Here is a 57,671-nt window from a genome sequence, read left to right on the forward strand (position 1 = left end):
TCCGTTCCCCACATTGCTGAGCGGCAAAGTGTGCTTCGCTAAGGATTCAGGCAATACCAGCAGAAGGGGGAATTCCCTTTCCTTTGAGCTTGGGGCAAGTATCCTTATTCGTGCCTCAAGGCCGCCACTCCGGCGAACTGAGTTAGGCATCTTTCCGCGGATGGAGTAATATCTCTTTCCCGGGCCGGCATGGAACGGGCTTGAGCCTGTAATTATTGGAAAATGGACGCAGCGCACATTAGAAACTTCAGCATTATCGCCCATATTGATCATGGGAAAACGACGCTTTCTGACCGGCTGCTGCACCGAACCGGCACCATCAGCACCCGCGAGATGGAGGACCAACTGCTGGATTCCATGGACCTGGAGAAGGAGCGCGGCATTACCATCAAGGCGCACCCGGTAACGATGCATTACCAGGCCAAAGACGGACAGACCTACGAATTGAACCTGATTGATACCCCCGGCCACGTGGATTTCTCCTACGAGGTGTCACGGAGTCTAAGCGCCTGCGAAGGGGCATTGCTGATAGTTGATGCCGCCCAGGGTGTGGAAGCCCAAACCGTCGCCAATGTCCACCTGGCGATGAAGCAGAACCTCGCCATCATCCCCGTCATCAACAAGATAGATTTGCCACATGCCGACGTCGTGCAGGCAAAGCGGCAGTTGGAGGACATCCTTGCGATTCCGGGCGATTCGGCCATCTTGGCCAGTGCCAAGGAGGGCATCGGCATTGACGAGGTACTCGAGGCCATCGTGGCACGAATTCCCCCGCCAATCCCAACCGGCGCGCCCTCGCTTCAGGCCCTCGGTTTTGATTCATATTTCGATACTTACAAAGGGGTAGTAACCCACGTGCGCGTCTTCAACGGAGAACTGAAGCCCGGAATCCACGTAAAGCTGCTGCACTCCGGAAAGAACGTCGAGGTCAAGGAGGTCGGCAGTTTCAATCCCAAGCCTTACGTTCGCGAGCGCCTGGAGGTTGGCGAGACCGGCTACATGACAGCCAATATCAAGAGCCCGCAGGAAGTGAAGATGGGCGACACCATCACTGACGCCCGGCATCCATCGCCGGCGCTGCCAGGGTTCAAGGAGATTCACCCCATGGTGTTTAGCGGGATCTACCCGATCAACACAGGAGATTACGAGCACCTCAAGGCCAACCTGGCAAAGCTCCAATTGAACGACTCGGCTTTTCTGTACCAGCCCGAGACTTCCGTGGCCCTGGGTTTTGGTTTCCGTTGCGGATTCCTGGGTCTGCTGCACCTGGAGATCGTCCAGGAGCGCCTGCGCCGGGAATATGGGATGGACATTATCGCCACCTATCCCAGCGTCATTTATCGCGTGATCCTCACCGACGGGACGGTCAAGGAAATTGACAATCCAGCCTATCTGCCCGAGCCGACCTATATCAAGGAAATCGCTGAGCCGATGGTCAAAGTCTTTGTCATCTGCCCAAACGAATACATCGGAGACATGATGGCGCTCATCAGCGAAAAACGCGGCGCGGTGGACCACACAGAAACCCTGGATTCACGCCGTGTTATGCTGACCGGTCTCCTTCCGCTGAATGAGATTCTCATTGATTTCCATGACCGCATCAAGAGCATCACGCGAGGCTACGGATCAATGGACTATGAACACGGCGACTATCGGGAATCGGACATGGTCAAACTCGACGTGCTGGTCAATGGGGAAGCCGTGGATGCTTTCTCGTGCATTGTGCACCGTGACAAAGCGGAGGGCAGGGGACGCGCCCTGGCGGCCAAGCTCAAGCAGGTGATCCCGCGCCAGCAGTATGCCGTAGCCATCCAAGCCGCCATCGGCGGCAAAGTCATCGCCCGCGAAACCGTCGGTGCGCTGCGCAAAGATGTCACCGCCAAGTGCTACGGGGGCGACATCACTCGCAAACGCAAACTCCTCGAGAAGCAGAAGGAGGGGAAGAAGCGCATGAAGTCCTTCGGGTCGGTCAACATCCCCCAGGAAGCCTTCATTGAAGTGCTTAAAGCATGACGCGTTGTCCGCTGATATACTGCTGCTGCTCTCCCTATCGAACAACCCACCCAATCCAGGCCTCATGATCCTCCAATGGTTTCTATCCAAAACGGTCCGGCAGGCCACGGCCATGCGGAAGCACGTCCAGAAACTGCTCCACCACCAGCGTGACATCCTGTCGCCGCAAGCCATCGAGGCAGTCCAGGCTGCAATAGAGGACTGCCGGAAGGCTGTCGCCGAAAAGTCCGACAAAGCGGCCCTGGAGAAGCAGATGGAGCACCTGGAGAAGCAAGCCAATAAGTGGCTCAAGCCGTATCCTCATGCCGCCTGGCGTGAGAACTTCGAAGTCTTGCTGGTGGCACTGGCTGTGGCCATGGGTATCCGCACCTTCTTCCTGCAGCCGTTCAAGATTCCTACTGGCTCCATGCAGCCCACCCTCTATGGCGTAACCTCGGAGAACCTGCTTGAGCACACGCAAACCAAGATCCCCACTGGTCTCACCCGAGTTCGCCAATGGTTCGAGGGAGTCTCCTACATCCACCTGGTGGCGCAGAACGATGGTCCGCTGGAGCTGGTGGAACGCCCATTCCGTATTCTAATATTCAACATATGGCAGAAGATTGTTGCCGGCGGCAAGACATTCATGATTTGGTTCCCACCCGACTACGGCGCACCGCCAGCCGGCACTCTCGAGGCGCGGGCCAACCTGCGCTTCGGCCAGTCCTTTCAAAAAGGAGATGACATAATTAAGCTGAAGGTGAGTGCCGGAGACCATCTGTTTGTTGACCGAATGACCTACAATTTCCGCCGGCCGAAGCGTGGGGAAATAATCGTCTTCGAGACCAAGGGCATCGACGGCTTGCCACAGGACCAATTCTACATCAAGCGGATGGTCGCCATGGGCGGTGACCGCGTTCAGCTTGGTGATGACCGCCACCTGATTATCAACGGCAAGCGCCTGGACGCCTCAACGCCACATTTTGAGAACGTCTATTCATTCAATCCCAAGCTGCCCCCGAGCGACAGCCAGTATTCCGGCCACGTGGGTTTTCCATATCTCGCGCCATACTTTCAAAACAAGCCTGACGGCGTGGTCGTGGCGCCCGATCATTACATGGTCATGGGGGATAACACCATGAATAGCTTGGACTCCCGCGCGTGGGGAGACTTCTCAGCAACCAATGTGATCGGCAAGTCTTTCTTCGTCTACTGGCCGATAACCGACCGCTTTGGCTGGGGGAACTGGTGAGAACCATTCAGCCTGCACACTAAAGAGGACCCGCAGTTGGACAGGGTTCAGGGCCACAGCCCAATAACGACAGGCTCTAGTGCCTGCTTCAGCAAGAGCAACTCAACCAGCTTATATAGAACGCACAATGTTTATTATATTCAATACGCCAAGGATGGTTTCGGCACTGTAACGGAGTTTGTGCCTTGGCCGACAAATCCGGCAAAAGCAGATTAAGGCCGGAAAAGGCAGAATAGCTGCGAATAGGCCGGTTTTATTGGGGTGTGAGGGCATTGGCTCATGCCAAGGCGCGAGGACAATTCCGGCAGTTTTTTGGAGGCCGTGACAATCCCGCCAACTCCTCATGTCCAAGCAGAGAAGGCCTGAAAACATTGGGGATTCTGCTTTGGACATTCGGAATTGCCGGAATTGTCACGCCGCGAGGGAGGTTGTCAACCGCGGAAGCCGGTTTTGACTGGAATTGGACGGTGTCCAGAAATGAGGCACCGCCTTTTCGGGGGCTGTTTCCTCGGCGGAGTTGAGGGTGCAGCGCCAGTGAAGGGCACCAGGACCAGCCTTGACGGGCCGACCCGTCCCCTGCTCTTCCGAGCCGGGAGTAATGAGGCTTGGCCCTGGTCGCTTGGTCGGACCGATCCGGCGGGCGACCTGGCGGGGTGCCCGCCGTGGGCTCGCGGGGATGGCGCGGCGGCGGTGCCAGGGCCTGGCGGTGGCGAGCGGGTGGAGCCCTGCCGCACTGTGCCAGGGGGCCGGCTGGGCGGGTGAGGGCAGGGCTGATGTCGTTGCGGGTGATGTTGAAGCTGATTGAGGCCATTACCAGTCCCAGGCAATCGCACCAAATTCCTTCTCAGCGTCCTCTCGGGTGCGTGGTCTGCTGGCCTTCACTCCGGCCATGAGAAAACCTGCGAACTCAGGCAGCTCCATCAGTTGCGGCACCATTAGCTCGTCCAGGTTCGAGAACGCCTCCGAATAGGCTTTTATCGCAGCTTCCAGTTCACTCATGATTTTGCTTCGAGCAGCCGGCGACAGCTGCGATCACACTTCCAATGGGACACACAGGCCCCGATGCAGGTGGCGCGCCAGAAGCTCCAGGCCTAGATCAAATTCGCTTGAGGATCGTGTGCTTCTTCCCGTTGGATGGGGGCCGGAATTTCTGGTCGCCGCGGGGCTACTCGTGCCATTTGTTTCGGTGTCAATGTCGGTCAAAGGGGGCATCATAGTACATTCCTGGCACACGGAGTAGATAAGCGGGCTGACCAGGGCGGCCGAGCTGATGCGGGTGGTTGGCTGGCCGTCGGCGTAGGGTTCGCGGAACGTCGCGCGCTCTTCCAGCATCGACACGCGCCGGCATGGGGTGTGCCTGCCCCGCTGTCCTCTGCTGGCCAAGAGCCACGCCGACCAGGTGCTGGCCGGCGTGGCGATTGGACATACCGCGTTATTTCCGGAGCAGTTCCTTTGCCCGCATCGGGCCGGCGCAATACTGGCCAAGCGTCTGGAAGCCTTCGGATTCCATATAGTTGGCGAGGACGCGCAGTTTCGCCTCGGTATCAGCTTCATTGAGCAGCCCCAGTGAGATTAAAAGCCGAGCGGCCTGGGTGCATGGCGACTTGCTGTTTGTCCAGCGTTTTCCGAGGCGGGTCAGGGCCTTCACCTGGCTTTGTAGCAAGCCGACCTTTACCCAGTAGTTCGCTCTAGCCAGGTCGCCGGAGGGCTCCTCGATGAGTTTCGGCTGCTGGCGTCTCGTAGTGGGTTTGCCGGCTTTCACGCGGTCCTCCGTCTCTGTGTTAGAAACCGCCGACGGATCAGGGCACACTGGATAGCTTCATCCAGGAAGTCCCCGAAATTGACGCCGGTCTGGCCGGCGATGCTGGCGGCCTCGGTGAAGTTCCGGGGGGATACAAGGAACGTCACAAGCACACGGCCGGTGCTGGCGGCGACGAGTTGCAGACGCATCCAGTGCCGCGAAATCAGGCGGCGGCGAAGGAACAGGAGCGGCGGCTTGGGGTGGCGTGCAACCCCTGCGGCCTTGCGCGGTGTGGAAGAGTGGCTGGCCTTCATTCAGAGGCGCTCCCCTGCGCTAGCGTGAAAGACTCGGGGCCCCTGAGCGCAACTCGGTACAAAGCCGTTCCCCGGCATACGGTTATGCGCCCGCGCATAACGGACTCTAGGTTATTGCGAGCAGACCTGTAGTGTTCTAACAGACCGTTATCCACCATAAAGTTAACCAATTGAGCAAGACCAGCGATGGCACGCTGGGCGCGGTCGTTGGGGTGGGGGACAGCCTCGCGGGTTCTGGAAAACTCCGCCACGAGCAGGTCTAGCATCGCGACGGTGATTTCTATGTCCTGTCCCAACTCGCACACGTCAGACCATGCCACCCGCAGCGGGTCAACTAGTGCCCTATTGGAGTCGGGTTGTTCGACTGGAGTGTGCGCGGAGCAGAGCGATAGGCGTTGCTTTCGCCGCCTGGTGGCACTAGCCTTTTTGTGGACTCGGTTTGGTTCTCTTTTCATAGGACTTCCTGACTTGAGTCTTTGGCCCTGGTAGTGGTGACACACTGCCGGGGCTTTGTTTTCTTTGTGCCTCTTGCTGCTCGACCCAGTGAAGCAACCGGAGGGCAGTTTCGCCGCCGGGTTCTCGTTTCCCCGCCAGCCAGGTCGAGATGCTTGAGAGGCTTACACCAAGCCATTTCGCTAACGCGGCCTTCTGTCCTCTCACCGCTGTTACCTTGAACAGCCGGGCTCGCAACTGTCGCATCTGGTCCTGCATTGCGGCAACATTGCCGGATGCGGCAACATCCGTCAACACTCTATTTGAAGATTCTTTATGGGGGGCCGCATCTTGGTGGATCGGCTCGTAGCGCATCTCAAATCCAGTTGGCGTGGGTGTCCAGATCTGGCGGTAGTGGGTTGAAAGCTCCATGATCCGCTCCAGGTCCCGCGGGGAGGAGAGGCCAAGAGCCCGGGTGGCAGCAAGGAACTTATCGGCGGGCATTTCCGCTGGCGAGGTGTGGAGGGCTGATTTGTCGGCCTCGGATGCAGGTGCGGGAGGTTCTCCCTCAAAGAACCACTCCATCGGCTTTTCGAACGCGCGGGCAAGCTTGAACAACTCACGCGCTCCTGGGACGGCTCCGCGCAGCCATTTGCCCACGGCGTTCTTGGAGACGCCAGCGGCCCGCCCGACCTGCAGCTGGGTCAAGCCGCGCTCCTGGATCAGGGCCTTAAGGCGTTCCGCGAATGGTGAATCATCATTCACTTTTTTGTTGCGGATACCACTTAAGTTGACTACACTTCAACCATGACAGATGAAGCAACACCGACGACAGTGCGGCGCCGAGGCCGTAGAATCAAGGGAATTGTGGCCGCCGCCGCCGCCCTCGGTGTGACCCGTGGACATCTGTGGTCTGTGCTGCATGGGCGACGCCAGAGTCAACTGCTGATGCGTCGCTACTGGGCGTTCCTGGGGGGCAACCGAGCGGATAATCGCGGGCGCCGGCCGCCGATTCCCTCAACGGAGCGCTCCGCGTGACTACCGAGTTTCTTTATCATTGCATCGCCGCGCACGAGTGTGGCCATGAAACGGTGTGTAGTTCGCTTGGAATCCAGGCGAGGGCGTTCTTGGAGGTTGCGTTTGACGGCCGCGTCCGGGGTGGTATCACGCTGGCGGCCACAGACTCCGACCGCGTCCCGCTCTTTGACCGTGCTTGTGTTGGGTGGGCTGGTCTTTTGGCCGAGTATTTGAGCGGCTATCCGTTGCATTCTGAAGCAGGGCTCCCGACGCTGGGACCGCGGACCATTGCGGCCTGGGCAGCGGCGGCGTGGAAATCTAGGTTCTTGCTGCTCTCTGCTGAAGATCGGCTGCTACTAGAGCGGGAGCCAAACCGAAGCGGAGCGGCAATTCGCGCCCACAAAATTCTCACCGGACCCATTGGTAGCAGCCGCCTGTATCTGCGCCGTGTCGAGTTGGTAGAAGAGTTTCGGCGCGTCCACTTTGAGGAGGGCGTTCGGCTGGGGGTAGTGCCGAAGAGCGCTTCTTTTTTGCCAACATGATCCAAACTTTTACCAATTCACAGGATGGGCCGCAGTGGCTTGCCACGGCTGCGCTCGTGCGCTTGATGCGAGATGAGGGTTTAACCTGGCGCGATCTGGCTTTGAAAGCCCGGCTCTCGCCGGTGGGTATCCGCGTCCAGGCCTTTTGTGGCTTCCCGCACAAAATTACCCGGTGGAAGATCGAGCGGGCGCTGGATTATCAATGGGCTTTATGGTCGAACGCGCGGACACTTGCAGCCAGGCGGAGGTGTGTGCAGCTCTTCGGCCTTGACCCGTTCCTTACAAGCCGGTCGGCGCTGAGGTGTGCCGCGGGCCTGCTCGGCTTCGATTTTAGCGGGTGCCGGTCCAAAGCAGATTTTAACGAGGCCGTGCTGCTCCATGCCGCCGCGTTCGGCCAGACCGCTGCCGTTGAAACAGCCCACCCTAGAGAATGAATATGATCGACAAGAATATACTGAATCTGGCGGATAAGCATGACCAGTTCGCGCTCCAGTTGGCCGACCTCTCAAATCAAGAGGCCGGTCTGCGAACCGATGCGGAGAAGCGGGCGGCCGAGCTAGCCCCTTTCGGCGGCGTTGGGTTGCTGATCAAGTATGCCGGCAGGGACGATGGCCCAGCCGACGAGCAAGGCTCCGTAGCAATAAACGAACTGCGGGCGATTTACGCGAAGCTGAGCGCCTTGCCTGGGGTGCGGCGGAAGCTCAACGAAAAGATCCAGCGCTTGCAGAGCGAGATACATCACGCTATCGGCGACATCCGGACAAGGTACTTGGGGCTTGCGCGTCAGCGGCTCCAGAGTCTGGCCACGGCCGGGGCAGTGGGGTCGGCGGAAACCAGTACGGAAGTGGCAACGAAGGAGCAGGTTGAGAAGGCTGCGCGATGGGTTAGGTATTTCGACTGCTCCCTTGATGTGCGAGACGCTGGGCCAGCCGTTCGCGAGATTTTTGCCAATGTGCACCGGTTCGAGAGTGGGGAAGCGTGTCCATAAGCGCTGGAGGTTTTAGTCATGATTGAGCGCCACAACTCTTCTAAATCTGCGCGGGACCTTGCGGGACCCGGGGTCCCGTTTGGCAATCAGCCCATTTCTCTCGCGTCGGAGGGTGTGGGGCAGCCGGGGGATCTGGAGCCCCCGCAGACCCCACCCCTCCGACACCTACCCGCCGGCGTGTCTTCTAAACGAAGGCCCAAGCAGCGAAGGGCTGCGCGGCGGGCAGACCGGCGGGCGGCTTTGCAGGGGGATTTAATTCGCCTGGTCTTGTGGAAGCTCGTTCAGAAATCCATCGAAGAGGGTTTCTCGGTGCACCAAATGGCCATCTTGACGGGGTCCAGTCCGAGCCACTTGTATGGTTTGAAGAAGCTGTTCGAAACGGGGGGTTATGCAGCGGTCGCCCCGCTTGTCGCTGAGCTTTGGCCGGAAGCCCTGGCGTGGCAGCTGTATGACCGCGCGACGGCTTTAAGGCTTTCGGGGGTGCAGGCGTGAAACTGCTTCCACAAAGGGCTTATAGGGGCTTTTGCCTACTGATCGGCAGGGTTACCCGGTTTGTTCATTCAAATGCGCTGGCGCCCTGCGCGGCGCTCGGCGGAGAGCCTTCTCGTGCCGGGGTTGACCCGACAAGCGGGCTTGCCGGGGTGGGCGTTTCGGATTTAGGTGGAAGCAAGCGCACAGGTGCCGCGCCCCTTGCGCGGGCGGCCGGCGAAGGGCCCGCGAATTGCACGCGCGGTCAACGGCCTGGCGTTATGGGTTCGCGCCAGGCCGTTCTTCCCACTATCAGCGTGTCTCCAACCTTTCGCCACCTGGGGATATTGGATCGCTTGGGCTCCCCATGGGTTTCGGCTGAGCTGGTAGCCGCTCAGCGCTCGGGATCGCGGAGTGGGGTCGAGCTGGCTTTCCGCCGGGCGATGAAGGGGCTCACCGTTGAACAGCTGGCGGAGTTCATGTTTGTCGCCAGCCACGCTCCAGATGAGCTGGAAACGCTTTTGAATCGCGGGCGGGCTGAGTTTACCAAGGCCGCAATGGACTTTGTCTTACAACAGGTTTCGCGGCCAGAGTTGGATTTCGTCGCGGCGAATGCGCCCGACCTAATCCGGGCGGATCATTTGGACAACGTTGCATAGACTTTATGGCAGGCGTATTACAATTCACACTCGGTCTGGAGGTTTCCAAGGCATTGAGCGCGTTGAACGTCTCCGCGACAGCGGTGACGGCACTCACTGCGACATTCAAAGGGCTCGGCGCGGTGGTTGGGCGCGTCTGGGACCAGTTGGACAAGGGCGCGTCGCTGAGTGACCTGTCGAAGAGGACGGGGGTGTCGGTCGCTAACCTGTTTCAGTTGCAGAAAGGCTTTGAGGCGGTCGGTATATCGGCGGACTCGGTCGGGTCGGCGCTGTTCATGCTCAACAAGTCTCTGGGAGGGGTCAATGAATTGGGGGAGGATACCAAGTCCATTTTTGCGCAAGCGGGCCTGTCGGTTGAGGAGCTGAAAAAGGCCGGGGCGGGCGGGGCCATGCAGAGCGTGCTCGGCAGGATGGCCGGCATGGACCAGACCAGCGCCAGCGCCTTTGCCGGCAAGATATTCGGCCGCGGCATGGCTGCCGACATGGTGCAGGCATCGCGCCAGATGAAGGATTTCAACGACGCGATGGCCGGGGCGCGGGCGCAGGCGCAGGTATTTCAGCGGGTGGCGGCGCTGTTCGACACTATTGATAAAGCGGTCGGCAGGGCGAAACAGAAGCTCGATCCGCTGTTCCTGACCATCGCGGAGAAGATCGCGCCTGCGATTGAGCAGGTGCTGAACTGGATCAACAACATTGACCTGACGCCGCTCTCGGACGCAATCGGGGACGCCTTTGACGTGCTGGCAGAGGCGTTCGCCCAGGGCAAGGTCCTGGAACTGCTCTCGAAAGGATTCTCCGCGGCGATAGAGTACCTGGGCAATATGCTCTTTGGGCTGTTGGGGGACGGCGGTTTTTGGGCTGCAATATGGAATAGAATGGTCGGGGAGTTTTATATAGCAATCGCGGTCATCGCTAAATCGTTTCTGAACCTGGGAGTGATCTTGAAGGCGGCGATTGGCCAAGCCTTTGACGTCTTATTTGAATGGGTCGGAAAGATCCCGAGACTGGGCAAGGCGCTTGGTTTGAAGGGTTACAAAGCCGGGGATTTTGGAGCGAGGTTTGCTGACGAGAAGGAGAACGCCTCCGGGGCAAACAAGATGCTGGACGAGCTCTTTGGGGCCGGCACAAGCCGATACGGAAAGTACGTGTCCGGCATGGCGCAGGCATTCGGACGGGCGCAGGCTCAGTCCGGCGGGCCGGCCCAGGAGGCATTCAAGGAACTCGCGGCCGGGTTGCTGGGACAGCGCAAAGGCCGGAAGGCGGCATCCTCTGGTCAGGCCGAGTCCGCTGGCGAGCGGCTTAGCCTGGACACTGGCAAAGGAGGCGGGCAAAGGCCGCAAGTCACCGATCTGGAGCGGATCGGCTTCGTCTTCGGCGGCGGCATGGGCCGCGGTGCCGCGGAAACTACCGCCAAGAACACCACCACCCTGGTCGCCCTGGGCAAGGCGCAGTTGGAGGCGATGCGCGGCAGGGGGGGAGTAATGACTAACGCTTCCGCAACTGCATGACGACGCCTTTGATTATGAGTAGCAAACGTCCAATCAATGACCGGTTCACCGCGGTGCAGATTGCCCAGGCAGCAGGCATCACGAGGCAGGCGGTGTACGCCGGGCTTGATGGGCTTCCGCCGACTGGTCCGGAAGCAACCAGCGACCAGGGCGCGGCAGCTTGGCCATTTGGTGCACTGCCGCTGGATTGGCAGCTTAAGATCACACAGCGCGGCGTGAGGAGGGGGTTTGAAAATGGAGAGCAGTTTCTGGCAGACCTGCGCGAGCCGTGGAAATGCCCCCTGCCCTGGGACCAGGTCCCCGAGCACCAGCGGGGCAAGGCCGTAAAGCTTCAAAATGCCCTGGCGCGAGCGCTGGAGATGCGCAGAACCCCGGGCACGGCGGCTGCCCAGGTCGAGCAGGCGGGGCTGGAAGATTTCAAGGCGCATTTCGGGTATGCGATTTCGGGCCGACACTGGCGCCGGCTGTTGCACCGCACCATTGAGCGGGATGCCGGGGAAGAAAACTGGCAGCGCCTGGAAATCTACCTGGATGACCGGGCATTTGCTGCGCCGGCTGCGAAAACGGAAGTTGTCCGCAACCGATTCCAACACCGCGAGCTTGACGAAGTGATTGCAGCGCTAGAAGACCGGCAACACCCAACGCCGGCAGATCGGCAGTTCCTTTGGGATGCGGCCTTTCGCGATTACGAGCGGGAAACGGCACCGCTCCCCGATTCCACCAAAGGAAACCGGGAGCGGCGGCTGTTCAAGGCATCGCTGGCGCATTATCTGTTCACGGCGTTCCCGGAGCGGACGCTATGCGCGACGGAAGCCGCACTAAGGCGGCGATTTGATGAAAAGCTGGATTTGTGGAGGGCCAATGGGCGGAGGCCGGAGGCGCTGCGGGACCTGCGGCCCGTGAAGTCGGGCAAGTTCCGAAAGGTGCAGTTCCCCAAAGACCTGGAGGCGATTCGGGATCGTGCGATCCTGCATGATGGCAGCATATCGCTCGCCTATCGCCTGTTGCACGAAGAGGGCAAACTGAGCAAGGAGTTCTGCAGCTTCTATCCGTTCAACGTGCGCACTGCCAAGAGCGAAGTGCCGCACGCCGTGCGGGCGGCCGTCGCGCCGATGGTCGAGATGTGCCTGCCGTTACGCCGCGGAGCATGGCAAGCCAGGATGCGAGGCCCCTACATTCAGCGCGACTGGTCGGGTGTTAAAGCGGGCGACTTCTTCATCGCGGACGACGTGACTTGGAACCATTACTTTAAGGAACAGCTGCCGGACGGCCGCTTTCGGGTATTGCGAGGGGAATGCCTGGTGATGATGGACCTGGCGACGGCCTATGCGCTGGACCTTCTTTCAATCGCGGGCCACTATAACGGGGAGCACATTCGGAGCCTCACGCTCAAGGTGCATGACCTGGTCGGGCTGCCGCGGCTTGGCTACTACTTCGAGCGGGGAGTTTGGCGCTCAAAGCTGGTCAGGGGAGAAAGAGGACAAGGGACGCCGGTTCACTTCAGGGAGGCGGAGAATGGGCTGGCATCCGTCAATCTCAAGCTGGAGCTGCGCCACGCTACTACGCCGCGCGCTAAACCAATCGAAGCGACCTTTAGAATCCTTCAGGAACGAATGCGATACATCCCCGGCTTTATTGGATTCAATGAGCGCACGGAGGAGCGGGAGCGCGAGCAGGCGCTGATCGTCAGAGCCAACAACCAGGACCCGGAAGCCCTGCGGCAGTTTCCCACTCAGGCCGAATGGGCCGCGCGTATTTCAGCGGTGCTGGAGAGATATAACCACGACCCGCAGAACGGAGAGATGCTCCAGGGCAAGTCCCCGGCTGAGGCATGGGCGGAGGGAATCCGCAACCGCCCGCTCCGGAAGTTGCCGGATGATGCCCGATACATTCTCTCGACGCACCGGAAGGAGATCACCGTCCGGCAGGAGGGCATCATTCTAACGATCCGAGGACACCGCCGTATTTACTTCAACGAGCATACTGGGCGCCTGATCGGGCAGCGGGTGCTGGCGTTCTACAACCTGGAATTGCCGGAGCTGCTGACCGTGAGCGACCTGGACCGAAAGAACTATTTCACCGTGCGCGCCGTCAAGCTGCCGGCCATGAGCGCGACTCGGGAGCAGCTCGCGGAAGTCAACGAGCTACGCAAGGCCCACATGGCGCCGGCCAAGGCAATCTTTGGCAGCATCAAACACGAGGTTCTTTCAACCCTTGTGAACGACAATGAGCAGCCGGAGGAAGTGAAAGAGCTGGGCCGGTTCCACAATGCGGCGACGGCGCGAGCAAAAGTACAGGACGGTGAACGCGGCCGGAAGCTGCGAAAGCTCTCGGTGAGGGCCGCGGCGGCCGGCATTGAGCTGCCCGGCGCCGTTCGCAATCCAGACGATGCACTGGAGGCGATTGGCCGGCTGAAGCATTTCGAGCAGGCGCTGCTCGCGGAGGAGGAGCAGAGCGAAGACAGCGATCAAGCACAGAAGGCTAATCCATGAGACACGATAGCAACGACCCCTCTTACCCGAAAGGCCGCGCCCCTATCCGCCCCGAGCTGCTGGCGGCCAAACTGGCGGCGATTCGGAATTTCGAATACCCCGCGTTGCTCGACCAGGTGGAGGTGAATCCCCGTTTGGTCGAAACCCTGTGGTTTCTACAGGCAATGAGTCTGCGCCCTGGGGGGCTGCTGAAGTTTGCCGAAGAGTTGCTGGCAGAGTTTCCAGAGCGGCTCGGCACGCCAACGATGTTGAAGGCTAAGGCAAAGACCTACGGCCTTGAGCAGAAAATCGCCATTCTCCAAGAGATGCCGGAACACAGCCGCCCCGGATTCGCCATGGTGCGAGACGGCACATTGGCAGAGATACTATCCGACTCTACACCCGAGGAGGTTGCCGAAATGGATGGCAGAGACCGCAGTGCGTTGAAGGCGGGCTTGAAGGATATGGACGCAGAGTCTTTCCGGGATGTTTGCCGGCAGGAAGCGCTGGAGCAACTGCCGGAGTATTTCACCGCGCTTTGCACAGAGAAGAGCGCGGGTGTCCGCCAGCTTTGGTTCTTTCATGACGTGGTAGGTTCTCTGCTGGAGTTTATGGACCGGAGTGCTGCCAAGGTGCAGCAACGCTTGGCGATGACGGAGGTGGCCAAGCTGATTTTCGACCGGCTCGACTATGCCCTGGCTGAAAGAGTGATGGTGCGCATCGAGGGCGGGTCCCGGATCGGAAAGACGGAAGCGCTTTCCGCCTGGGCGGACATGCGGCCGGGCTTGGCGCGCCTGGTGCGGGTGCCCTGTGATAATTCTATGGTCAGTTTCTTCAAGCGGATCGGCGAGGCCCTGGGGATTGATTTCAGCCACGGCAGCAATCCGTCGCGCCTGAAAGAGCGGGTCGAATATGTTATCCAGCATGGAGGGCTGTTCTTGGTGCTGGACGAGGGACATTTTATGGTGCCTGCAAGCCCTACCGCCACCACCCCGCCTCACCGATTGAACTGGGTGCGCACAGAGATCGTGGACCGCGGATTGCCACTGGCTATCTCGGTGACTCCGCAGGCGTTCAAGGGTGCTATCGACCGATTCTTGAAAAAGACGCGGTATGACATGGCGCAGTTTTTCGGGCGGGATTTTTTGCCCTGCGTGCTGCCCGAGGTGTTGAGCGAAGCTGACTTGACTGCCGCGGCGCGGAAGCACTTTCCACAACTTGGGGAGAATGCCCTGGGCTACATCGCCAATGAAGCGCGGCTGTCGGAGAACTACCTCCAGGGCGTCGAGGCGATTGCCCGCAGGACCCGGCACTTGGCCCGCAAGCGAGGCGGGGAGGTGAAACTCACTGACATTAAAACCGCTGTTTCCGAAGTGCTCCGGCTCAATCCGGCCAGCACCGATCAGAGGGCTGATTTGGCTGCGGGTGACTCCTTGGAGGCCAATCGCAAGGTGACCAGGCGGGCAGGGTTTGGCAATGGTGCCGCGACCCGCAAGCCTTTGCCGGCGACTGCCCCGCCGGGCTCACGCAGAGGCGCGGCGGAGCCTGCGCGAGCGGCCATATCTGACGGCTATTCGCCCAGGGGAATGACGCCTTCAGAGGAGCTCATTCCGGTGGAAGCCTGATTTGGTATGACGACAAAACAAAACTCCCTTTACTGGCGAGAATGGGGCTTGGTAGTCCGCTATTGCAAGGCGAACGCATTACCCGCGCCGGATCGTCGCGCCCTGCACGCGGCGGCCCTGGGGGCTGACAAATCGCACCTGTCTTTCACGAATGAAGACTTTGACCGGGTCCTTGGGGAGTTTCGCAGCTACAGCCGTCCGGCTGACCTGGCTGCGCAGCTGCGGCAACTCAGCCAGCCGCGCATTCGCCTCAGATACGCAGTGAATGCCCTGGCGCCTTCGGCTGACTACTGGGCCAGGATCGCCCGCGACAAGTTCGGGACAGATGACCTGGCCGCCCTATCCATCGAGCAGCTTACGCAACTTCGGAATACCCTCGCGGGGCGGCGCCGTGTTCACGAGCACCGGGAGCGCGCGGGCAATGTCACAGATGCAGCTTTAGACAATCGTTCTTTGCGGGGCGCTGGCCCCGATAGGGTAGCAGCCGAGGCCGTCTCGGTTGCGACCTGACCAGCGGAAAACAGTTTGGTTTTGCAGAAACCCGCGAAAGCGGGGCTTGGCGTTTGTACTCGTCGCTTCGTGCCTGTTTTCCGGTTTTGGACATTGGACATCTCAAATCTTCCGGAATTGTGGACCAAGCTACAAGCCAGTGAAGTTCCGCGACGCTGCCCCCGCGTCCAAGGGACCACCCGTTTGACTCGATCCCCAGGTCTCTACTCCTCAGCGGGCCGCCTAGCGCAGGTGCCGAGCATCGCCGAGCAGCAGCGAAATCCCTCTTGATTTGCCGCTGGTGGTCCTTAGTTTCACTGGATGCCTGTTGCGGAAGCACTCAACAACACCTCGACCACGTCGCGCAATATTGAGGTGACAAACACCACCGGAACCACCGGCTTGCTTCATCCCCACAATCAGTTCCCCCGACGCCATATCGGGCCAAGCTCGGAGGAAGCGGTTGAAATGCTCAAATTGCTGGGATTTACAAGCCTCGAAGCGCTGGTTGATGAGGCGGTCCCGTCACAAATCAGGCTGCGGCAACCGCTCCAACTACCCGCCGCCCGTGGCGAGCAAGAGGTGTTGACCGCCCTCAAGGATATTGCCTCGCTCAACCAGGTCTTCCGCTCGTATATCGGCATGGGCTATGCCGACTGCGTCACGCCAGCGGTAATACAGCGCAACCTCCTGGAAAATCCCGGCTGGTACACTCCCTACACCCCTTACCAGGCTGAGATCGCCCAAGGCCGTCTGGAGGCGCTCCTTAACTTCCAAACCCTGGTCACAGACCTGACTGGCCTCGACGTGGCCAATGCTTCGCTGCTCGACGAAGCCACTGCCGCCGCCGAGGCCATGACCTTGTGCCACTCGCTCAAACCGGGCCGGAGCACTTTCTTTGTCTCGGCGGAATGTCATCCCCAGACCATTGAGGTAGTGAAAACCCGCGCCGCGGCCCTGGGCAACGTGGTTGTGGTTGGCGACCATCAGACATTCCGATTCGATGCCCAGGTCTTTGGCGCGCTGGTGCAGTATCCAACCACCTATGGCGAAGTCTTTGACTACTCCGGTTTCATCGAGCAGGCCCATGCAGCGGGCGCCCTGGTGGCGGTGACCGCGGATCTCCTGAGCCTGACACTGCTTCGTCCGCCGGGCGAGTTTGGCGCTGACGTGGCCCTTGGCAGCGCGCAACGTTTGGGCGTGCCGCTGGGCTATGGCGGCCCGCACGCGGCTTACTTCGCAACGCGAGATGCTTTCATGCGTCGCATGCCTGGACGCATGGTTGGCGTCTCGAAGGACACCCGTGGCCGCCCTGCCCTGCGCCTGGCGCTGCAAACCCGCGAACAGCACATTCGGCGGGAGAAGGCCACCAGCAACATCTGCACCGCGCAGGCGCTCCTGGCCAGCATGGCCGCCATATATGCCTGCTACCATGGACCTGCGGGTTTGCGGCAAATCGCTCAGCGCATTCACGCGCTCGCACTGGCCCTGGCTGGGGGGCTCAAGCGACTCGGCTATGAGGTGGGACCTAAGACCTTCTTCGACACCATCCGCGTGGCGCTCGGTGAGCAGAAGGCCGCAGATATCCTCAAAGTTGCGGAAACCCGGCGCATGAACTTCCGCGTCATTGACGAGCACACCATTGGCATCGCGCTCGATGAAACCACTACCCTGAAGGATCTCGCCGATATTCTGATGGTGTTCAATGAGAACCGCCCGCCAGATTTCAGTGTGGATGAACTAGCCACCGCGATCGAGCCGGACTACCCGGCGCCTTTTGCACGCACGAGCGGCTATCTGGCTAACCCCGTCTTCAACCGCTACCACTCGGAAACCGAGCTGATGCGCTATATCAAGCGGCTGGAATCACGCGATCTCTCCCTGACGACTTCCATGATTCCGCTTGGCTCCTGCACGATGAAATTGAACGCGGCTTGCGAGATGTTTCCAGTCACCTGGCCGGAGCTGGCCCGCCTGCACCCTTTCGCTCCGCTCCGCCAGACGCGCGGTTACCAGATTCTGTTCCAGCAGTTGGAAGAATGGCTGGCGGAAATCACCGGATTCGCGGGCATTTCCCTTCAGCCCAATGCCGGCGCGCAGGGTGAATACACCGGCCTGCTGGTCATTCGCGCCTGGCATCTCAACCGCTGTGAAGGGCACCGCGATGTCTGTCTTATCCCCACCTCGGCCCATGGCACCAACCCCGCCAGTGCTGTCATGGCCGGCTTAAAAGTAGTGCCCGTCAACTGCGATTCCAACGGCAACATTGACGTCGCCGACCTCCGAGCCAAGGCCGAGGCGCACAAGACCAGCCTGGCCGCCCTGATGGTCACCTACCCTTCCACTCACGGGGTATTTGAGCAGGCGATTCGCGAGATCTGCGAGATCATTCACGCCAACGGCGGCCAGGTCTATATGGACGGAGCCAACCTCAACGCCCAGGTTGGCCTTTGCCGGCCCCGGGATATTGGCGCCGATGTCTGCCACGTGAACCTGCACAAGACCTTTTGCATTCCCCACGGTGGCGGCGGCCCGGGGATGGGGCCGATTGGCGTAGCGGAGCATCTGGTGGAATTCCTGCCAGGACATTCGGTTGTGCCGCTGGGCGGAGAAAACCCGATAGGCGCCGTTGCTGCCGCCCCCTGGGGCAGTGCCAGCATACTCCCCATTCCGTGGGTCTATATCGCAGCGATGGGAGCCCACGGCCTGACCAAGGCGACCCAATACGCAATTCTCAACGCCAACTACATCGCCCGGCGTCTGCAAGACTACTTCCCCGTCCTCTACCGCGGCCACGGCAACCTCGTCGCCCACGAGTGCATCCTCGACCTGCGTCAGTTCAAGGACGTTACTGTGGAGGACGTGGCCAAGCGCCTCATGGACTACGGCTTCCACGCGCCGACCATCTCCTGGCCGGTGCCCGGCACCATGATGGTCGAACCGACCGAAAGCGAATCCAAGGAAGAACTCGACCGCTTCTGCGACGCACTGATCAGCATCCACGCCGAGATCACAGCTATCCAATCCGGCCAAGCCGACAAGCAAAACAATCTGCTCAAGAACGCCCCCCACACCGCGGACATGATCGCGGCTGACTCCTGGCCGCACCCTTACTCGCGCCAGCAAGCCGCCTTTCCCGCCAAATGGCTCTACGAGCACAAGTTCTGGCCCGCCGTAGGCCGCATAGACAACGTCTATGGCGACCGCAACCCGATCTGCACCTGCGCCGGCATGGAGACCTACACCTCGAAACCCGCCACCCCTGGCAACTGACTGCCGGCTGTTCCCTGCCCCGAGACGGCAAAATAGAGCGATTTCGACCGACTTCGCCCGGAAAAGCACCCCCGGCCTCCAGCGAGACACACCGTATCCGCACCGTATCCACACCGTATCCACACCGTAGGTTCATTACCGTAACCTGTTCAAACCACTCTACTTACGCACATACACACCTCTGCCGGGTTGCCAATCCGTGTAAGTAGCTGGCTTTTAGTTACTTACAGCGCTTTCCATCATATCTCGCAGAGGATTCTGGCCAGGCGGGCCTGTTTTGACTATTGAAGAGGGCGATGAACGCACAAAAACTGTCGCGCCGCCAAGCCTTGGCGGAGGCCGGTTTACTGGTCGGGGCTGCGGTGATGCTCAAGGACACCTTGCTCAAAGCGGAACCCGTCAGGCCGCCTGTCCAGGCACCCACTTCGCCCGTCCGTTATTGCCTGAACACTGCCACCATACGCGGACAGAAGCTGGGCATCCTCAATGAAATCGGGGTGGCCGCTCAAGCCGGCTATGACGCCATCGAGCCCTGGATGGAGTCCATCAACGTCTACGTCAACAACGGCGGCAGCCTGCCGGATTTGAGGAATCGAATCCGCGACGCCGGGCTAACGGTCGAGGGAGTTATCGGATTCGCGGAATGGGCAGTCGAGGACGACACCCGACGGGCCAAAGGTCTGGAGCGGGCCAGACGAGAGATGGATTTGGTGGCGCAGATCGGCGGCCAACGGATGGCCGCCCCGCCCGCAGGCGCTACCCGCTTGCCCAAACTGGACCTGCTGAGAGTGGCAGAACGCTATCGAGCCTTGCTGGAAGCCGGTGTGCAGAGCGGTGTGGTGCCTGTGCTTGAGCTGTGGGGATTCTCCCTAAACCTGGGCCGCCTCAGCGAGTGCGTCGCTGTGGCTGTCGAAACGGGCCACCGCAACGCGTGTGTGCTGGCCGATGTGTTCCATCTCTACAAGGGCGGTTCGGACTTCCACGGCATTCAGTTGCTGGGCCCTGAGGCGATACCTGTGCTCCATTTGAACGACTACCCGAGCGATCCGCCGCGCGAGACAATTGACGACAGCTACCGCTTGTATCCCGGGGATGGCGTCGCCCCGCTGGCCGACTTGCTGCGAATGTTGCGCCGAACCGGAGGGCAGAAAGTGCTGTCCCTGGAGATTTTCAACCGGAGGAACTGGTCGGAGGGCGCGTTGGAGGTGGCGAAAACCGGCCTGGCCAAAATGAAGGCGGTTGTGGCCAGCACCCCGCCATAGACCCGGCAGGCTTTTCGATTGCCAGGCGTATCTGCCGGCACGTCGGCGCGTCCAACGCCCAGAAATTCATGGCGCAATCGGCGGTTTTCTGCTAGAACCGTGGCACGTAACGACTGAAGCATTGCTGCCATGAGAATCACCGAAGCGCTATTCGCCGAGCATCTGGTCTTCCATAACATGTTCGATCACATCGAAGCCGTGACGCCCAAACTGAAGACGCTGGCCGAGGTGAAGTCGCTCGCGGCGCTGATGGAGTCACTGCTGAAAGCTCATTCCGATACGGAAGACGAACTGTTTATCGGGCCGCTCGAGCACTGCTTCGAGCAACTGGGCCAGCGCGACGCATTCCTGGAGGAACATCAGGAGATTGACGCCAGCCTGAAAAACCTCCGGCAAGCCCGGCAGTTAAAGAAAGCGCGGCAGTTGTTGCTCGCCGCGGTGGCTTACTCGCGCGAGCATTTCGACAAGGAAGAACGCATCGTCTTCCCCCTGGCGGAACGCGTCCTGAACAACAAGACCCTCGACTCCCTGGGGCAAGTCTGGACGGAGCAAAGAACGCGCGTCGTTCGGTAACCGGGCACTGTTGCTTTCAGAGCCGCCGAGGTTTCTCTGCGGCAATCCGGACCGCTGTGTTCACGCCGGCGACCAGCGCCGCCAAACGCACCGCGAGCGGAAAACCCGACGGGGCCTCAAAAGTGTAGGAGAGCCTGGTCTTGTGCATCAGCAGGAAGAACGCTTCTGGCCACTGCGGTCGGGTGCGCGGATCAAGATTCGGGCGAATGACACCATCGCGCGCCGGCCGGTCTTCTATGACTTCCGACCGGTCAATCGGACACACCTCGCCAACACGCCCGATGATTGCATCAGCCAGCGAAGGCTGGTTATCAGGATTCAACTCATAGAGATAGAATCCCCGCGCCTCCCAGTCCTCGTGGAGGCACAGGCACAAATCGAAATCCGCCTGCTGCGTCAGCCATCTGACATGGGCCACGGTCTCCGCGGCTTGGGGAGAAAGATACTCACGGTTGAGGTCAACCTCATCACCATTCTCCCGGCGATTCAGCTCGAAGCCGGTCGGATTCAGGCAGGGACAGAGCCAAAGGTCCAGAGCCGGCGGCCAGTCATTCTCCCGCAAAAGCTGGCGTGCCGCCAGGGGCCCCGCCGGTTCATCACCATGGATGCCGGTGGAGAGGTAAACTCGCGGGACGCCGGGTGTGGTAACTCTCGCGCGACGAACAAAGCCAACGATGCTCTTCGGACCCGGGTGAATTTCCTCAATAGTCCAGCCTGAGGCTTCAGCCGCGGCCACGCAGTCACCTAGAACAGCGTGAATGTCAATGGTCTCGCCTGAGTAACCTCTGATGTTCTTATCCAGCCTTTGCATGCTGCCGTCTGGTTAACGCCCGCAATCCATCCATCAACTCCATGACCGCTCGGTCCAGGCCGGCTACGGACCAGTCACCGCCACCTGCCCTGCCCCGCCCGGTTCCAGTTGATCGCGGAATCCATGCTTGTCCCACCTCGGATCCAGCCCCAGATCTCGCAGCATCTGCAAGTCCTTCTCCACAGGTTGATTGGTTGTGGTGAGGTAATTCCCCACCATCAGCGCGCTGGCGCCGGCCATGAAAATCAGGCTTTGCAGGTCGCGCAGGTTCACGGTCCGCCCCCCGGCCACTGTGATCTCCTGTCTTGGAAGGACAAATCGGAAGCACGCAATCGTCTTGAGGATTTCCAGCGGAGCCAAGGGCTTCCGTTGGCTGAACGGCGTTCCTGCAATGGGGTTGAGGAAATTCATCGGCACCATGTGCGCACCGAGATCCTTCAGCGCAAACGCCAGGTCACAGCGGTCCTCGCAGGTTTCACCCATGCCCAGAATGCCCCCTGAACAAACTTTAATGTCCGCGTGTTTCAAGTGCTCGATCGTCCGCAGCCGGTCCTCATAACTGTGCGTCGTGCACACCTGCGGGAAGAACCGTCGTGAAGTTTCCAGGTTATGGTTGTAACACTCCAGCCCGGCTTCTCGGAGGCGGTCGGCCACCTTCTGGTTCTTGATCATTCCCAGCGACGCATCCGGCCGCGGCTCTCCATATTCCTTTAGCTCCTTCAGGCGCTGGCAAATCTGTTCGAGGGCTGGACCTTCCTCCATTCCTCGCCAGGCGGCCACCAGGCCCAGGGCCACCACGTCGTTGGCCTTGGCTTCCGCCGCCGCCGCCCGCACTGCTTCCGGTTCGATCAGGCCGTGGCGCGGCGAACTGGTCTCATAAATCGCCGACTGGGCGCAGAACCGGCAATCCTCGGGGCAGCCTCCCGCTTTTATGTTCACGATCGAGCACAGGTGAATCTTATTGCCCTTAAACTGCTCGCGGATGCGATTTGCCCATGTCAGCAACTCGAAGATCTCCGCCCTGGCCTCAAGGGCGAACAGCCACCGGCCCTGCTGCCGCGTGATGTCACCGCCGTCCAGCACCAGGCGCCCCAGGTCCGCAATGCGGCGCTGAACGCTGCCGTCAATCTGTCTCGCGCACATGGTTGACAGCATAAGCGCCGGCCGGATTTGCGCAAGTTGTGAGCGCGGCGTGGATCAGGACAAACGTGGGAATTCCAGGAAGTTCTCGCCCTGAGGCAAAGGGCTGGGGTGAGCGGGAGGCAAACACCCACCTGCATCGTTATGACTAAGCCGCCTCGGTTGGACGCTGGCCTTGCGGGGCTGTTGCTATTATGGCTGGCAAGACGATCTCCTGCTTCTCCTCGTCGAACTTCAGGACAATCTGCGTTCCCACCAACTTGTTCGCCTCGCAGAACTCCAGGGCTGCGGTGGAGCTGACGAAATCCATCGCACTTGAGCTATCAGACGTCCACGAATCAAAGTCCTCGAAATAAAGACCGCTATCCTTTCGCTGAAGGAGTATTCGCATACGCTGTATCGTGCATCGCCTTCACTACCTCGAACACCCAGCTTGTCACCCCGGCCCGGTATGGCCGCCGCTTGGCCACAAATCGGGCTCGTTGCGGCTAGTGTGCACCAACAGCCCTCATCGGCAAGTGTGAATTACTCCAATTTTGCAGGGCCTCAGACCTGGGTGGGGCCGCCTCGCCGAGAGCAGGCTTCGCGCGTGGTCAGCGAATGATAGGGCCTAGGATATTCGCGCGCGGGACCGCCCCGTAAACACGGCTGTCTATGGAATTCCGGCGGTTGTCGCCCAGGAGAAAATAGTGATCCTTGCCGCACAGGAACAACTCGTCGTGGGACTTGGAGTCGCTGAACGTCAGGGTGCCGGGCGTCAGATAACTTTCGTTAAGTTTGCAGCCGTTGACGTAAACGTAGCCGTCCTTGAGATAGACCGAATCTCCCGGCGTGGCGATGATGCGTTTGACCGAGAAACCGTTATCGCTCGGGTCGCGCAGGACGACCACGTCGCTTTGATGCGGCGCGCGGAAGTGATAAATCCAGCGGTTGAGCAGGCAGTTCTGGGAGTCGTGGAGGGTAGGCACCATGCTCCGCCCCACAACCCGCACCGACTGCAACAGGAAGTGGCTGATGATGAAATAGCTCGCCGCGGCGAGAACGGTCATCAGCAGGAGTTGGAGAATCTGCCGCAGGATGGAGGGCCGCACTGACCCGCTCTTGCACGCGCCAACAGACGAGGCGGGGTTGGCGAATACAGTCGAGGGTTGCGTTGTTTCCGTCGCAGTGCTCATCAATCTGCCCCCATCCTATCGCGCCCGAGATTCTCCACAAGTTGTGGGAAATACGCACTGCCATACCGGTGCAGTACGGGTACCGCCCACGCATCACCGCCGCCCGGTCGTGGCGGCACGGGAATCACGCTGCCGCTCTAATTTGCATCCACCCGGCTCGCCGGGGTGCCAGGGGCCACTTTGGCGATGGCCTCGCGCAAGTTCTCCAGGAGAAACGGCTTGCTGATCACGTAGTCAACACCTGTGAGCGGATTGCCTGAAGCCTGGATCATCTCGGCGTAGGCGGTGATCATCACAACCGGTTGCTTGGGCGAGCGGGCCTTGATGGCCGCTGCCAATTCGTCGCCCTTCATTGCCGGCATATCGAAATCAGTAATGACCAGGTCAAAGTGGTCCTTCTCCAGAATCGCCAAAGCATCCTTGCCGTTGCCGACGGTCTTCACCTCATGACCGTCGAAGTCCAGCATCATCTTCACGGCGTCGCAAACGAGCGGCTCGTCATCAACCACCAAGATGCGTCTTTGCGGGAAAACAGGACCCTTCATCAGTACGATAATTGATTATAACTGAACGCATTTTAACACCTTTGCAAGTAATATCCAGCCTTCTTTTTGCTCGCCAGCCGGCCGGCAAGGTGCTATACACCACGTGGTTGCACGGTGCTGGCACACCGCACCGGGCGCATCGTGTTGTACGTGAGATTCACAGTCGCGCTGGCGGCTGGGCTGCTCCTGGCATCCGGCCAGGCCGGTGCCCAGACCCTGAACCTTCCGCCACGCCCCGCCAACGCCCCGACCGGCAGCCAGTTCGCCAACATCATCACCCCCATGCCCCTGGGCGAGCGCGAGTATTGGATCTACGCGCAGGTCGCCAGCGGGAACGTCCCGAACTTCCAGCGCACACTGGTGCCCATCAACGTGAGCGCCAATATCAATGGAACCCTGCACACAGCCACCTATTACGCCGCTCCGGACTACCTGGCGATTGGCTCCGATGCGGATTACTTCCTGGAGCCGACCACGCCCTTGCTGGCCCAGCGGATGTGCGACCTGCTCGGCTGCACACTGCCGACGCGCAAGATGGTCAACCAGATTTGGACGAACGCCGCGGTCAAACTGCCGCCAAAGCCTATCCCGCCCAGTGGGGCGATGATTACCGTGCCCGTGTTTGCCCAGCATAATTACATGGTCCACACGCAGCGCGTCGCCTTAACCAATTCATTCCCTCTTGGCGCATTGGTTGGCGGAGACAAGAAGGACGTTGTCGTCTCCAGTAAGATCTACACGAACTTCAGCGGTCCAACCAAGCCAGTTGTGATTTACGGGTGGCATTCCACGACTGGCGTTCCAATTCAGGGCCTTGTCAACGACCATGAGGATACCTATGCCGATTACAGCCATGGTATCCGCCTGGTTCAAAACGCCATTACCGTGGACGGAAGCCCCAACACGGTCACCAACGTCCTGACCACCTCCAGCCTCGCCGCCCTCCTCAGTAACGAGGGACCGTCCGAAGGCACAACCAGCGACGGTGTAATCCAGATCCCGCGCTACACGATCGCACCGATGGCGCCTGTAATCATCATCCAGCCCCGCAGCCGCACGGTGCTGCCGGGCGCCAGCCCCGCTTTTCGGGTGCTGGTTGCGGGCGATCCGCCGCTCAGTTACCGCTGGCAGTTCAACGGGATGCCGATTGAGGGCGCGACGACCTCCAGCCTGCTCATCAGCAACGTTCAACCCGCCCAAGCCGGCACTTATGCCGTCGTCGTGACCAACATGGCAGGGACCATCGCCAGCCGCCCTGCCCTGCTTCGCGTCAACACTAATGTCCATCCCATTCTCTTTGCCGACAGCTTTGCAACCGACACTTCGACAAACTGGAATTTGTTCTGGGGTGCGGTCAACGGTCTCGCCGATTACACCACCAACTGGGCGTACGACTATGGCATGACGCCTTACACTTTCAACGGTGTCACCGGTCTTGTTCCGCCCGCGCCCAATTCGCCTGACGGCGCCGCTCGCGCCATCCGATTCACGGTCAACAACAACGACACCATCGCCGCCACCGCCGCGGTGAACATCTACCCCAAGGGCCAGTCTTTCAGCAATGACTTCGCCCTGAAGTTCGACCTGTGGATCAACTACCCCGGTAACGCGGGCGGCGCCGACGCGTCGGGCTCCACCCAGTTTGGGGTTTTCGGTATCAACCATCTCGGCACCCAGGTCAACTGGGCCGCTCCCTCGGCTTCTTCTACAGACGGCGTCTGGTATGCGCTGGATGGTGAAGGCGACACTGCCGACGACTACCGGGCTTACGTGGGCAACCTCTCCGGCACTCAGACTGACCTGACGGCAGCCGGCACCAGCGGATTGAGCGCCTCCAACAGCACCGCCGCCATCTATCAAAGTCTCTTCCCGTCCGCGCGCTTCGAGTCTGCTGGCGCCCCCGGCAAAAACTGGGTCGAAGTGGAACTGCGCCAAACCAACAGCGTCTTGCTCTGGCTTCTCGACGGCACGGTCGTCGCCCAGCGCACCAACACCTCCAGCTTCACCTTGGGTAACATGATGATCGGTTTCATGGACCCATTCCCTTCCATAGCCAGCCCGGCGGATGACGCCTTCGCGTTGTTTGCCAACCTGCGCGTGGAGGACCTCACTGCCCCCGCGCTCCTTCCGCCTACGATTACCACCCAGCCTGCCGTTCAGGCAGCGAGCGCGGGCGACAACGTGTCGTTCACCGTCGCCGCGAGCGGCGCTTCCCCTCTCAGCTACCAATGGCGCTTCAACGGGACAAACTTCCCCGGTGCGACTGGTCCCTCCCTCTCCCTGGTCAATGTCCAACCAGCAGATGCCGGCCACTACGATGTTGTCGTCAGCAATCCCGCCGGCTTGGCCACCAGCGCCATGGCAGCCCTGACCGTCAGTCCGTCCCGAGGCCGTTTTCTATCCATCGCGATGATGACCAACAATCAAGCGCAAGTGCTCTTCTCGGGGGTATCAGGACAAAGCTACCTGCTGCAGGCCTCCACCAACCTGTCTTACTGGCAGCCGATCTGGGTGCTCGCCGCCGGCAACGGTCCCCTACCCTTCTTTGACCCTGACGCGCCTGACTATAGCCGTCGCTTCTACCGCGCGCGCGAGGCAACGTCACAAACGCTGGCCGATTTCGAGGCCTATTTGCCGGGGACCCAGGTGATGTTCCAGCCGCCTTCTGCCTCCGGTTCAACCTTTCCCTTCCTCGATGCCACGCCCAACCTGGCCTGCGTCACCAATATCTTCCCCGCCGGTCACTCCAGCGCCAAAGTGCTGGCCGCAGCTTGGAGCTTCAAAACCGCCACCACTGACTCTTGGTTGCGGCTGACGACCTTCAGCGCCGCCAACCTGCCCAATCCCACCATCAGCACCAATCAGGCCGTGCAGTTCGATCTCTTCACCGACAAGGCCCTGTACGTCGCCATCGGCTTCCGCGAAACTGATACCACTGCCCCCATTGGCGCCGACGGCGGAATCGACGGCACTGTGGAATGCCTCGGAGGCACGGCCGACAACAGTCACGTTCCGGTCAAGGGCCGTTACGTCCCGGCGGGCCAGTGGACAACCTTAACCTTCCTCCTCCCCGCTGAACCAGTGTGCGGCCTGAACGGCAACGGGATATTGGAAAGCACCACAGGCAAAGGGGTCTTCGAGCATCTGGCATTCGTGCCGGCCGACGGCTATGGCACTTACCGTGTTTGGCTGGACAACTTCCGGGTGACCGATTTAACCCCGTAACCCCCCGAAATCGCCCTGTATCACTCCCCTGCCCTGCCAACGGTTCGGCGCGTCCGCTTCCAGTTCAAATCCGCGCCAACGCGCCCGACTCCACCCAGCCTTTGGAAATCGCGTAACGGGTCAGGCTGGCGACGTCGTGAATATTGAGCTTGTTCATCGCCTGCTGGCGGTGCTTCTCCACCGTCTTTATGCTGATGGACAGTTCCCCCGCGATTTGCTTGTTCGCGAGGCCCTCTGCCACCAGTTGCAGCACCTCCGCCTCGCGTGACGTCAAACCCGTTCCTTTCTTGCCCGATTGTCCTTTCTGGAGGATTCCCCCGCCATTCTTGCGCAGACGCTTGGCGATCATTGGACTGAAAAACGCATGACCCTTATGAACCTGGCGAACGGCTTTCAGCAAATCCGTCGCGGCCGTTTGCTTGACCAGGTAGCCCACGGCTCCGGCCTCCATCAATTGAGTCACATAGTCCTCATCCCCGTACGAAGTCAGGACAAGCACCTTGGCCGACGGAACATACTTTACTATCTGCCGCGTCGCTTCCAGACCATTCAAACCCGGCATTGCCACATCCATGAGCACCACCTCGGGCAGCGTCTTCTTGGCCAACACCACCGCCTTCCGCCCATTCTCCGCTTCGCCCACCACGGAGATATCCCCTTCCGCCTCCAGCAAGGCTCGCAATCCCTGGCGAACCACCGCATGGTCGTCCACCAGCAAAACAGCTACTTTCTTCATAAGCGACGTAAGGCGGCGCGCCCCTCGGTCTTGCAAGGCCGCGCCGGTTCTAGCATAGCCGACTTTGGCGCAGTTGCAACCGCGCCCCTTTCGTCCTGCCAGGGGGTGTTGACTTACCACTGTCTTTCCAAAGAAGTAGTGTCAACCAATCGCCTGGCAGCAGGCGCTCTGGCTCAAACCTGGGTGGTCAGCACGGTTCGGGCCGAATCGAGTTGCGAGCGGGCGCCAAGCAGCAGGATCTGGTCGCCGGATTGGAGTTCCTCATCGGGGCCGGGATTGATGATCCGGGAACCGCTGCGTTCGATGCCGACAATGCTCGCGCCCGTGCGCGTGCGCAATTCGAGTTCGCCGATCAATTTACCGGCGGCGGCCGAATTGGCAGCGAGGGTTACGGTCTCCAGATCCGCCTCGCGCAGCAGGGATGGCAGCGCAGCGGGAGCATTAGATTGTCGCGGTGCGGGCGGTTGCGCAAAGGTCTCCACCAGGGCGGCTTGCGCCTTGGAGTAGATCCTGATGGACGAACGCCAGAGCAGCCAGGTGACGATCGCCACGATGAGAACCAGCACAGCGAAGACTTCCATGCTCGGCAAAAGGGTGGAACTGAGCGCCAGCACAAATATCCCCATCACGACGGTCCCGGCGATCGGCACCACCTGGGCCACAACGGCGCGAATGGCCGCGGTGCGCTCTCCTGCCGTCGCCGCGTGCACCTTGGTTTCCGCGATCAGAAGGCCAAGGGCCTGCAGCTTGCGGAAAGTGGCGATGAGCAAGGGTAAGGAAAACACCACGGCCGCCAGCCAAAACGCGGCCTTGAGTCCTTCGTCGCCGATTCCGAGTTCCTTCAACCACCCGGGCCGGCGACGCTCCAGGAAGGCCGCCGCGATAAACACCCCCGCTACCAGGACGCTGTTCAGGGCCATTTGCCAAAGCCACTGCCGCACCAACTTTGACGCCATGCTGCTGTCCCGCTGGCTGCCGAACTGCCCCACCCAGCGAGTGTAGAGGTCAAGGCTGCTGACCAGCGGCCTCGGCGCCACACGGTCGAACCAGCCCACCATGGTGTCGGCGCTCTTGATCAGGTAGGGCGTCAGCAGGGTCGTGATGGCGGAGACCGCCACGGCGATGGGGTAAAGGAAGTTGCTGGTAACTTTGAGCGTCACGCCAAGCGACGCAATGATGAACGAAAATTCGCCGATCTGCGCCAGCCCCATGCCGACCCGCAGCGAGGTGCGGGTGTCATTGCCCCCGACGAACGCGCCAAAAGAGCAGGTCAACACCTTGCCCACGATCACCGCCAGGGTAATGACCAGAACGGGCTGCCAGTGTGCGATCAGCATGGCCGGTTCGATCAACAGCCCGATAGCCACAAAGAAGATCGCGCTGAACATGTCGCGCACCGGCTCCAGCAGGGTCTCCACCCGGTGGATCTCCCGCGCCTCCGCGATGACAGCGCCAATGATGAATGCGCCCAGGGCCACGCTGTAGCCCAGCTTCGCGGCCAGCAGCGACACGCCGAAGCACAAGCCCAGCACGGTGATGATCAACATCTCGTTGCTCTTGAATCGCGCCACATAGCCAAGCAAGCGCGGCACCGCGATCAAACCCACCACCAACGCCACCGCCAGGAAGATCCCCAGCTTGCCCAGCGTGAGGCCCACGTCTCCCACGCTCAACCGGCCCGTCATCGCAATGCCGGACAGGAGCGCGATCATGGCGATGCCGAGAATGTCCTCAATAATCAGCACGCCGAAGATCAGTTGCGAAAAGCGCTCCTTCATCTTGCCCAGTTCTCCAAGCACCTTGATGATGACCGTGGTGGAGGACATCGAGAGCATCGCGCCGAGGAAGATGCGGTCCAGCAAGGGCCATGCGAAGTAACGGCCAATTTCATACCCGACCCAGAAGAGCAGCAGGATCTCCATCAGGGCGGCGATCAGGGCCGACGCGCCCACCTGGGTAAGCTTGCGCAGGTTGAACTCCAGCCCGAGCGAAAACATGAGCAGGATGACCCCCAGCTCGGCCAGCGTGTCAATGGTCTGCTTGTCGTGGATGAGCGCAGCCGGCGGAGTGTGCGGGCCGATGATGACGCCCGCGAGAATGTAGCCCAGGACCACCGGCTGCTTGAACCGGTGGAAGATCAGTGTTACCAACCCGGCCACAATCATCACGACCGCCAGGTCTTGCAGAAAAGCGACCGAATGCATTGTTCGGAAAAAGACCTTAGCCTCCGGACGGGAAGTTGGCAAACTGTCGCCGCATAAATCGTCCCAGATTCGCACCCGTGCTTGTTTTAGCGCAGGATTACCCTTAGAGTTAAGAGGTGAAGCTACTGTTGTTTCCGAGTAGCGCTTGTATAGTTGTGGGACTTCCCCTGCTCGTGGCGCTCCTCAGCCCCACGACTCATGCGAAGCCAATCCGCTTGCGCAACGAGACGATTTTCACCGAGTACCCGACGAATGCTGCCGCCAAGGCGCAGGGCCTCGCGGCCCAGGCTCCGGCGGCCGGGCTCTTCCTCGTTCAGTTTCAGGCGGCGGTGACACCAGCCTGGCAGGCGGAGTTGCGTTCGCTGGGTGTCGAGTTGCTCAAGTATGTGCCGGAGGATGCGTTCATTGCCCGGTTCCGTAACGCTCCACCGGGACAGGTGCGAGCTCTGAGCTTCGTCCGTTGGGTGGGGCCGTATCGCCCCGACTACAAGATTCATCCGCGGCTGGCCGCCGCCGCGCGCGCGACGCCGCAGACCAATCAGACCATGGAGGTGACGGTGGTGCTGTCGCCCCGGGCTACGCCCACCGAGATCGCCCAGGTGCGCGCCCTCTTCCCGGCCGTCGCGCAAGAAAGCCGACTGCGACAGGGCACCTTTCTACGCGGAACCCTGCCCCCGGCCAACGTCGAAACGCTGGCGCAGTTGGACTCCGTGCTCTGGATCGAGCGCACTCCACGCCGCAAACTGCTGGACGAGCCGGCGTCCAAACTCGTCGGGGGAGACGATGGGCAGGTCGCCACGCCCACAGTTACTCAGCAACTCGGTTTCGACGGCACGGGCGTAACGATTTGCGTGGCGGACACCGGCCTCGACAGCGGGGACCCCGATTCCATGCACCCTGACTTGGAAGGCCGGGTGATCGGTTTTTCGTGGTATGGGAACAACATCTCCGATGGCTCCGATGGCTACGGTCACGGCACGCACTGCGCCGGCATTGCCGCCGGCAACGCCGCGACGGGTGAAACCAACACGCTCGGATTCGACCCTGAATTCGAGCTGCAAAGCCCTGATTCCGGAACGTTCTATGGCTTGGGCGTTGCCCCCAACGCCAACCTCTTCATCGAGCGGATCTTCGACGACCAAGGCCTTCAGTCCACTCCCTTTCCGAATCTCGACGCCCTGGCGCGGGACGCCGTCACCAACGGAGCCGCCATAGGCTCGCATAGCTGGGGCAATGAGGTCCACGGCGAGTATGACAGCGATGCGGCCCAATTCGATGAGTTGGTGCGCAACGCCGACATTTCGGCACCCGGCGACCACCCCTATATAGTTGTGTTCGCCGCCGGCAATGCCGGGCCTGGTTCGCAAACCCTGTATAGCCCGGCCTCCGCCAAGAACGTCATAGCGGTGGGGGCATCCCAGAACATGCCGGGCACCATAGCGCTGACCTACGGCCTTTATGCCGACGGACCGGACGCGATGGCTGACTTCTCCAGTCGTGGCCCCTGCGAGGATGGCCGCCTCAAGCCGGACGTGGTCGCGCCGGGCACCTGGATCGCCTCCGCCGCCTCCTCCTACGCCTGGGACATAGCCTCCGTCTCCTGGACGGCCATTGACGACTACTACACGTATATGGGCGGCACCAGCATGGCGGCGCCCCACGTTGCCGGCGCAGCCGCTGTCTTCGTCCAGTACTACAAGAGCCTGCACACGAACGCCATGCCCTCCCCCGCCCTCGTCAAGGCGGCCCTCATCAATTCCGCCAACGCGCTGGACCCCTTGAACGGCGGCCCCGGTCCCATTCCCAACAGCGAGGAAGGCTGGGGCCGCGTCACCCTGACCAATATCATCGTCACCAACCTCGCCTCCGCCCCGCGTTATCACCAGTACCTGGACCAGACCGTTCTGCTGACCAACGGCCAGGTGCACCTCCAGCATGCGCTCGTTCGCGGTTCCGGCCAGCCGCTAAAGATCACCCTGGCCTACACCGATGAGCCTGCTTTCGCGGGGGCGATCCCGGCCCTGGTCAATGACTTGGACCTGGAGCTAATCGCCCCCGACGGCACGCTCTACCGCGGCAACCAGTTCGCGGGCAGTGATTCCGCCCCCAACGCCCCCTCGCCCGACAGCCTGAACAATGTGGAAGGCGTCCACCTCACCCAGCCATTGCCGGGCGACTATCTGGTGCGCGTCCGCGGGCGGCACATCGTGCAGGATGCCTATCCCCGCGACACGACGTCCATCGAGCAGGACTTCGCGCTGGTTGTTTCCGGTGACCTCGCTCGCCCGGGTGAGGGCTCCGTGTTGCTGGATCGCCCGGCCTATGCCGCCCCCGGCGTGGTCCGGCTCACGGTCTTTGACCCCGCCCGCGCCGCTAGCAATAGCGTCAGCGTCCTGCTGCGCAGCACCATCACGGAGACCGCCGGGGAGAACTTCGTCCTCACTTCCTCCGGCAACTATGGGGCTTTCACAGGCGCGGTCGCCACCGTCCTTGGTGTGGCCGTGGCGGACGGGGAGCTCGGAATCAATGCCGGCGACACCATCCAGGCGCGCTACCTGGACAGCTCTGCGACCATGCGCGTGGCAACGGCGGTGGCCGACCTTGTGTGGCCCGTCATCAGCGCCGTGGCGACACATGTTGACCTCGGCGTCATCACCGTCTCCTGGCAAACGTCCGAGCCGGCCTGGTCCGTCCTCCGCTACGGCACCAGCACCAATTCCCCCTTCCCTCTAGCCGTCACCAATTCCCTGCTGACGGCCAGCCACTCATTCCGGCTGGGCGGCCTGACCCCCGGCCAGACCTACTACTTTTATGTCGTCTCGGCGGACGCCGCCGGCAATGCCGCTACCAACAACAACGCAGGTAAGTTCTTCAGCTTCGTCGCCGTACCCACCCCGACCGTGCTGCTGGTGGATGCTTACGAGCCGGTCAGCGGCTCTCCCGACATCCCCGACAGCACCTATACCAATGCCTTGGCGGCTGCCGGCTACTCCTTCGCGCACTGGAAGGTCTCCCAGCGCGGCTCACCCCAACTCTCCGATCTGCAGCCCTTCCCGGTGGTGGTCTGGCGCCTGATTGATGATGTGATCAACTACGGTCTGGACGATGACCTCTTTCCCGATCCGTCCGCCACCAATAACACGCTGACCGCCCAGGAACAAGTCATGCTCCAGGATTACCTTAATAGCGGCGGCTCGTTCTTCATGGCTTCGATGGGCATCCTTAGCCAGGTGGGCAACGTGCCGTTCCGCCGGAATGTCCTCCAGGTGGGCACCTTTAAGCAGAACCCCGACCCGCTCTCCTCCTGCATGGACTGCGACGAAGACTTCGGCGTGCCGGCGATCCTGGGCGCTGCCGGCAATCCCCTCACGGGCGGCATCGCTCTTACGCTCGATTACAGCCTCTACCCCGGCTTCGAGTTCGAAGAGTTTTCCTTCGGGCCTGACTTTTCTGATACCTTCACGCCCGCCACCAATGCCAGCCCTATTCTCTTCCACCTCGACTCCGGGCGGCCCTGTGGCATGACCTACCCGCGCGTCGGCGTGGATAGCCCCGGCCGGATGGCCTTCCTCTCGTTCCCCCTGGAAACCGTGCCGCCCACCGGCGCCTCGCCCAATACTCGCGCCGCTCTCTTGGGCAATATCCTCCAGTTCCTCACGCCCGGAGCCAACGGTGTGGGCAGCATCACCCTGAACCGCGACGTCTATTCCATCCCCGACCAGATCATCGTCGAGGTCGGCGACTCCGACCGCGCCGGCGTCGGCTTCGCCCAAGCTACCTTCTCGACCAGTTCCAGCACCAACCAAGTCACTCTGCAATTGTACGAGACCATCCGCCCCGGCCTGTTCCGCGGCTTCCTCACACTGGCCGCCACCAACGGAGCCAACCAACTGGGGGTCCTCAACGGCGACACCGTCACCGCCGCCTACTTCGACACCTCGAACAGCAGCGACGCCGTCGCCACCGCCACCATTGACACCGTCTCGCCCGTCATCACCGGCGTCTCCGCAGTCACCGGCTTTGGCGATGCCACCGTGAGCTGGGCCACCTCCAAGCCTGCGGACTCGCTCGTCCAATACGGCGAGTCCGTCCTGCTGGGCCGGACTGCTTACAGCGGGGCGCTGGTCACTAGCCATTCCGTCCTCGTGAGCGGTCTCCAGGCCAATCGTGACTACTATTACCAGGTGGTCAGCCGCGACGCGGCCGGCAACACGACGGTAGATAACAATACGAACGCCTTCTATACGTTCACCACCCGTCCAGCGCCGCGTCCACCTCTGTTTGAAGACTTCGAGAACGGCGCCGCCGATTGGACGGTGATGCCGAGTCCGACGTGGGGCTCGTCCTTGGATTGGTCGCTGGGGACTCCTGCTAACGGCTTGCAAACCTCGGCGTATTCGGGGACAAACGCCTGGGGCAGCAACCTGCATGACCAGACCTTGGGCTTTCCTCCCTGGGCACTCAGCTTCCTTTACAGCCCCATCATTGACCTTTCCGGCTTCAGCACGGCCACCCTGACCTTCTGGCACTGCTACAACTTCAGTGCCGAGTCCATGAACGGGCAATTGTGCATCAGCACCAACGGCTTCGCGGACCCGGACCTCCTCCCCTACGTGAGGTTATACCAGCAGCAAGCGGTGCTGGATTGGGAGGAGGTGGTGGTGGACCTCACCGCGTTCGTCGGCCAGACGATCCAGTTGGTGTGGTTCTACCAGGGGTCCACCGATGGCGACGGCTGGCTCGTGGACGATGTCAACATCACCGGCGTGGCCGGCGGTGGAACCATCGTCGTCTCCAAGAACATTGGCCAAGGCAAGTTCACCCTTACCGGCCCCGTTGGCCAAAGCGGCACTGCCGCTCTGACCACCCTCACCAACGCGCCGCCGGGCCCTTATTCGGTGCACTTCAGCGATGTCACCTTCTATCAGACCCCTCCCGACCAGACCCTCATCCTCACCGGCGAGAACACCATCACCTTCACCGGCAACTACACCTTCCTGGATATTAACCGCAACGGCATCTCCGATTCCTGGGAACGCTACTACTTCGAGGTCGCATCGACCAACCGCACCCAGCAGACCGACTCAGACGCGGACGGCATGTCCGATTACGCCGAGTTCACCGCCGGCACCAACCCGACCAATCCGGCGTCCAGGCTCGTCTTCCTCAGCGTCACCACCCTGACCAACCAGCTCGTCCAGCTCGACTGGGCCGCCATCCCCGGCCGGCTGTATCAGGTTCAGACCGTCGGCGGCCTGCCGCCGCAGGCCCCGCCCACCTTGTCCGGCTCGTTTGCCCACCCTGGCGGAGCCTTCACTCTCCATGTCGAGGCTCCCGCCAACGTGCCGTACGTAATCCAGGCCTCGACCAACCTCAGTGGCTGGATCTCCGTGCACACAAACGCCGCCGGCGGCAACATGGATTGGCTCGACTTGAGCGCCGTCCAGTCCGCCCGCCGCTTCTACCGCACCCTCATCCCGCCTCCCGCCTCAACCAACCTCCAGGCATGGACCCCCGTCAGCGATTGGCTCCAAGCCACCGCCAGTCCCATGCACTTCACCGTCACCAACACCCCCGCCGCCCCCCGCTTCTACCGCATCCAAGTCCGCCCCTGACCCCCATCACTCCATTACTCCATCATTCCAGCATTCCACCTCCGCCCCGTGCTCCTCGCCTTCCACAAACCCTGCGGCGTCCTCTCCCGCTTCACCCCCGACGGCTCCCCCAACCGCACCCTCGCCGAATTCGGCTTCCCCGCCAATGTCTATCCCATTGGCCGCCTCGACGCAGACTCCGAAGGCCTCCTCCTCCTGAGCGATGAACCCGACCTCAACCAGCGCCTGCTCCACCCCCGCCATGCCCACGAACGTGAATACTGGGCTCAGGTAGAACGCATCCCCACCCCCGAAGCCTTGCGTAAGCTTGGCCAGGGCCTGATACTGCAACACCGCCGCACCCTCCCCTGCCGCGCCTGGCCGCTCGATCCGCAGCCCGACGTTCCCCCGCGCGACCCGCCCATCCGCTTCCGCAAAACCGTCCCCACCTGCTGGATCGCCCTGGAGTTACTCGAAGGCAAGAACCGCCAAGTGCGCCGCATGACCGCCGCCATCGGCCACCCCACTCTCCGCCTCATCCGCGTCCGCATCGGTCGCTTCGAGCTCCGCCACCTCGCCCCAGCGACTTGGTGCGAGCTGACCTCAGCCGACCGCCGCCTCCTCTGCGCCTGACCTCACCCTTCCCGTAGCGGCTTTCGGCAGAAAGCCGCTAACTTCTGCCGCCCCAGTCACCGGCGCTCTGCCGAGCCGCCGCTACGGGCCGAGAGGATGAGCAGCTTTCGGGGTCGGGTCGCGCTGAGCGGTATAGAGCTTCCAGAACTCCGGCCAGAATTCCGCAGCCAGCGGATGCAGCCACGGGTAACCCGGCACCACGGCGCCCAGGAACGGCCAGTCGCGCGGGTCCGCCACCAGGCCCTTCCGCCGTGGATTGTCACAGACATAAAAGCAGGCGCTGGCCAGCGCGCCCCGCGTGCGATCCTTCTCCCGCAGCACGCTGTCGTGCGACTGGTTCTGCAAGCCGAACTCCGCCCCGGGCCTTGAGCGGCGCGTCAGTTCCGCCTGGAGGTGCTTGCGCACAAACCGCATGGCGTTGCGTTGATCGGAATCACACTTTACTCCCAGCCAGAACAGGTGAATGTGATCGGGCATGAGCACGTAGGCCGGGCAGAACAATTGCTCGCGCGCCGCCGCGTGCAGCAGGCATTCGCGGAACGCGGCGTGGAACAGCGGGTCCAGCCAGCCCGTGGCGCACTGCTCAAGGGTGATTGTCCACAGGACAGCGGCAAAGCCGCGGTAGTGCTCTGGTGCCAGCCGCGGCAGATGATGCATCGGCGGTTGGGGCGTGAGCGGGGCCGGCCTCATGGGCAGGCGCAACGGCGATTGGCAAACCGCCGCATTCTAATCTCGATTCCATGCCAGTCAGGCTTCATTCCGCCGCCGCGATCCCACCATAACCCCGCCTGCCAGGCAAGGCCCATTGTCGCGCCGCCCCCCGTAGCGGCTTTCGGCAGAAAGCCGGTGACTTTCCCAATTTCAATCAGCGGCGCTCTGCCGAGACGCCGCCACGGCGTCAGTGCAGGGTCGTTCCTCAAGCCCCACACTACTGCAACGCATTCCTTTTTCGTTGTCGGTCGCGTGCGGCATCGCCACCATCGCTGTCCATATATTCATGGCGAAAGACCGGCATATGCCAGCGGACGAGACTGCGGACCCCGATGAGTCCGCCCCCCAGGTCCTCGAACGCCTCGTCGCCCAGGCCGAACGCGCGGGCGCCAGCGACATCCACCTGCAGATGCAGCCCGACGCCGCTACCGTCACCTTCCGCCTCGACGGCGTCATGACCCCCACCGCCGCGCTGCCCGCCGCTCTCGCCGAACGTGTCTTCGGCCGCATCAAGTTCCTCGCCCGGCTCAAGACCTACCAGGAATCCCTCCCGCAGGATGGCCGCATTGACAAAGCCGACCTCCACGCCCGCACCGACATCCGCGTCGCCACCTACCCGACCGTTACCGGCGAGAAGATCGTCCTCCGCCTCTTCGATACCGCCAACATCCGCACGCTCGCGGAACTGGACTTCCCCACCGAGGCCCGCGCCGAACTCGAACGCTTCCTCGCGCAAACCGCCGGCCTGCTCCTCCTCACCGGCCCCGCCGGCAGCGGCAAGACCACCACGATCTACGCCTGCCTCCGCCACCTCGTCGCCCAGGGTGGCCGCCACATCATCACCGTCGAGGACCCCGCCGAGCAAATCGTGCCGGGGGTCATGCAAACCGAGGTCAGCGAAGCCCGCGGCCTCGACTTCGCCAAAGCCGCCCGCCACCTGCTCCGCCAGGACCCCCAGGTGCTCGTGATCGGCGAGATGCGCGACGAGGAAACCGCCAACATCGCCGTCCGCGCCGCCCTTACTGGCCACCTCGTCATCTCCACGCTCCATGCCGGCTCCTGCGCGGGCGTTTTCGAACGCCTCCTCGTCCTTTGCCCCGACCATTCCGCCGTCGCCTCCTCCACCGAACTCGTCCTCAACCAGCGCCTCCTCCGCCGCCTGTGCCCCGAATGCCGCGGCCAGGGCTGCCCCGCCTGCCTCGCGACCGGCTACCGTGGACGCCTGCCACTCGTAGAATGGCTCCGCCTCGCCACCCCGCTCCGCCGCCGCATCGCGGCCCGCAACCTCGACGGCCTCGCCGCCCACCCCTCCCTGGCCGATTCCGCCCATGCCCTCGTCCAAGCCGGCCTGACCGACGACCGCGAGGTCACTCGGATCCTGGGATGCTCCACTCCCACCCCGTCTCTGGCCGTGTCCTGGCCGTCCTCCTGACCGTCTCCTGGCCGTCTAGTGGCCATCACATGTCCATCTAGTGGCCGTCTAGTGGCCGTTCAGGGACCGTCCCTGATGGGCTGTAGGGCGCTTACTGTCCAGATTTAGGACAGTGATGGACTCCTCCAATCCCGCCATTCAATCTCCACCAGTTCCTGGAAATCCCGGCACCCTCGGCTTGGTGTTCCGGTGGCGGCACGGTGGTGCTACGGTGTGTATCCCATGGGGATCGCTCCCCATGGGAACCACAAGCCACCCCCACCGCGCTGTCGCCGTTACCGCACCGCCAGAGGAGGGCGAGGGACGGCACACGACGATGAACCAGCATGAATATTCGCCGGTGATCCCGTATCTCCGCAGCCCTCGACACCCCTTCGCCCCTTGAACAAATACCGCGTGAGGGAGTCTTCCCTGCCCTGTCCAACCTTTCAGATGCCGCTGTCTTGACTTTGAGAACATGAAACTAGACGAATTGGCCTTCTTCAACCAGCAACTGGCCGCGATGCTCCGCGAGGGCATCCCGCTCGAGGGCGCCCTGAACCAGCTCTGCGCCGGCATGCGCGCCGGCCCCCTCCGAAACCAGATCGAGCAACTCGAAGCCGACCTCGCTCGCGGCACCCCCCTCAAGGAAGCCCTCGCCGCCCGTTCCCTGCCCGACCTCTACCGCCACATGGTCGAGATCGGCGCCCGCGGCAACGACCTGCCCGGCGTCCTGACCCTGCTGGCCGACCACTACTACCGCGCCAACGCCCTCTGGACCCGCCTCAAGGGCCTCATGGTCTATCCGCTCATCGTCATCCTCCTGTCCCTCGGGCTGACCATCCTCATCTCTGTGAACTTCAACGGTTTCCTGGCCCGCATCGGCCATGAAGTCGGCCTGCAATTCAATTTCGCCCCCGCGACCGCCGCCATCTGGATGCCCCCGGTCATCCTCGCTCTCGCCGCAGTGTTGGGTGTCGCCGCCGCCTGCATCCCGGCCTGGCGCGCCTCCCTGCGCTGGCGCTTGCCCGGCTTCCGCGATGCCAGCCTTGCCCAACTCGCCTCGGCCATGACGCTTATGCTCAAGAACGGCACCACCCTCCCCCAGGCGCTCGCCCTTGCCGAAGCCCTCGAAAGCAACACCCCTGCCGCCGGCACCCTCGCCCGTTGGCGCCAGCTCGTCGAGGCCGGCCAGGGCAAACCTGCCGCCTGGACCGGCGACACCCGCCCCTTCCCGCAACTTTTCCTCTGGCTGGTCCAAAAGGGCGGCGAGGACATCGCTGCCGGCTTCCGCAAAGCCGCTGAAATCTACCAGGCTCGCGCCTCCTACCGCATCGAAATGGCCCTCTACGGCGCCCTCCCGGTCTCCATCCTCCTCCTCGGCCAAATGGTCCTTTGGCAAGCGTTCCCTCTCGTTCGCACCATGACCTGGATGATGAATGCGCTCGGCAGCGACCCCGGGTCTGTCGGCGATTGACCAACCATGAACGAAAGCCTTCTGCAACTCCTCCACTCGGACCCGCTGCAGGCCATCGTCCTGGGGGTGCTGATGTTACTCGCCTACATCGTCGTCGGCCTGCTGCCCATCTGCGGCGTCTGCTACCTCATCTACTTCCTTTTCACGCTGCCCCTCCGCCGCAACGAGCGCGCCCGCCTGTTCCTCGACCTCCTCGAACTCGGCGTGGACGAAGGCCACACCCCCGAGGAAGCCATCACCCGCGCCGCCGCCAGCCGCGATCGCTCTCTGGGCGCCCGGTTTCATCTCCTGGCCGCCCGCATCGAGCAGGGCCTGAGCCTCCCGCAGGCCCTCGAAAAGGTCCCCCGCCTGTTGCCACCGCAAGTCTGCGCCATGCTCGACGTCGGTGCGCGCATCGGCGACATCCGCAAGATCATCCCCGCCGGCCGCGTCCTGCTCCGCGACAGCGTCTCCTACGTCCGCGGCGCGCACAACTACCTCATTCTCGTCGCCTTTGCCATTTCGCCTGCCGTCGTGACAGTGCCGCTCCTGCTCAAGACCCGTGTCCTGCCCAGTTTTAGGGAGGTCTTCGCCGGCATGCTTGAAGGGCAAAGCCTGCCCGCGTTCACGCGGCTCGTCTTCGGGGGAGACACCCTGATCATGACCATTCAGACCGCCGTCATTGCCGTGGTCTGGCTGGCCGCCCTGGCTTATGTCGGCGGCCCGCGCCTGCACGGCTGGGTGCACCGCCTGTTCCCCGCCACGCAGGATTGGCTGCTGGCCCTCCTGCCCTGGCGCCGTAAACGCCTCCACCGCGATTTCTCCGCCATGCTCGCCGTCCTGCTCGACTCCGAAGTGCCCGAGACCGAGGCCGTCACCCTCGCCGCCAAGTCCACCGCCAACCTCTCCCTCCTCCGCCGCGCCCACACGGTCTGCGCCCGCCTCCAGCAGGGGGTCAAACTCCCCGAAGCCATACGCGCCCTGGACGGCTCCCCTGAGTTGCAATGGCGCCTCGCCAACGCCCTCCAGCGCGGCACCGGCTTCGTCCGCGCCCTCGCCAGCTGGCACGAAGCCCTCGATGCCCGCGCCTTTCAAATCCACCAGGCCGCCGCCCAGGCCACCACCAGCGTCCTGGTCCTCGTTAACGGCCTCATCGTCGCCTCCATCCTGACCGCCGTGTTCCTCGTGCTGATCCAACTCATCGACGGCTCCTGCATATGGTGATTCGCAAGCCATTTTGTCCGAAGGTAGGGACGCGCGGCCCGCGCGCCCGACACGCAGGCTCCCTCATGGTCGAACTCCTCGTCGCCCTGGCCATTGTCATCGGGGTCCTGCTGCCCATCGCCTACTCCTTCACCTGTGAACGCCGTCTGGCCCGCTCCTACTACCAGCGTGCGGTGGCCATCGAGATCGTGGACGGCGAAATGGAAGCCCTGCTCGCCGGCGAGTGGCGGGCGTTCCCTCCGGGCACTCATGACTACCAAATCCGCGCTGGTGCCGCCACAAATCTGCCGCCGGGCCGCTTCACCCTCTCGGTTCAACCCGGCAAGCTCAGGCTCCGGTGGCAGCCAGCAGTCAAGGACCACGGCGGCCCCGTCACCCGGGAAGCAATCTTGCAATGAACACTCATTCCTTGCTTCGAACTCGGAGCCCGCGTGCTGGCCAGCGCGCCTACTTCCTTATTGAGATCCTCATCTATATCGCTGTGGTGCTGGCGCTGCTTGGAGTCGGCTATTCGGCCATGTATCGCTGCCTGGACAGCTCGATTGCCCTGCGTCGCAACGCCGACGACATCGTCGGCGCCCTCCACGCCGGCGAACGCTGGCGAACCGACGTCCGCTCCAGCACCAGTCAACCGCGCCTCGAAAAGAAAGATGCCGGGGAATCTCTTCACCTCGACAGCGCTCACGGCGCAATCACCTATCACTTTTGCACCAATGCGGTGTTTCGCCAACTCGGCGGCGGCACCTGGGTGCGCCTGTTGCCCAACGTGAAATCCTCCACCATGACGCCTGACCCGCGCGACGAGGTCACCGCCTGGCGCTGGGAACTCGAGCTTGCGCCACGCGGCAGCGGAAGCGTCAAGCCCAGCCGTGTCCGCCCGCTCTTCACCTTCATCACCGTCCCCAAACGGCCAGCCACTAAATGAAACTGCCTCTCGCTCACGCCGCACAGCCCACGCCCTTCCGTTCGCGCCCTCGCCATCGTCAGAGGGGATCAGCGGTCATCATCGTGTTGGCGCTCCTGGTCATCATGCTGATCTACGTGGCCGGCAATATCCGCACGCTCCAAAGCCTTGGGCGCGAATTGAGGCTCATCGAACAGCAACAAACGCAACGCTTGAAGACAGTGGGCCGGGCAACCAATGCGCCACCCGCATCAATCATCACCACTAACACTGCCAGCTTGGCGGAGCAATTCCAACACACGGTCCAGCGGTAGCGCCCTGACTGTGCCTTTGTATCCCTTGGTAGTGGTTGCCCGGAATAGGGAGTTGTAGATCGCTTCTTCCGTGGCGTCCGCCACGGCCTGAAAGAGCGGGGACATCGAATCATTGGCGAGCTCGGCCACCCGATGAATCGTGTCGCCACGACGACGACGGCATTCCGGGGCCGTGGAAAAGGCAATCACGTAGTCGCCCGAACCGTTCGCCATGGTCGAGCCGGTGCGCGCCAGACCGACGATCGCCCGGGATGCCAGGCGCTCCAGGGAGCGTGCACCTAACGGCGCATCGGTGGCGACGACGATCATAATGCTGCCGTCGCCATCTTGGCGGCCCGAAGAGTCACCGGCAGGCGGGGCGACGTGCGCTTGCGCTTCCCTGGGCGCTGCTTTCGAGTTCTGTTGTTCCAATTCCCGCCCGACATGCACACCATTGATTGTAAGATCCCCGCCGAAATTGCTCTGCACAATCACACCGACGGTGTACCCGCCTTGCTTTGCGGGCAGCTTGCGCGAGCTGGTGCCGATTCCTCCTTTCCAGCCGAACGCCACGGTGCCGGTGCCGGCTCCCACCGCGCCTTCCTCGACGGCACCATCCGCCGCGCTCTCCAGCGCGCGCACAACGTGCTCGCGGCGGATAGGTCGTGCCCGGATGTCATTGAGAAAGCCGTCATTGGTTTCGCCCACCAGCGGGTTGATGGAACGAACATCCTCCATCCCCGGTTGAGCAAGCTGCCAGGCGACCAGGGCGTCTGCAGCCCGCCAGACGCTCAGCGTCGAAGTCAGCAGGATTGGCGTCTCCAATTCGCCCAGTTCCCGGACCTGCGTGACGCCGAGCAATTTCCCAAAGCCATTCCCCACGTGGATGGCCGCAGGCACACGGTCCTCAAAGAGATTTCCCGCGTGTGGCAGAATCGCCGTGACACCGGTGCGAATCGAATCACCTTCCCGCAGCGTCGCGTGCCCTACGCGAACGCCGGCCACATCGGTAATTGCGTTCAAAGGACCCGGCGGCAGTAAACCAACGCTTATGCCGGCCTGCCGCGCGCGCGGGCGCTCCGACGAAGTCTGGCTGCTTGCAGGGATCACAAACATGAGCCAGAGGACCAGCGCCAGCACTGGTTTCAAGGAGAGCCTGGCCTGCGTCATCATAGAGCAATCTTCTATTCCTCGCCTTTGACCGACGCAAGCGGAAAACAGGATTCGCGGCGCTCGCTTTCTGTTCTTGCTTCTAGCTATGGCGCCAAGCTGCTATCCTCCTGAAACTATGCCTACAAACACCAATTTTCACATGACCCCGGATGAATTCCGCCGTTGGGGACATGCGGTCGTGGATTGGGTGGCGGATTACCAGCGGAACGTCGAGTCCCTCCCGGTATGCTCGTCTGTTCAGCCCGGTCAAATCCGCGCCCTGCTGCCGCCGGAACCGCCTGCAAACGGCGAGCCCTTTGACGCCATCCTGGCTGACGTGGAGAAGCTGATCCTGCCCGGAATCACCCATTGGCAGTCGCCTAACTTCTTTGCCTTCTTCCCCGCCAACAACTCCGGCCCTTCCATCCTGGGAGAGTTGCTGTCCGCCGGATTAGGCGCACAAGGCATGTTATGGGCCACCAGCCCCGCCTGCACAGAACTGGAGACCCATGTCCTCGATTGGCTGGCGGGGATGCTGGCACTACCGGACAAGTTCAAGTCCAGCACCGCGGGCGGCGGTGTCATTCAGGACGCCGCCTCCAGCGCCGTGCTCTGCGCCGTGCTGGCGGCACGCGAACGCGCCACTGGTTTCTTTTCCAATGAGCGTGGCTGCAACGGACGCCTTGTGGCCTACACTTCCCCCCAGGCACACTCTTCTGTAGAAAAAGCCGTGAAGATCGCCGGGCTCGGCAAAGCAAACCTGCGCTTTATTGAGGTGGATGATTGCTTTGCAATGCGCCCCGAAGTTCTGGCCCGTCAAATCGTCCAGGACCGCCAAGCCGGATTGCAGCCCTGCTTTGTCTCGGCCACTGTCGGCACCACCTCGTCCAACGCCTTCGACCCGCTGCCCGAAATTGGACGCCTTTGTCGCGAGCACGGTCTCTGGCTGCACGTGGACGGTGCCATGTGCGGCACCGCTGCGCTCTGTCCCGAGTTCAGGCACATTCACGGCGGATTGGAACTTGCCGACTCTTACTGCTTCAACCCCCACAAGTGGATGTTCACCAACTTCGATTGCGACTGCTTCTACGTTGCCGATCGCACTGCGCTCATCCGAACCCTCAGTGTTTTGCCTGAATACCTCCGCAACAAGGCCACCGAATCCGGTGCCGTGATTGATTACCGGGACTGGCAGATCCCACTGGGCCGCCGCTTCCGCGCCCTCAAGCTTTGGTTCGTTATCCGGCACTATGGTGTCGAGGGCCTGCGCCACCATATCCGCCAGCATGTTGCGCTGGCGCAGCAATTCGCCCGCTGGATCGAGGCGTCCAAGGACTTTGAATTAAGAACCCCTGCCCCGCTGAACTTGGTTTGCTTTGCCCACCGGGCAGGCGACAACTTCAACCGCCGCTTGTTGGAGCGCCTGAATCAAACCGGCCGACTCTACCTCACCCATACCGTCTTGAACGGGCGCTACACCCTGCGCCTGTGTGTCGGCCAAACCCACACCGAAGCTGCTCATGTCCGCCAGGCGTGGGAATTGATCCAATACCACGCCAAAGAACTTCAAACCTGACCCTCAACCAAGGTTGGTCCCCTTAATTGTAGGGCGCACCCTTTCTGGTCACTAACTTCTTTGGCCACTGAGGTTTAAGCACTTTCTGCGGGACATCTCCCCGGAACTATTTTACCGTCGGGCGCATGACAAAGCGTAAAGTGCCTTTCCGGCGGCCCAGTGCCGACGAGCAGACAGTGCTGCGCCAGATGCAAGTCCAGCTTCTGGTTCGGCCAGAGGATATTCAACAGTGCAACCAAATCCTGGTCGAGGAGCATTATTTGCATAGCGCACAGTTAGTGGGCGAGCAACTGCGCTACGCGGTGGTGTGGCAGGGGCGCTGGCTGGCAGTGGCTACCTGGAGCGCGGCGGCGTTGCACCTTAAAGCGCGGGATGGCTTTATCGGCTGGAGCCAGGCCCAACGGCGGGAGCGTTTGGCCTTGGTGGTCAACAATTCGCGTCTGTGTGTGTTGCCAGAGTGCCATTACCCCAATCTGGTCAGCCGCTTTATGAAGCTCATGCTCGGGCGTTTGAGCGTGGACTGGGAGCGCGTTTGGCAGCATCCAGTCGCGTTGGCGGAGAGTTTTGTGGATCCCAGCCTCTATCCCGGCACGGCCTACAAAGTCAGCGGCTGGACTCAGTTGGGCTACACGCGCGGTTGGAAGCGCAGCGCGGTGGACTTTTACGAGCCGCACGGCAGCCCCAAGCAAGTATGGGTTCGGGAACTGGTCCAAGACGCGTGTGCCAAGCTACGGGCCAAGGAACTGCCCGCCGCGTGGGCTGGCGCCCTCCGTCCGGCCCGCCGCCGTTGCACCGCCAAGGTGCGGGAGATTGAAAGCCTGATGACGCGCCTGGGTCGCGACGTGCCGGAGTTTCGCCGCCAACAGGCGTTGGCCTATCCCCTGGCGGGCATGCTGGTACTGATCGCCATGGCGATGTTCAGCGGGGTGAGCCGCGGCTACGAGGATTTGGCCGACTACGCGGCCACGCTCTCGCAAGCGCAGTTGCGGGCCTTGCGCTTCCGCCAGGATCCGCGCACCCGGCGGGTGCGTTGCCCGCAACGCACCACCTTTGAGCGGGTGCTCAAGGGCCTCGATGAGGCGCGACTGCAGCAGGTTCTCTTGTTGTGGCAGGAGCAGGTGCTGGGGCCCGTAGAGGATCGTTTGGTGATTATCGACGGCAAGACTCTTCGTCATGCCGGCGTGACGACCGTCAGCGCGGTCAATGGCACCGGCCGCTGGCTAGGCTCCACGCTGGTATCGGCCCAGAGCAACGAAATCCCCGCCGGCCGCCAGCAATTGGCCCGGTTGGACTTGGCGGACAAGATCGTGGTGGCCGATGCTGCCCACACCCAGGTGGCCCATGCCAAGCAGATCCTCTACCAACAGGGGGGCGAGTATCTGCTGACCGTTAAGAAGAACCAAAAGGAACTCTTCACTACGCTGGAAACGCTCTTCGCCCCCCAGCCTTTTTCCCCCTCCGCCCACGCCGCGCACCCGGGCGCTGACGCGGGAGCGCAACCGCAGCCGCCGCGAAATCCGAGTGCTGGACTGTCGGGAGGCTTCGCCCCAGCGGGTGAACTTTCCGGGAGTGCAGACCATCGGGCGGCTGCGGCGGCGGGTGCGGCGCCAGGGTAAACTGACCACCGAAACGGTTTATCTGATCAGTAGTCTCACGCTGGAGCAGATGGATGCGGCAGGCTTGCTCAAACTCAAACGCGGTTACTGGGTTATTGAGAGCGCACTCCATCACGCCCTGGACGTGACCCTGCACGAGGATCACAGCCGAGTACGCCATCCCAAGGCGGCCTTCGTCCTAAGCCTGTTTCGTCGGGTGGTGGTCAGCTTCGCCCAGGTTTGGGTAGCCCAATGCCGCAAGCTCAACCCCAAGAGCCGCATGACCACCCGCAAGTTCCAGCAACGCTTCCGGCGTGCCGACGGTGGCCGCGACCGCTTGCAAGCGCTTGTGTCCGCCAAATCCCCGTCCTCTTGGCGCTCCCCAATTTGAAAAGGTGCGTCCTGCCTTAATTGGAGCTTCTCAACAGGTGCCTTGACTTCCTTCGGCTCGCCGGGCGAGAGTATGCCATGGTCCTGATGGCCTGTTACGTCGCAAGGTCGCCTGGTTCCGCCACCAGAATGCGTTACAAGTCAGGATTATCTGCAATTCTCCTGGTCTTCCTCGCCCGCCTCATCTTCATATTGCCATTTGCGTTGCTCACTGCTGGTGCAGCGAACCTCGACCTCGAAGGTATGCCGCCATCGCCGCCTGCGGAACAAACTGTGCAGACGAATTCCCAGGAAACAGTGAGTGCTTACCTGCGACTGCACGAGGAGGTCCGCGCCACCCAACTTGCCATCGAGCAGAACGGCCAGATGGCTACCGACGCCGTCCGCAAGACTGCAGAGGCACTGTTCAAAGGGTTGCAGGCGATTCAGGCGTCCATGGCTGTCCAGCGAACGCAGGATTTTGAAGCAATGCAAAGATGGAATCAGGTCATTCTCACGGCAGTTGCCGTAACTGGAGCCATGGGCTTCCTGGCTATGGTGACAATGGTCTACCTCCAATGGCGCACGCACAAGAGTCTGGCCAGAATCTCGGTAACCCTACGATTGCCATCCGAGCCGGGCTCTGTTCGCACGATGGCTGCACTCGACGCCGCCGACACCTCCAATCTCGCCTTGCCGGATTCCGCCCAAGGGTATGTAGAACTGGCTTCAGAGTCTGGCGACCTCCTCCGACCCGGCGTTAAGCATCACAAGGCTGGCGGAAGGTCCCTCGAAAGGCGGCTTTTCCCTGGTGCCGGAAACTCGTTCCGAAGGAAACAGTTTCGCGCACTTAAGACCGCCTTGGCTGTGGGACTGATCTTCGCTGCAGCCGTTGCGCTCGTGCTTTATCTTGTTTACACGCAACGCCCCGTCTGACGAAGCACCGTAGCGAGTTCTCAAGCTTACGAGTGTTGTGGTGCCGGTGGTGGGACTTGAACCCACACGCCTTGTTACAGGCCCAGGATTTTAAGTCCTGTATGTCTGCCATTCCATCACACCGGCGAGCAATGCCCATCTGGTACGCAAACGTATATCTCGGAACCAACTGGTAAAAGAGGAAATTCCATCAGTGGGCACCCATCAAGCGGTCTAACCGTAATCGCCCCAGCACAGTGGACCGAGAGGAAGGGAAGGCACGGTCAGCGAATACCGCGCCCCTATGACAGTGGTTCATCACGGATTCCTGGGAAGTGCCAACAGTGGCTTTCACCCGCACAGCCCGGATGGGTGAGGCACAGGGATCACAAGGGTAGTATTGCTCCCAAGCCAGAACTTGTCGGGCTCACCCGAGTTCTAATCTGCGCACTGTCCATATTTTGGACAGTGAGGCTGTCAGCCTGACTGATCCAGTCTTGGCTGACATCCGCACCTGTGGCTTGAGGTCACGGTGGTGGCACGGTGGTGCTACGGTGTGTATCCCATGGGGAGCGCTCCCCATGGGATACACACCGTAGCCCGACCCCATCAACATGCCATCCGCAAGCCATAACCAGCGTGCGATCACTGTAAAGGCGCCATCGCCCGTCCAGTGGTGGCGGGGGCGGTAAGTCGAGGGGGTGACGAGACGACGAATTGCCATCGGGATTACTCGGAAATCCGCGAAGAACCGTAAAAAAGCCCAAAACCAACCTGTTATCGAGACACTTGGCAGGTGGTCTTGGTTCAGAGCTTCAAAAGTAATCCTCATTCCCCTCCGGATCCGAGGAAGTCCACGGTCGAATCCTGACAACCCAGCAGCGAAAGCAATCGCCCCGGCATGCCGAAACATAACCCACCAGCCACGACCGCCAGAATTGATAAGCGCCACTGCGATACCGGCGACTGGCTCAGGCGCTTCAGGCAATCCGTGGGACCGGAAGGTCGGTCATCAGCAGCAAGCCGGAGGGAGCGGCGAGCAGCCGCGGGACTGTGTTGACCAGTGCAGCAACAGTAGCCTGGTCGCCCGCCACACCGCCCTGGATTACGAACCTCAGCGGCGGCTCCCCATCTACCTGGACTGCGTCCTGGGGATCCTTTGCATCCAGATACATCTTCAAGTCCAGCGTCAGGCAGATTGATCTCCCGATCGTGCCTATTGCGCGCTGGTGGAGCCCGCAAGTCTGACCTTTTTTCACCGCCACATGCTGCGTCCGAATGTCGTGGTCGGCCACCACCGCATCGCCAGTCTCGATAATGTTCTTCACCTTCCACCCCAGGCAGTGCGCGATAAGCGCCAACGACTCTTTCAAACCTGCGTGACCTGCCTTCCCTTGCCTGAACAGGCGCCGGAATTGTGCGGGCGGCAGGCCGCTCCCAATCTTCTTTTGCAGGGGCGCCCGCCGCGTGGAGGCGTTCACCACGCGTTGCACATGGAGCGCGCGCACATCCCGGTTCACGCCCGTCAGACACACCGGCAGCACGTCCATGACAAAGCCGGGATTCACGCCGGTGCCGACAACTCGAGCGCCAGTCTTCCGACAAATCCGGTCGAGCTTCGCTGCAAGTGCCGGGTTGCGCAGTTGAGGGAATAGCAACTCCTCGCAAGAGGAAACCACGCTGATCCCACGTCGGGCCATCGGCTCAATTTGCACAAAGGCATCCTTGAATTTCGAAACGGTGGTATGCAAAATGACGTCCGGCCGGGCGTGGGCGGCTAACTTATTCAGCGTTCCGTACACCTTGCGGTTACGCAGACGTTTTAGCTGAGTGATATTGCCCAAATCCTGGCCGATCATCGCGGGGTTAATATCCACTCCCCCCACGATCTCCGCCCATGGCTTCGCCGCAGCGAGTTTCAAGGCTTCCAGCCCGATGGGACCCAAACCGAATTGCGCAATCTTTATCTTCATTGTTGAATCATCAATTAATAGTCGATGTGCCGCTGAGGGATAATGAATGGATTGACTCTTGGCAACATAAAGTGGCATGTCTTGCTGAAATAATGAATCCTTCAGTTCACGTTATGCTCCTCTCAATCGCAGCCGCCGGCGTTGCCAGCGCGGCAGCCACGCGCGGAATGGTCGCCTCCGTTCATCCTGTGGCAACGGATGCCGGAGTGAGTGTGCTGAAAGAAGGCGGCAACGCCATTGATGCCGCGGTCGCGGTTGCCTTGACGCTGGGGGTGGTGGACAGTCACAATTCCGGCATAGGGGGCGGCTGTTTCATGCTTATCCACCGGGCCAATGGATCTTTCGTGGCGATCGACGGCCGCGAGACGGCGCCCGCCGCAGCCACCCAGGATATGTTCGTTCGCAGGGGCAAAGCCGAGACTGCCCTCAGCCAGGCTGGGCCTCTGGCCAGTGGCGTGCCCGGTGCGCTCGCAGCTTACGAGTTTGCCGTGAAACACTACGGCAAGCTCAAGCTCAGTGATCTGATCCTCCCGGCCGCCGAAATCGCTGAAAAGGGATTCCTGCTTGACACAAGTTACGCCCGTTGCCTCATGCGTTTGGCGGGCGACTTGGCGCAGTTCTCCTCATCGCGAGAGGTGTTCTTTAAGAACGGAAGACCCTTGCGCAAAGGAGAAGTGCTTAAGCAGCCCGACCTAGCTGCAACCTATCGCGCCATTGCGACTGGGGGCAGCGATTGGTTTTATCGCGGCCCCTTCGCACAGAGGATCGGGCGCTGGATGCAAGCCAACGGCGGTATCCTGACCGTCGAGGACTTCCGAAGTTACAGGACTTGTGTACGGGAACCGGTCTTCTCCAATTATCGCGGATACACCGTTGTTGGCTTTCCACCACCGAGTTCCGGAGGCGTTCACGTGGCACAGATACTTAACATGCTGGAAACCTTCGACTTGAAGGCCCTGAGCGAGCCCGTGCGCTTGCATGTGATAGCGGAGACGATGAAGCTCGCCTTCGCCGACCGCGCGCATTGGCTGGGTGATCCCGACTTTGTGAATGTGCCGCGAGGTTTGACCGACAGAAACTACGCTGCCGGTCTAGCCCAAACCATCAACCCGGAGCACGCGAGCAAGACCGTATCTCATGGGACGCCACCGAACTCGCAGACCGACCACTTCAAGAAGCACACGACACATTTCTCCGTTGCTGACGCCGAAGGCAATTGGGTCGCTTGCACGGCAACCATCAACACCAGCTTCGGCTCCAAGGTGGTCATCCCAGGCACCGGGGTAGTCATGAACAATGAAATGGACGACTTCTCCATCCAACCTGGAGTGACCAACTACTTCGGGTTGGTTGGCGACAAAGCTAACGCCGTCGGGCCGGGCAAACGCCCGCTCTCCAGCATGACGCCCACCCTGGTGCTGAAGAACGGCCAGCCGATCATTGCCTTGGGTGCAGCCGGCGGCCCAAAGATCATTTCACAGGTTGTGCTTGAACTGGTCTGCCTGCTTGATCTGGGAATGAGTCCAGCGCAAGCGTTGGCCCAGCCGCGTATTCATCACCAATGGTCCCCGGCCGAATTGATGGTCGAGAAAACCCTGCCGCGCAAACTCCAGGCGGAGTTGGCGCGCCGCGGTCATGAACTCAAGAGCCTATCTTCAGTTGGCGTATCCCAGATCGTAGCACGCAGTCCGGACGGCCGAACTTTCCTTGGGGCTGCCGATCCCCGCGCCGGTGGTCGAGCCGCGGGGTGGTAGAAGGTTGAATATGAACGCCAGAAGCCCCGTCCAAGTAACGTAAGGTTTGCACGCAGGGTAAGGGCTCCGCGCCAAAAAGGGGCGGTGCAGGGCTTGACCGCCCGGCCCTTCCCGGCGAACCTGACAAAGAACTGAAAGACAACGGTTTATGAGAATGCGGGCTTCTCTGATGGGCCTGTTCGCGAGCGCAGGTGCCGCTTCCCTCATGGTCCTTAACTCAATAGCACAGGACACTTCGGGAACGACGAATGCAGCCGTGACCCCAGCCAAGGCGGATGTCGCAGCGGTCAGACTTCCTTACGGGGTTGAAGATGTTCTCAAGCTCAGTCGCGCGCAGCTTAGCGAGGACGTCACGGTTAACTTCATCCACAATTCGGGCACAATCTATAATCTTGCGCCCAAAGATATTGTGTATCTGCGAAACGAGGGTGTTTCGGACCGAGTGATTAACACCATGCTGGATCAGCGCAAGAACGTGCCAGCTAAACCGGCTGCTCAGACGGCGCCGGCGGGCGTAGCGCCCGCACCGCAGGCACCTGTTAGTGCGTACGCCAGCGAGGCTCCTGCCCCGCAATACGCCCCGTCTTATGTCCAGCCAGCGCCGGTTTACGTCGAACCTGAGCCCAATTACGTCCCAGCTTCCACCGTGTATGTGATTCCGTATCCTTACGCGGGCTACCGCTACCCAGGCTACTACCCCACTTCGGGGGGCTACCCTTATTATTACGGTGCTTACTACGGCTGCACTGCCCCTTCGGTCTTGTTTAGTTTTGGATATCGCGGAGGTTATCGCGGCGGCCATTGCGGTGGCGGGCGCTATCACGGCCACCACTAGACTGTCCGGCCCGTTTGGGGAAGTCCGACGCTGCAGCTTTTCTGGCGCGAGTTAATTTCTTTATGGCCCACGGGCTTTACGCCGATTGGTTAAGCCAGACGAACGCGAAGGACGAAAGGGCACTGCACATTGCAGGCGAGGTTTAGTCTAGCACATGCCGTGGGGCCTGGTATACATGGGCCATCCAGATTACAACCATGACTACGAAACGAGATAGAAAAGCCTGGCTTACAGGCGGAACAATTCAATGTGAACCGCCACCCTTAGCCCAGCACCCACCGCGCCGGTTGGTGTTGTTGGGAGCGCCGGGCGTTGGCAAAGGCACGCAGGCGGAGTTACTCTGCGCCAACCTGGGCACGTGCCACCTGTCCACAGGGGACATATTCCGCGCGGCGAAAGCTCTGGATCCCGCGGATCGAAGTCCGGCGCTGACCGCAGCGCTAGAGTATATGCGCCGAGGGGATCTGGTACCGGACGAAACGGTGCTGGCACTGGTGGCGGAGCGAGTGGGCTGCCTGCGGTGCGAGGGAGGCTTTTTGCTGGACGGCTTCCCCCGAACGGTCGCGCAGGCCGAGGCACTGGACCAATTGTTGGCAGGCGAGAAGCTCAAGCTTGACGCGGTGCTCAGCTACGAATTGCCGCTGGAGCGGGTAGTGTCGCGCCTGAGCGGACGGCGGACCTGCCCGAATTGCAAGGCGGTGTTCCACATCGAGGCGAGGCCACCGAAAGCGGCGGGAATCTGTGATCATTGCGGCGGCAAATTGTATCAGCGCGAAGACGACCGCCCGGAATCCATCCGGGTGCGCATGGAAGCGTATGAACGGAGCACGGCCCCGCTGGCAGACTTCTACCGTCGGAGAAACCTCCTCGTCTCAATCCCGGCTGAAGGCTCGCCTGAGCAGATCTTCAAACGTACACTCGATGCACTTAAAGCGACGGCATAGCCTTGTCATCGCCGGGTTGATTGCAATCGCTGAGGGATGCTTCACTCTCCAGGCGCAGAGCAGCAAGGATATCCTGCCGCAGCCGCCAGCGGGCAAGGAGTGGGATCTCGTTTGGCAAGATGAGTTCGAGGGCAAGGAGCTGAATGAAGCCAAGTGGAATCGCCTGGGGGATTGGAAACGGCGAGACGGCTGGTGGGTGCAGGAGGATGCTTATCTAAACGGCAAAGGAAGCCTGGTGCTGCGAACGCGCAAGAACGGTGAACGCTTCACCTGTGGCGCGGTCAACACGCGGGGCAAGTTCGAGCACACGTTTGGTCTTTACGTCACCCGCTGCAAGATGCCCAAGCAGGTGGGACATTGGCCCGCTTTCTGGCTTATGGCGCCTGGCGTCAACGCAGTCGGCAACGCAGGCCGCGACGGCACTGAAATTGACATCATGGAAGCCCCTTGGCGGGATGGGAGGCTAACTTCCAACCTGCACTGGGACGGCTATGGCAAGGACCACAAGCATGTGGGAACGAACGTCTGCCGGCCAGAGGTTGTTAAGGGCTGGCATACTTTTAGAATATTGTTGACTATATAGCCAAACGGGGTTAAGGTTGGGGTATGAAAGCTAAAGCTTACTCATACATCCGGTTCAGCACTAAAGATCAAATACAGGGCGACTCTCTGCGCCGGCAGACCGAGGCAACGGCAGAATGGTGCAAGCACAACACCGTTCAACTGGTGGAGAATTACAGTGACCTGGGCATCTCCGCGTTCCGGGGCAAGAATGCCGAGATCGGGGCGCTCTCCACGTTCCTCAAGCTGGCCAGTGCCGGCAGAATTGAAAAGGGCAGCTTCCTGGTGGTCGAGTCCCTTGACCGGCTGAGCCGCAACTCCATTATGGACGCCTTCGACCTATTCAGGGCCATAATGAAAGCGGGGGTTAGGATCGTGACACTGAGCGACGGTCATGTATACGACCAAGAGAAGATCAATAACGGCAACTTCACGGACCTGATTATCTCGCTCACCTATCTGAGCAGGGCCAACGAAGAGAGCCGCATAAAGTCGCAACGGATTGGGGCCGCATGGCAAAACAAGAGGGCACAGGTCGCAAATGAGAAGCTCACTCGCCTTTGTGTTGCATGGTTGAGGCTGGCCGATGACCGGAAGAGCTTTGAGCTGATTCCTGAGCGGGTCAAGATTGTGCGGAGAATCTTTGAGCTGGCCGCAAAGGGTGTAGGGGCCAACGCCATTGCAACGATGCTGCGGAAGGAGAAGGTTAAGACTTTTCGCGGCGGGTTCACCTGGCACGTTTCCTATGTTCGCAGAATCTTAGAGACCCGCGCGGCCATTGGAGAGCTGACGCCGACTACCCGGCGCAACGGCGTGGCGACAAAGTTGGAGCCGATACCGAATTATTACCCCGCCGTCATCAGCAAGGAACTATTCGCAACGGTCGCACAGTTGCGGAAGGCGCGACCGGACCTGCGTGGCAGGTCGCGTCGCTGCAATGTGTTCTCCAAGCTCATATTCGATACTAAGGGCAACACCGTCGTCTATATCAACAAGACGGGGCGCAACTCCAAGAATCGGCATGAATACTTGGTAAGCTACGGGGCGCTTGTCGGCAGGGCTGAATATGTCACTTGGCGATACGACGATTTCAAAGCCTCGTTCCTGGCTGTCTGCCAGAGGGCCGCACTGACTAAGTCCCCCGCTCCCGATAGGGACGGCGGCGAGCTGGCGGTTGCCAGGCTTGAATTGGCCGATAGTGAAAAGCAGATTGGCAGGCTAGTAGACTACCTGGCAAAAGGCGCCTCCGGGTCGGTGGAAACGAGGTTGCGAGAGTTGGAGGACAAGAAACGGGAGCTACAGCGCCGCATTGCGGATTTGGAGAACGAGGTTGCCGCAAAGCCTACGGACGTGGCCCGGATTGACTGGAAGGATACTGAGGCTTTGAGGGACAACCTGAGGGCCACAGTCAAGCGCATCACAATGGACGCCAAGGCCCGCTGGTTCAAAGCGGAGTTCCTAGACGGGCGGGTCTATGAGTTCCAAGAGCAGGGGGACAAGGTCAGGATCACTACGCCAGACGCACCTGAGACTTGGCTGCCAAGGAAGGCTTAACCATGACGCTTCCACCTCCCCTATTACACGGCAACCACTGGACCGGCCAGAACGTGGCCGGATGGTGGTGCAGTGAGAAGTTCAATGGTTGGAGAGCATATTGGACTGGCACCAAGCTAGTCAGTCGGCAGGGTAACGACTACCACGCCCCAGCCTGGTTCACCGAGTCATTGCCCCGGTTCCCGTTGGACTGTGAACTATGGCTAGGTATTGGTAAGACAGACGCCGATGTTCACAAGGCGGTTGCCAAGGGCCAGTGGGGCGACTTGTGGATTGTCGCCTTTGATGTGCCAGGCACCATTGCGGAGACCGGCATTGAGATTCTCCGCAGCCTGACTCCAGCCGGCAGGCTGATCGTTGCATCATTCTGGCGCGTGGAGTCGGCAGATGATGCCAAGTCCTACATGCGCCAGATCGTAGCCAAAGGCGGCGAGGGTGTTATGCTGCGCCGGCCTGGGAGTCTCTACCGCAACACCCGTTGCGATGACCTGCTGAAAATAAAGCCTTAGAACCCCTCGATTTTCGCTACGCGTTGGCCCTACAGCGCGTTTTTATTGGCGGGGGGTAGTCAGATAGTGGGGGTGAAATAAGGCGCGTCCTGCTGTCCAACGGGCGGCGATAGCGGTTGAGGCAGAGGCCATTCTGGAGGCGTTGAAACCCAAACGTGGCAGGCCGGAAAAGGGGCAAATTTTTGCCCCTTTACCGAAGGATGATAGGAAGGCATCTGCCAAGGCCGCCCAGCTTTTCAAGACAAACCGGACGTATGTTAATCAGGAAGAAATCGCCAAGGCGGTCGGAGTGCCACAACGAACAATTTCGCATGTTTTAGCCGAAATCCAAAAACTTGGAATCTGGCTAAAACCCTCCGATTTCGACCATATCGAGGATGAGAGGAAAGGCCGTTGCCAGCCGGCTAAAGGGTAATGGCCAGCTCTTCCGATTACTTCCGCAAACATGATTATCTCGAAACACCGCAACGGGTCGGGCACCATTTCGCCCATGATGGCTACGCAACCGAGTGCGGCAAATGCGTCGGCACAGTGGATTTCGACTTCGATGCGATTGACGCCAGACTCGGCACGGCCCCGCCTGAAACAGATCGCGACCGCGCTTTCCGTCAAGCTGGCGACCTGCTCGAGGTCTTGTGTGTCTGGCTGGCAGATTCCCAGACCATAAGCAGCGCCGGCTTACGCGCCTTCGCATTGGCATGGACGTTGAGACCTGGTGCCTTTGAAGAAAGATCAATCGCCGAGCTGGCAAAAAGACTCGGCGTCACACGTCAATCCATCGGCAAATACTGCACCAGCGTCTACGAAATGGGCCACGGCATTTTCCAGGGCAAAATGATGAACAACAGCGCGGCCAGGGAGCCGCGCCGCCAAATCGCGCTCGAGTACCACAGACGCGTAGGCCATCGGCTGCGGCGTAAACAATAAAAGCGGCTCGTGCGCAACCACGCACACGAGCCGCCTGGTTCGCGGCCTGCCGGGACACTCCCGTGACCGGCAGACCGCAGTGGCAGGGGAAAGTCGTAAAACCCTGCCTCCCCGCGGAGAAGTGAGGCCGCGGGAAAGTGTTTCTACCTACGCAGTTAAGGCGTCCGGGAGGAACGAGAACGAGGCCGGGTGCCGAACGCCCAAATCTACCCACTGGCTTACGTACAACTTTATTTCTCTCGTTGCAGCTGCGCTGTACGGATCGCAGACAACGTCGAGACCCGAACCCCAACTGCCGATGATGAGGTCGTTCCAGTTGCCGAAGTAGATCGCGGAACA

Annotated in this window: 47 protein-coding genes and 1 tRNA gene (1 of these 48 running past the window's edge); 32 read left to right on the forward strand and 16 right to left on the reverse strand. The window is 61.2% G+C overall.

Annotated elements, in window-relative coordinates:
• Nucleotides 1-222 precede the first annotated feature (222 nt).
• The gene (gene lepA, locus P5205_17645; GenBank protein HSA12188.1) at nt 223-2,013 is read left to right on the forward strand and encodes a translation elongation factor 4; all 1,791 of its coding nucleotides are present in this window, start codon (nt 223-225) and stop codon (nt 2,011-2,013) included.
• 4 nt (nt 2,014-2,017) lie between these two features.
• Nucleotides 2,018-3,244, forward strand: coding sequence for a signal peptidase I (lepB, locus tag P5205_17650; protein ID HSA12189.1), 1,227 nt, complete (start codon nt 2,018-2,020; stop codon nt 3,242-3,244).
• Between the two features lie 810 nt (nt 3,245-4,054).
• Here lepB (P5205_17650) and P5205_17655 read toward each other — a convergent pair.
• The 4 genes from P5205_17655 to P5205_17670 all read right to left on the reverse strand — a co-directional run bounded on the left by P5205_17655 (nt 4,055) and on the right by P5205_17670 (nt 6,496).
• A complete protein-coding gene (locus tag P5205_17655) occupies nt 4,055-4,243 on the reverse strand; it encodes a hypothetical protein (GenBank protein HSA12190.1) in 189 nt (62 codons plus the stop codon).
• A gap of 433 nt (nt 4,244-4,676) precedes the next feature.
• Nucleotides 4,677-5,006 carry a hypothetical protein gene (locus tag P5205_17660; protein ID HSA12191.1) on the reverse strand — a complete coding sequence of 110 codons (330 nt, stop codon included), beginning with the start codon at nt 5,004-5,006 and terminating at the stop codon, nt 4,677-4,679.
• The gene (locus P5205_17665; GenBank protein ID HSA12192.1) at nt 5,003-5,194 is read right to left on the reverse strand and encodes a hypothetical protein; all 192 of its coding nucleotides are present in this window, start codon (nt 5,192-5,194) and stop codon (nt 5,003-5,005) included. The genes P5205_17660 and P5205_17665 overlap by 4 nt, the downstream gene beginning before the upstream one ends.
• Nucleotides 5,195-5,716: 522 nt before the next feature.
• Entirely contained in the window at nt 5,717-6,496 is a 780-nt protein-coding gene (locus P5205_17670; GenBank protein HSA12193.1) for a helix-turn-helix transcriptional regulator, read from the reverse strand.
• Between the two features lie 790 nt (nt 6,497-7,286).
• Between P5205_17670 and P5205_17675 the strand changes: the two genes are divergently transcribed.
• The 10 genes from P5205_17675 (at nt 7,287) to P5205_17720 (ending at nt 20,606) form a co-directional block, all read left to right on the forward strand.
• Nucleotides 7,287-7,724, forward strand: coding sequence for a hypothetical protein (locus tag P5205_17675; GenBank protein ID HSA12194.1), 438 nt, complete (start codon nt 7,287-7,289; stop codon nt 7,722-7,724).
• Between the two features lie 2 nt (nt 7,725-7,726).
• Nucleotides 7,727-8,278: a hypothetical protein gene (locus tag P5205_17680; GenBank protein ID HSA12195.1), complete on the forward strand. Its 552-nt coding sequence runs from the start codon at nt 7,727-7,729 to the stop codon at nt 8,276-8,278.
• Between the two features lie 911 nt (nt 8,279-9,189).
• A complete protein-coding gene (locus P5205_17685) occupies nt 9,190-9,405 on the forward strand; it encodes a hypothetical protein (protein HSA12196.1) in 216 nt (71 codons plus the stop codon).
• A gap of 5 nt (nt 9,406-9,410) precedes the next feature.
• Nucleotides 9,411-10,913: a hypothetical protein gene (locus tag P5205_17690; GenBank protein ID HSA12197.1), complete on the forward strand. Its 1,503-nt coding sequence runs from the start codon at nt 9,411-9,413 to the stop codon at nt 10,911-10,913.
• A 14-nt stretch (nt 10,914-10,927) separates the two neighbouring features.
• Nucleotides 10,928-13,405: a hypothetical protein gene (locus tag P5205_17695; protein HSA12198.1), complete on the forward strand. Its 2,478-nt coding sequence runs from the start codon at nt 10,928-10,930 to the stop codon at nt 13,403-13,405.
• Nucleotides 13,402-15,009, forward strand: coding sequence for a hypothetical protein (locus P5205_17700; protein ID HSA12199.1), 1,608 nt, complete (start codon nt 13,402-13,404; stop codon nt 15,007-15,009). Before P5205_17695 ends, P5205_17700 begins: the two co-directional genes overlap by 4 nt.
• 6 nt (nt 15,010-15,015) lie before the next feature.
• Entirely contained in the window at nt 15,016-15,519 is a 504-nt protein-coding gene (locus tag P5205_17705) for a hypothetical protein (GenBank protein HSA12200.1), read from the forward strand.
• A 300-nt stretch (nt 15,520-15,819) separates the two neighbouring features.
• A complete protein-coding gene (gcvP, locus tag P5205_17710; protein ID HSA12201.1) occupies nt 15,820-18,771 on the forward strand; it encodes an aminomethyl-transferring glycine dehydrogenase in 2,952 nt (983 codons plus the stop codon).
• Nucleotides 18,772-19,067: 296 nt separating this feature from the next.
• Nucleotides 19,068-20,033 (forward strand): sugar phosphate isomerase/epimerase family protein, encoded by a 966-nt coding sequence (locus tag P5205_17715; GenBank protein HSA12202.1) that lies wholly within the window; start codon nt 19,068-19,070, stop codon nt 20,031-20,033.
• 129 nt (nt 20,034-20,162) lie between these two features.
• The gene (locus P5205_17720) at nt 20,163-20,606 is read left to right on the forward strand and encodes a hemerythrin domain-containing protein (GenBank protein ID HSA12203.1); all 444 of its coding nucleotides are present in this window, start codon (nt 20,163-20,165) and stop codon (nt 20,604-20,606) included.
• Between the two features lie 16 nt (nt 20,607-20,622).
• Here P5205_17720 and P5205_17725 read toward each other — a convergent pair whose 3' ends face one another.
• The 5 genes from P5205_17725 to P5205_17745 all read right to left on the reverse strand — a co-directional run bounded on the left by P5205_17725 (nt 20,623) and on the right by P5205_17745 (nt 24,277).
• Nucleotides 20,623-21,417 (reverse strand): M14 family metallocarboxypeptidase, encoded by a 795-nt coding sequence (locus tag P5205_17725; GenBank protein ID HSA12204.1) that lies wholly within the window; start codon nt 21,415-21,417, stop codon nt 20,623-20,625.
• 63 nt (nt 21,418-21,480) lie between these two features.
• The gene (gene bioB, locus P5205_17730) at nt 21,481-22,572 is read right to left on the reverse strand and encodes a biotin synthase BioB (protein ID HSA12205.1); all 1,092 of its coding nucleotides are present in this window, start codon (nt 22,570-22,572) and stop codon (nt 21,481-21,483) included.
• Nucleotides 22,573-22,705: 133 nt separating this feature from the next.
• Nucleotides 22,706-22,948: a hypothetical protein gene (locus P5205_17735; protein HSA12206.1), complete on the reverse strand. Its 243-nt coding sequence runs from the start codon at nt 22,946-22,948 to the stop codon at nt 22,706-22,708.
• 202 nt (nt 22,949-23,150) lie between these two features.
• A complete protein-coding gene (gene lepB, locus P5205_17740) occupies nt 23,151-23,732 on the reverse strand; it encodes a signal peptidase I (protein ID HSA12207.1) in 582 nt (193 codons plus the stop codon).
• Between the two features lie 137 nt (nt 23,733-23,869).
• Nucleotides 23,870-24,277, reverse strand: coding sequence for a response regulator (locus P5205_17745; protein HSA12208.1), 408 nt, complete (start codon nt 24,275-24,277; stop codon nt 23,870-23,872).
• A 150-nt stretch (nt 24,278-24,427) separates the two neighbouring features.
• Here P5205_17745 and P5205_17750 point away from each other — a divergent pair, with 150 nt between their 5' ends.
• Entirely contained in the window at nt 24,428-27,502 is a 3,075-nt protein-coding gene (locus tag P5205_17750; GenBank protein HSA12209.1) for an immunoglobulin domain-containing protein, read from the forward strand.
• Nucleotides 27,503-27,566: 64 nt separating this feature from the next.
• Here P5205_17750 and P5205_17755 read toward each other — a convergent pair whose 3' ends face one another.
• Nucleotides 27,567-28,238: a response regulator transcription factor gene (locus P5205_17755; GenBank protein ID HSA12210.1), complete on the reverse strand. Its 672-nt coding sequence runs from the start codon at nt 28,236-28,238 to the stop codon at nt 27,567-27,569.
• A 173-nt stretch (nt 28,239-28,411) separates the two neighbouring features.
• Entirely contained in the window at nt 28,412-30,442 is a 2,031-nt protein-coding gene (locus tag P5205_17760; GenBank protein HSA12211.1) for a cation:proton antiporter, read from the reverse strand.
• 155 nt (nt 30,443-30,597) lie between these two features.
• Between P5205_17760 and P5205_17765 the strand changes: the two genes are divergently transcribed.
• Nucleotides 30,598-36,057, forward strand: coding sequence for a S8 family serine peptidase (locus P5205_17765; protein HSA12212.1), 5,460 nt, complete (start codon nt 30,598-30,600; stop codon nt 36,055-36,057).
• 48 nt (nt 36,058-36,105) lie between these two features.
• Entirely contained in the window at nt 36,106-36,669 is a 564-nt protein-coding gene (locus P5205_17770) for a pseudouridine synthase (protein HSA12213.1), read from the forward strand.
• Nucleotides 36,670-36,750: 81 nt separating this feature from the next.
• Here the strand turns inward: P5205_17770 and P5205_17775 are convergent, their stop codons facing one another.
• The gene (locus tag P5205_17775) at nt 36,751-37,359 is read right to left on the reverse strand and encodes a hypothetical protein (protein HSA12214.1); all 609 of its coding nucleotides are present in this window, start codon (nt 37,357-37,359) and stop codon (nt 36,751-36,753) included.
• Between the two features lie 325 nt (nt 37,360-37,684).
• Here P5205_17775 and P5205_17780 point away from each other — a divergent pair, with 325 nt between their 5' ends.
• The 5 genes from P5205_17780 (at nt 37,685) to P5205_17800 (ending at nt 42,396) form a co-directional block, all read left to right on the forward strand.
• Nucleotides 37,685-38,812 carry an ATPase, T2SS/T4P/T4SS family gene (locus P5205_17780; protein HSA12215.1) on the forward strand — a complete coding sequence of 376 codons (1,128 nt, stop codon included), beginning with the start codon at nt 37,685-37,687 and terminating at the stop codon, nt 38,810-38,812.
• A 457-nt stretch (nt 38,813-39,269) separates the two neighbouring features.
• Nucleotides 39,270-40,268, forward strand: coding sequence for a type II secretion system F family protein (locus tag P5205_17785; protein HSA12216.1), 999 nt, complete (start codon nt 39,270-39,272; stop codon nt 40,266-40,268).
• Nucleotides 40,269-40,274: 6 nt separating this feature from the next.
• The gene (locus P5205_17790) at nt 40,275-41,471 is read left to right on the forward strand and encodes a type II secretion system F family protein (GenBank protein HSA12217.1); all 1,197 of its coding nucleotides are present in this window, start codon (nt 40,275-40,277) and stop codon (nt 41,469-41,471) included.
• Between the two features lie 65 nt (nt 41,472-41,536).
• Entirely contained in the window at nt 41,537-41,869 is a 333-nt protein-coding gene (locus P5205_17795) for a hypothetical protein (GenBank protein HSA12218.1), read from the forward strand.
• A gap of 11 nt (nt 41,870-41,880) precedes the next feature.
• Nucleotides 41,881-42,396, forward strand: a complete 516-nt coding sequence (locus tag P5205_17800; GenBank protein HSA12219.1) for a hypothetical protein — start codon at nt 41,881-41,883, stop codon at nt 42,394-42,396.
• Nucleotides 42,397-42,626: 230 nt separating this feature from the next.
• Here the strand turns inward: P5205_17800 and P5205_17805 are convergent, their stop codons facing one another.
• Nucleotides 42,627-43,784 (reverse strand): P1 family peptidase, encoded by a 1,158-nt coding sequence (locus tag P5205_17805; protein HSA12220.1) that lies wholly within the window; start codon nt 43,782-43,784, stop codon nt 42,627-42,629.
• Between the two features lie 172 nt (nt 43,785-43,956).
• Here P5205_17805 and P5205_17810 point away from each other — a divergent pair, with 172 nt between their 5' ends.
• The 4 genes from P5205_17810 (at nt 43,957) to P5205_17825 (ending at nt 48,296) form a co-directional block, all read left to right on the forward strand.
• Entirely contained in the window at nt 43,957-45,396 is a 1,440-nt protein-coding gene (locus tag P5205_17810) for a pyridoxal-dependent decarboxylase (GenBank protein ID HSA12221.1), read from the forward strand.
• A 125-nt stretch (nt 45,397-45,521) separates the two neighbouring features.
• The gene (locus P5205_17815; protein HSA12222.1) at nt 45,522-47,012 is read left to right on the forward strand and encodes an ISAs1 family transposase; all 1,491 of its coding nucleotides are present in this window, start codon (nt 45,522-45,524) and stop codon (nt 47,010-47,012) included.
• A complete protein-coding gene (locus P5205_17820) occupies nt 46,918-47,382 on the forward strand; it encodes a hypothetical protein (GenBank protein HSA12223.1) in 465 nt (154 codons plus the stop codon). The genes P5205_17815 and P5205_17820 overlap by 95 nt, the downstream gene beginning before the upstream one ends.
• A gap of 128 nt (nt 47,383-47,510) precedes the next feature.
• Entirely contained in the window at nt 47,511-48,296 is a 786-nt protein-coding gene (locus P5205_17825; GenBank protein ID HSA12224.1) for a hypothetical protein, read from the forward strand.
• A gap of 38 nt (nt 48,297-48,334) precedes the next feature.
• Here P5205_17825 and P5205_17830 read toward each other — a convergent pair.
• Nucleotides 48,335-48,422: transfer RNA gene (locus P5205_17830), tRNA-Leu, on the reverse strand.
• 833 nt (nt 48,423-49,255) lie between these two features.
• Complete coding sequence (locus P5205_17835; protein HSA12225.1) at nt 49,256-50,248, reverse strand: dihydrodipicolinate reductase; 993 nt, start codon at nt 50,246-50,248, stop codon at nt 49,256-49,258.
• Nucleotides 50,249-50,361: 113 nt separating this feature from the next.
• Here P5205_17835 and ggt point away from each other — a divergent pair, with 113 nt between their 5' ends.
• The 8 genes from ggt to P5205_17875 all read left to right on the forward strand — a co-directional run bounded on the left by ggt (nt 50,362) and on the right by P5205_17875 (nt 57,332).
• Entirely contained in the window at nt 50,362-52,002 is a 1,641-nt protein-coding gene (ggt, locus tag P5205_17840) for a gamma-glutamyltransferase (GenBank protein HSA12226.1), read from the forward strand.
• Between the two features lie 256 nt (nt 52,003-52,258).
• The gene (locus P5205_17845; protein ID HSA12227.1) at nt 52,259-52,837 is read left to right on the forward strand and encodes a hypothetical protein; all 579 of its coding nucleotides are present in this window, start codon (nt 52,259-52,261) and stop codon (nt 52,835-52,837) included.
• A gap of 197 nt (nt 52,838-53,034) precedes the next feature.
• Nucleotides 53,035-53,781, forward strand: a complete 747-nt coding sequence (locus P5205_17850; GenBank protein ID HSA12228.1) for a nucleoside monophosphate kinase — start codon at nt 53,035-53,037, stop codon at nt 53,779-53,781.
• Nucleotides 53,759-54,364, forward strand: a complete 606-nt coding sequence (locus P5205_17855) for a family 16 glycosylhydrolase (GenBank protein HSA12229.1) — start codon at nt 53,759-53,761, stop codon at nt 54,362-54,364. The genes P5205_17850 and P5205_17855 overlap by 23 nt, the downstream gene beginning before the upstream one ends.
• Nucleotides 54,365-54,387: 23 nt before the next feature.
• Complete coding sequence (locus P5205_17860) at nt 54,388-55,896, forward strand: recombinase family protein (GenBank protein HSA12230.1); 1,509 nt, start codon at nt 54,388-54,390, stop codon at nt 55,894-55,896.
• 2 nt (nt 55,897-55,898) lie between these two features.
• Entirely contained in the window at nt 55,899-56,405 is a 507-nt protein-coding gene (locus P5205_17865) for a hypothetical protein (GenBank protein ID HSA12231.1), read from the forward strand.
• 142 nt (nt 56,406-56,547) lie between these two features.
• The gene (locus P5205_17870) at nt 56,548-56,820 is read left to right on the forward strand and encodes a hypothetical protein (protein HSA12232.1); all 273 of its coding nucleotides are present in this window, start codon (nt 56,548-56,550) and stop codon (nt 56,818-56,820) included.
• On the forward strand, nt 56,820-57,332 hold the full coding sequence (locus P5205_17875; protein ID HSA12233.1) for a hypothetical protein: 513 nt from the start codon (nt 56,820-56,822) through the stop codon (nt 57,330-57,332). Before P5205_17870 ends, P5205_17875 begins: the two co-directional genes overlap by 1 nt.
• A 147-nt stretch (nt 57,333-57,479) precedes the next feature.
• Here the strand turns inward: P5205_17875 and P5205_17880 are convergent, their stop codons facing one another.
• A protein-coding gene (locus tag P5205_17880) for a phage major capsid protein (protein ID HSA12234.1) crosses the window boundary here: on the reverse strand, nt 57,480-57,671 show its 3' portion. The gene runs 1,614 nt beyond the window's last position; the window shows 192 of its 1,806 coding nt (coding positions 1,615-1,806); its start codon lies off the right edge, out of view; its stop codon occupies nt 57,480-57,482.

The organism is Candidatus Paceibacterota bacterium, from assembly GCA_035452965.1.
Taxonomy (GTDB): Bacteria; Verrucomicrobiota; Verrucomicrobiia; order Limisphaerales; family UBA8199; genus UBA8199.

Bases quoted from the DNA above. Each gene is read 5' to 3' on its own strand.
- ggt (HSA12226.1), top strand. From the start codon at position 50,362: ATGCTCCTCTCAATCGCAGCCGCCGGCGTTGCCAGCGCGGCAGCCACG.
- P5205_17725 (HSA12204.1), bottom strand. From the start codon at position 21,417: ATGCAAAGGCTGGATAAGAACATCAGAGGTTACTCAGGCGAGACCATT.
- P5205_17780 (HSA12215.1), top strand. From the start codon at position 37,685: ATGCCAGCGGACGAGACTGCGGACCCCGATGAGTCCGCCCCCCAGGTC.
- P5205_17685 (HSA12196.1), top strand. From the start codon at position 9,190: ATGAAGGGGCTCACCGTTGAACAGCTGGCGGAGTTCATGTTTGTCGCC.
- P5205_17720 (HSA12203.1), top strand. From the start codon at position 20,163: ATGAGAATCACCGAAGCGCTATTCGCCGAGCATCTGGTCTTCCATAAC.
- lepA (HSA12188.1), top strand. From the start codon at position 223: ATGGACGCAGCGCACATTAGAAACTTCAGCATTATCGCCCATATTGAT.
- P5205_17695 (HSA12198.1), top strand. From the start codon at position 10,928: ATGAGTAGCAAACGTCCAATCAATGACCGGTTCACCGCGGTGCAGATT.
- P5205_17815 (HSA12222.1), top strand. From the start codon at position 45,522: ATGACAAAGCGTAAAGTGCCTTTCCGGCGGCCCAGTGCCGACGAGCAG.
- P5205_17785 (HSA12216.1), top strand. From the start codon at position 39,270: ATGAAACTAGACGAATTGGCCTTCTTCAACCAGCAACTGGCCGCGATG.
- P5205_17825 (HSA12224.1), top strand. From the start codon at position 47,511: ATGCGTTACAAGTCAGGATTATCTGCAATTCTCCTGGTCTTCCTCGCC.
- P5205_17795 (HSA12218.1), top strand. From the start codon at position 41,537: ATGGTCGAACTCCTCGTCGCCCTGGCCATTGTCATCGGGGTCCTGCTG.
- bioB (HSA12205.1), bottom strand. From the start codon at position 22,572: ATGCTGTCAACCATGTGCGCGAGACAGATTGACGGCAGCGTTCAGCGC.
- P5205_17735 (HSA12206.1), bottom strand. From the start codon at position 22,948: ATGCGAATACTCCTTCAGCGAAAGGATAGCGGTCTTTATTTCGAGGAC.
- P5205_17715 (HSA12202.1), top strand. From the start codon at position 19,068: ATGAACGCACAAAAACTGTCGCGCCGCCAAGCCTTGGCGGAGGCCGGT.
- P5205_17655 (HSA12190.1), bottom strand. From the start codon at position 4,243: ATGAGTGAACTGGAAGCTGCGATAAAAGCCTATTCGGAGGCGTTCTCG.
- P5205_17775 (HSA12214.1), bottom strand. From the start codon at position 37,359: ATGAGGCCGGCCCCGCTCACGCCCCAACCGCCGATGCATCATCTGCCG.
- P5205_17875 (HSA12233.1), top strand. From the start codon at position 56,820: ATGGCCAGCTCTTCCGATTACTTCCGCAAACATGATTATCTCGAAACA.
- P5205_17760 (HSA12211.1), bottom strand. From the start codon at position 30,442: ATGCATTCGGTCGCTTTTCTGCAAGACCTGGCGGTCGTGATGATTGTG.
- P5205_17865 (HSA12231.1), top strand. From the start codon at position 55,899: ATGACGCTTCCACCTCCCCTATTACACGGCAACCACTGGACCGGCCAG.
- P5205_17665 (HSA12192.1), bottom strand. From the start codon at position 5,194: ATGCGTCTGCAACTCGTCGCCGCCAGCACCGGCCGTGTGCTTGTGACG.
- lepB (HSA12207.1), bottom strand. From the start codon at position 23,732: ATGAGCACTGCGACGGAAACAACGCAACCCTCGACTGTATTCGCCAAC.
- P5205_17705 (HSA12200.1), top strand. From the start codon at position 15,016: ATGACGACAAAACAAAACTCCCTTTACTGGCGAGAATGGGGCTTGGTA.
- P5205_17810 (HSA12221.1), top strand. From the start codon at position 43,957: ATGCCTACAAACACCAATTTTCACATGACCCCGGATGAATTCCGCCGT.
- P5205_17860 (HSA12230.1), top strand. From the start codon at position 54,388: ATGAAAGCTAAAGCTTACTCATACATCCGGTTCAGCACTAAAGATCAA.
- P5205_17790 (HSA12217.1), top strand. From the start codon at position 40,275: ATGAACGAAAGCCTTCTGCAACTCCTCCACTCGGACCCGCTGCAGGCC.
- P5205_17855 (HSA12229.1), top strand. From the start codon at position 53,759: ATGCACTTAAAGCGACGGCATAGCCTTGTCATCGCCGGGTTGATTGCA.
- P5205_17680 (HSA12195.1), top strand. From the start codon at position 7,727: ATGATCGACAAGAATATACTGAATCTGGCGGATAAGCATGACCAGTTC.
- P5205_17835 (HSA12225.1), bottom strand. From the start codon at position 50,248: ATGAAGATAAAGATTGCGCAATTCGGTTTGGGTCCCATCGGGCTGGAA.
- P5205_17745 (HSA12208.1), bottom strand. From the start codon at position 24,277: ATGAAGGGTCCTGTTTTCCCGCAAAGACGCATCTTGGTGGTTGATGAC.
- P5205_17700 (HSA12199.1), top strand. From the start codon at position 13,402: ATGAGACACGATAGCAACGACCCCTCTTACCCGAAAGGCCGCGCCCCT.
- P5205_17805 (HSA12220.1), bottom strand. From the start codon at position 43,784: ATGTTTGTGATCCCTGCAAGCAGCCAGACTTCGTCGGAGCGCCCGCGC.
- P5205_17675 (HSA12194.1), top strand. From the start codon at position 7,287: ATGATCCAAACTTTTACCAATTCACAGGATGGGCCGCAGTGGCTTGCC.
- P5205_17755 (HSA12210.1), bottom strand. From the start codon at position 28,238: ATGAAGAAAGTAGCTGTTTTGCTGGTGGACGACCATGCGGTGGTTCGC.
- P5205_17690 (HSA12197.1), top strand. From the start codon at position 9,411: ATGGCAGGCGTATTACAATTCACACTCGGTCTGGAGGTTTCCAAGGCA.
- P5205_17850 (HSA12228.1), top strand. From the start codon at position 53,035: ATGACTACGAAACGAGATAGAAAAGCCTGGCTTACAGGCGGAACAATT.
- gcvP (HSA12201.1), top strand. From the start codon at position 15,820: ATGCCTGTTGCGGAAGCACTCAACAACACCTCGACCACGTCGCGCAAT.